The organism is Streptomyces sp. NPDC000941, assembly GCF_053599555.1.
Map to the genome: position 1 here is coordinate 1 of NZ_JBSFMM010000015.1, position 57,671 is coordinate 57,671.

General features: G+C 71.0%; 25 protein-coding genes and 4 pseudogenes (1 of these 29 running past the window's edge). 14 read left to right on the forward strand and 15 right to left on the reverse strand.

Going from position 1 to position 57,671, the window contains the following annotated elements; all coding sequences use genetic code 11:
* Positions 1–52: 52 nt before the first annotated feature.
* The 3 genes from ACWDSL_RS08000 to ACWDSL_RS08010 form a co-directional block, all read right to left on the reverse strand.
* Positions 53–799: an SDR family oxidoreductase gene (locus ACWDSL_RS08000; RefSeq protein ID WP_450482940.1), complete on the reverse strand. Its 747-nt coding sequence runs from the start codon at positions 797–799 to the stop codon at positions 53–55.
* A gap of 112 nt (positions 800–911) precedes the next feature.
* Positions 912–2,642: an L-aspartate oxidase gene (locus tag ACWDSL_RS08005; protein WP_450482860.1), complete on the reverse strand. Its 1,731-nt coding sequence runs from the start codon at positions 2,640–2,642 to the stop codon at positions 912–914.
* Positions 2,643–2,715: 73 nt separating this feature from the next.
* Entirely contained in the window at positions 2,716–3,951 is a 1,236-nt protein-coding gene (locus ACWDSL_RS08010) for an NAD(P)/FAD-dependent oxidoreductase (RefSeq protein ID WP_450482862.1), read from the reverse strand.
* Between the two features lie 220 nt (positions 3,952–4,171).
* Here ACWDSL_RS08010 and fdxA point away from each other — a divergent pair.
* Positions 4,172–4,477, forward strand: a pseudogene (gene fdxA / locus ACWDSL_RS08015) (ferredoxin); the annotation flags it as partial.
* A 172-nt stretch (positions 4,478–4,649) separates the two neighbouring features.
* On the opposite strand, the gene ACWDSL_RS08020 reads toward fdxA, so the two are convergent.
* A complete protein-coding gene (locus ACWDSL_RS08020) occupies positions 4,650–5,078 on the reverse strand; it encodes an Ohr family peroxiredoxin (RefSeq protein ID WP_450482942.1) in 429 nt (142 codons plus the stop codon).
* A gap of 281 nt (positions 5,079–5,359) precedes the next feature.
* Between ACWDSL_RS08020 and ACWDSL_RS08025 the strand changes: the two genes are divergently transcribed.
* Positions 5,360–5,833, forward strand: a complete 474-nt coding sequence (locus ACWDSL_RS08025) for a carboxymuconolactone decarboxylase family protein (protein WP_450482863.1) — start codon at positions 5,360–5,362, stop codon at positions 5,831–5,833.
* A 113-nt stretch (positions 5,834–5,946) separates the two neighbouring features.
* On the opposite strand, the gene ACWDSL_RS08030 is transcribed toward ACWDSL_RS08025, so the two are convergent.
* Positions 5,947–6,318: a winged helix-turn-helix transcriptional regulator gene (locus ACWDSL_RS08030; protein WP_450482865.1), complete on the reverse strand. Its 372-nt coding sequence runs from the start codon at positions 6,316–6,318 to the stop codon at positions 5,947–5,949.
* A 92-nt stretch (positions 6,319–6,410) separates the two neighbouring features.
* Between ACWDSL_RS08030 and ACWDSL_RS08035 the strand changes: the two genes are divergently transcribed.
* Positions 6,411–7,250 (forward strand): SDR family oxidoreductase, encoded by an 840-nt coding sequence (locus tag ACWDSL_RS08035; protein WP_450482867.1) that lies wholly within the window; start codon positions 6,411–6,413, stop codon positions 7,248–7,250.
* A gap of 60 nt (positions 7,251–7,310) precedes the next feature.
* On the opposite strand, the gene ACWDSL_RS08040 is transcribed toward ACWDSL_RS08035, so the two are convergent.
* The 3 genes from ACWDSL_RS08040 to ACWDSL_RS08050 are packed head-to-tail and all read right to left on the reverse strand — an operon-like array spanning position 7,311 to position 17,651.
* A complete protein-coding gene (locus ACWDSL_RS08040; RefSeq protein ID WP_450482869.1) occupies positions 7,311–8,894 on the reverse strand; it encodes a PfaD family polyunsaturated fatty acid/polyketide biosynthesis protein in 1,584 nt (527 codons plus the stop codon).
* Positions 8,891–11,389: a hypothetical protein gene (locus tag ACWDSL_RS08045; protein ID WP_450482871.1), complete on the reverse strand. Its 2,499-nt coding sequence runs from the start codon at positions 11,387–11,389 to the stop codon at positions 8,891–8,893. Before ACWDSL_RS08045 ends, ACWDSL_RS08040 begins: the two co-directional genes overlap by 4 nt.
* Positions 11,382–17,651, reverse strand: coding sequence for a beta-ketoacyl synthase N-terminal-like domain-containing protein (locus tag ACWDSL_RS08050; RefSeq protein ID WP_450482873.1), 6,270 nt, complete (start codon positions 17,649–17,651; stop codon positions 11,382–11,384). The genes ACWDSL_RS08045 and ACWDSL_RS08050 overlap by 8 nt, the downstream gene beginning before the upstream one ends.
* 354 nt (positions 17,652–18,005) lie before the next feature.
* Between ACWDSL_RS08050 and ACWDSL_RS08055 the strand changes: the two genes are divergently transcribed.
* Positions 18,006–19,835 carry an FAD-binding dehydrogenase gene (locus tag ACWDSL_RS08055; protein ID WP_450482875.1) on the forward strand — a complete coding sequence of 610 codons (1,830 nt, stop codon included), beginning with the start codon at positions 18,006–18,008 and terminating at the stop codon, positions 19,833–19,835.
* Positions 19,836–19,862: 27 nt separating this feature from the next.
* Here the strand turns inward: ACWDSL_RS08055 and ACWDSL_RS08060 are convergent, their stop codons facing one another.
* Positions 19,863–22,061: a protein kinase domain-containing protein gene (locus ACWDSL_RS08060; RefSeq protein WP_450482877.1), complete on the reverse strand. Its 2,199-nt coding sequence runs from the start codon at positions 22,059–22,061 to the stop codon at positions 19,863–19,865.
* 150 nt (positions 22,062–22,211) lie between these two features.
* Positions 22,212–22,943, reverse strand: coding sequence for a dienelactone hydrolase family protein (locus tag ACWDSL_RS08065; protein ID WP_450482879.1), 732 nt, complete (start codon positions 22,941–22,943; stop codon positions 22,212–22,214).
* Between the two features lie 557 nt (positions 22,944–23,500).
* On the opposite strand from ACWDSL_RS08065, the gene ACWDSL_RS08070 reads away from it, so the two are divergent.
* On the forward strand, positions 23,501–24,553 hold the full coding sequence (locus tag ACWDSL_RS08070; RefSeq protein WP_450482881.1) for a ketoacyl-ACP synthase III family protein: 1,053 nt from the start codon (positions 23,501–23,503) through the stop codon (positions 24,551–24,553).
* A 455-nt stretch (positions 24,554–25,008) separates the two neighbouring features.
* Positions 25,009–42,477: an amino acid adenylation domain-containing protein gene (locus tag ACWDSL_RS08075; protein WP_450482883.1), complete on the forward strand. Its 17,469-nt coding sequence runs from the start codon at positions 25,009–25,011 to the stop codon at positions 42,475–42,477.
* Positions 42,478–42,556: 79 nt separating this feature from the next.
* Here ACWDSL_RS08075 and ACWDSL_RS08080 read toward each other — a convergent pair whose 3' ends face one another.
* The 3 genes from ACWDSL_RS08080 to ACWDSL_RS08090 all read right to left on the reverse strand — a co-directional run bounded on the left by ACWDSL_RS08080 (position 42,557) and on the right by ACWDSL_RS08090 (position 45,599).
* Complete coding sequence (locus tag ACWDSL_RS08080; RefSeq protein ID WP_450482885.1) at positions 42,557–43,717, reverse strand: alkaline phosphatase PhoX; 1,161 nt, start codon at positions 43,715–43,717, stop codon at positions 42,557–42,559.
* A gap of 140 nt (positions 43,718–43,857) precedes the next feature.
* Positions 43,858–44,847, reverse strand: coding sequence for a hypothetical protein (locus ACWDSL_RS08085; protein ID WP_450482887.1), 990 nt, complete (start codon positions 44,845–44,847; stop codon positions 43,858–43,860).
* The gene (locus tag ACWDSL_RS08090) at positions 44,844–45,599 is read right to left on the reverse strand and encodes a hypothetical protein (protein ID WP_450482889.1); all 756 of its coding nucleotides are present in this window, start codon (positions 45,597–45,599) and stop codon (positions 44,844–44,846) included. The genes ACWDSL_RS08085 and ACWDSL_RS08090 overlap by 4 nt, the downstream gene beginning before the upstream one ends.
* A 311-nt stretch (positions 45,600–45,910) precedes the next feature.
* Between ACWDSL_RS08090 and ACWDSL_RS08095 the strand changes: the two genes are divergently transcribed.
* The 6 genes and pseudogenes from ACWDSL_RS08095 to ACWDSL_RS08120 all read left to right on the forward strand — a co-directional run bounded on the left by ACWDSL_RS08095 (position 45,911) and on the right by ACWDSL_RS08120 (position 51,585).
* Entirely contained in the window at positions 45,911–46,477 is a 567-nt protein-coding gene (locus ACWDSL_RS08095) for a hypothetical protein (protein ID WP_450482891.1), read from the forward strand.
* 107 nt (positions 46,478–46,584) lie between these two features.
* A pseudogene (locus tag ACWDSL_RS08100) lies at positions 46,585–46,719 on the forward strand (sensor histidine kinase KdpD); the annotation flags it as partial.
* 291 nt (positions 46,720–47,010) lie between these two features.
* Positions 47,011–47,100: a K(+)-transporting ATPase subunit F gene (gene kdpF / locus ACWDSL_RS08105; protein WP_009326374.1), complete on the forward strand. Its 90-nt coding sequence runs from the start codon at positions 47,011–47,013 to the stop codon at positions 47,098–47,100.
* 8 nt (positions 47,101–47,108) lie between these two features.
* On the forward strand, positions 47,109–48,773 hold the full coding sequence (gene kdpA / locus ACWDSL_RS08110; RefSeq protein WP_450482893.1) for a potassium-transporting ATPase subunit KdpA: 1,665 nt from the start codon (positions 47,109–47,111) through the stop codon (positions 48,771–48,773).
* Positions 48,770–50,911 (forward strand): potassium-transporting ATPase subunit KdpB, encoded by a 2,142-nt coding sequence (gene kdpB / locus ACWDSL_RS08115; RefSeq protein WP_450482895.1) that lies wholly within the window; start codon positions 48,770–48,772, stop codon positions 50,909–50,911. Before kdpA ends, kdpB begins: the two co-directional genes overlap by 4 nt.
* A gap of 5 nt (positions 50,912–50,916) precedes the next feature.
* Positions 50,917–51,585 (forward strand): potassium-transporting ATPase subunit C, encoded by a 669-nt coding sequence (locus ACWDSL_RS08120; protein ID WP_450482897.1) that lies wholly within the window; start codon positions 50,917–50,919, stop codon positions 51,583–51,585.
* A gap of 262 nt (positions 51,586–51,847) precedes the next feature.
* Here ACWDSL_RS08120 and ACWDSL_RS08125 read toward each other — a convergent pair.
* Positions 51,848–51,928, reverse strand: a pseudogene (locus ACWDSL_RS08125) (DUF1918 domain-containing protein); the annotation flags it as partial.
* Positions 51,929–51,976: 48 nt separating this feature from the next.
* On the opposite strand from ACWDSL_RS08125, the gene ACWDSL_RS08130 reads away from it, so the two are divergent.
* Positions 51,977–52,852, forward strand: a complete 876-nt coding sequence (locus tag ACWDSL_RS08130; protein WP_450482899.1) for a universal stress protein — start codon at positions 51,977–51,979, stop codon at positions 52,850–52,852.
* Positions 52,853–52,911: 59 nt separating this feature from the next.
* On the opposite strand, the pseudogene ACWDSL_RS08135 reads toward ACWDSL_RS08130, so the two are convergent.
* Positions 52,912–55,320: pseudogene (locus ACWDSL_RS08135) on the reverse strand (glycoside hydrolase family 65 protein); the annotation flags it as partial.
* A 116-nt stretch (positions 55,321–55,436) separates the two neighbouring features.
* Between ACWDSL_RS08135 and ACWDSL_RS08140 the strand changes: the two are divergent.
* On the forward strand, positions 55,437–57,671 hold the 5' portion of the coding sequence (locus ACWDSL_RS08140; RefSeq protein ID WP_450482901.1) for a cation-translocating P-type ATPase. It continues 447 nt past the right edge of the window; only the first 2,235 of its 2,682 coding nucleotides appear in the window; the start codon lies at positions 55,437–55,439; its stop codon lies beyond the right edge, outside the window.

Genomic DNA, 57,671 nt, shown 5'->3' on the forward strand with positions numbered 1-57,671 from the left:
GCCGTTCCACACAGTAGGAACGGCGCGGGGGCGAGACGGCCACTGGCAGGGCTCACTGCTGCTGTGCGAGCCAGTCGGCGAACTTGGTCTCGGCGATGTGCGCGTCAGGGCCCGGCAGGAGCGTGGTCTCCTGCAGCTCGGCACCCCAGTACGTGGCCTTCGGGTCAGTGACGATCTTGCGGGAGTCGTTCTTCGCGGCGAGTCCCATGCGGATGAAGTCCTCGAGCTCGAAGGCCTCAGGGCCCGCGACCTCCACCACACCGTTGACCGGGGTACCGACCGCGGTGCGGCCGACGCCCGCGGCCACGTCGTCGGAGACGATGGGCTGGATCTTCCCGGCGGGCAGACGCACGGTGTCGCCGTCGGTGACCCCGTCGGCGAGCCCCTTCGCGAACTCGAAGAACTGGGTGGCGTGGACGATGGAGTACGGGATCCCGGACGCCTTGATCAGTTCTTCCTGCGCCTGCTTGGCGCGGAAGTACCCGCTCTCCTGCAGCTGCTCGGTGCCGACCACGGACAGCGCCACATGGTGTGTCACACCGGCCTCGGCCTCCGCCTTCAGCAGGTTGGTGGTCGAGGTGCGGAAGAAGTCCATCACGGCCGCGTCCTCGAACGAGGGGGAGTTGGACACGTCGACCACGACCGACGCGCCCTCCAGGACCTCGGCCAGGCCCTCGCCCGTCAGCGTGTTGACGCCGGTGTTGGGCGCGGCCGCGACCGCCTCGTGCCCGTGCTCGGTGAGCTTGCCGACCAGCTTCGAGCCGATGAGCCCGGTACCACCGATCACTACAACCTTCATCATGGAAACCTTTCGGATGTTGTCATACCTTCACTAGGGAGACCGGACAGCCGCGCCATGTGTGACAGACGGCCGCGGAGATTCAACAGCTGTCGGCGAGGCGGAACGGATGTCACTCGACGAGCTTTCCTTCGGTCGAGACATCCTCCATCAGCGCGGAAATCTCGTCCGGGATGGGCGGAATGCTCTCGTGGGCGACACCCGTCGTCGGGGACCAGACAAGGTTGACCTGCAGAGCGGGGTCGAGGTCCGGGTAGTCGCTGCGGTTGTGGCAGCCGCGGGTCTCACGGCGCTCGAGCGCCGCTTCGAGCGTGGCCCGGGCCGCCAGGGCGGCCGACTTGAGATCGAAGGCGTGCGCGAGATCCTGATAACCGGCGATATCGGGGTGGACGCCGACGTCTTCCATCCTCTTCTCGATCGCGGTGAGCTCCGCCAGCCCGGCGAGCAGCCCCTCTTCGTCGCGTACGACTCCCGCATGCTCGGTCATGGTGTTACGGATGGCGCGCTGCAGGGCCCGGACGTTCTCCGGTCCGTCCGCCGCGAGCAGATCGTCGATCTCGGCACGGGCCCGGGCCACCGCCGACGCCGACCGCGGCTGCGCTGCCAGCGCCTCCGAATAGGCGGCGGCGGCCTGGCCCGTGATCCGGCCGAAGACCAGCAATTCGATGAGACTGTTGCCACCGAGGCGGTTGGCGCCGTGCAGCCCGCTCGACGCCTCACCGATCGCGTACAGGCCGCGGACGTCCGTGCTGTGGTCCTCGGGCCGTACCCAGACCCCGCCCATCGAATAGTGCGCGGTGGGTGCGATCTCGATGGGCTCGCGGGTGATGTCCAGCATCTGCAGGTCCAGAAGGGTCTGGTAGACCCGGGGGAGCCGCGTCATGATCGTCTGCCGTGGCAGATGAGAGACATCGAGCCACACCGCGCCGTTGGGGGTCCCGCGTCCCTCCTTGATCTCCGTGTACGAGGCGAGGGCCACCCGGTCGCGGGTGGACAGCTCCATGCGCTCGGGGTCGTAGCGGGTCATGAACCGCTCCCCGAGCGCGTTGCGCAGTACACCGCCCTCACCGCGCGCGGCCTCGCTGACCAGGGTGCCTGCCGCGTTCTCCGGCTCGATGATCCCGGAGGGATGGAACTGAACCAGCTCAGGGTCGCGCAGCCGGGCTCCGGCCTCCACGGCCAGCCGGAACGAGTCACCGGTGTTCTCGTCACGTCGTGAGGACGTACGCCGCCAGATGCGGGTGTGGCCACCCGCCGCGAGGATGACGGCGTCGGCATGGATGAGATAGCGCGTCCCATGGGTGAGGTCGAAGCCGTAGGCGCCGAAGACGGCACCGTCATGCACCAGGAGCCGAGTGATGTAGACGCCGTCGAGCACCGGGATATCGAGTTGCTCCGCGCGTCTGATGAGCGTGCGCTGGATCTCCAGACCGGTGTAGTCACCGGCGAAGGCGGTGCGCCGGAACTTGTGCGCGCCGAAGAAGCGCTGGGAGATCCGGCCGTCCCCTTCCCGGGCGAAGGCCATCCCGTACCGCTCCAGGTCGTCGATGCCCCGGGCCGCGCCCTGGGTGACGATCTGGGTGGTGCGGGGGTCGGCGAGCAGATAGCTCTCCTTGAGGGTGTCGGCGGCGTGCTGCTGCCAGCTGTCCTCGGGGTCCATCGTGGCCAGGGCCGCGTTGATTCCTCCGGCGGCGAGTGCCGTATGGGCATCATCCTTGGGGCGTTTGCCGACGGCGAGGACGTCGACACCGGACTCGGCCAGTTCGATCGCCGCTCGCAGTCCCGCCCCTCCTGTACCGATCACCAGCACGGTGGTGGCAAGACGTCGTTCGATCACAGCCACTGTTTACTCCGATCGCGGGGGTTGTCATCCACTACGACCAGGTGGTTCGGGTATCTGTGACACCCACACGTTGTCATCCGATACGGTCCAGGGGGACGTCCGGGTCGGCGAGGAGCGTGTCATCGACGTCGGCTCCGGAGGTGATGAGGGACCGGATCGGATCGATGACGTCCCATATGTTGACGCTCATCCCCGCCAGTACGCGGTTGCCCGACATCCAGAAGGCGATGAACCGCCGCTCGGCCGGCTCGCCACGGAAACGGAAGACGACGCGGTCATAGCCGCCGGGTTCCGTGTAACCCGTGTACTCCATGCCCAGGTCGTACTGGTCCGTGTAGAAGTACGGCAGCCTGTCGTACACAGCGTCCTTGCCGAGCATGCTCAGCGCCGCCGTGCGCGGCTGGTGCAGTGCGTTGGCCCAGTGCTCCACACGCAGATGGCGGCCGAGCAGCGGGTGGTAGGCGTTGGCGACATCGCCAGCGGCGTAGATGCCGGCCACCGAGGTCCGCAGGTGTTCATCGGTGACGATGCCGTTGCGCACGTCCAGGCCCGCCTCCTGGGCCAGTTGGACGTTGGGTGTGATGCCGATGCCCACGACCACCGCGTCCGCGGCGAGGTGGGTGCCATCGGCGAGCCGGACCCCGGCCACCCGGCCCTGCGTTCCGGTGAGGGATTCCACCTGCGCGTTGGGGCGCAGCACGACGCCATGGTCGGTGTGCAGGCCGGCGAACACTTCGGCGGCCTCGCGTCCGAGTACCTTCAGCAGCGGGAGCTCCGAGTGTTCGAGCACCGTCACCTCCGCCCCGGCCATCCGGGCCGCCGCGGCGGTCTCGAGCCCGATCCATCCGCCGCCGATGACGACGATCTTCGCCCCCTCGACAAAGGCGGACTTGAGCCGTTCGCTGTCCCCCACCCGGCGCAGATACAGAACGTTGTCGAGGTCCGCTCCGGGGATGGACAGACGACGCGGAGACGAACCGGTGGCCAGGAGCAGCTTGGCGTAGGACACCCGGTCCCCGTTGTCCAACTCCACCTGCTGGGCCCGTGTATCGATCGCCCGCGCGCTGGTGCCCAGGCGCAGTTCGACATCGTGCTCCGCGTACCAGTCCGCGGGGTGTACGAAGATCGAATCGCGCTCTTCCTTGCCCAGCAGATAGCCCTTGGACAGCGGTGGCCGGATGTACGGCTGTTCCCGCTCGTCGCCGATGATGATGAGCCGGCCGCTGTGGCCGTGCTCCCGGAGCGCCTCCGCCGCCTTGCCCGCGGCCAGACCGCCTCCGACGATCACGTAAGTATTCTCGGGGGACACGATGTTCCTCATCTCGGATGTCGCAGCTGCGAGCCATGGTGTGAGAGTCATCCACCAGACCGAGTCGCCCCTCATCTTGTGACAACCGGGGGGCCTGACCACTACGGGTGGGGCATCCGCGCCGCTGTCACACCAGCGAGGGGTTCCTGGTCATATTCCCAGAGAACACCTGTCGCGCCACGCTCACCAGTCGGTTCTCGCCCGGACGAAGGAGGATGGGGTGACGTGTGTCATCGCGCAGCCCTGCATTGATGTCAAGGACAGAGCGTGTGTCGCCGAATGCCCTGTGGACTGCATCTACGAAGGCGATCGCACGCTCTACATCAACCCTGCCGAGTGCGTGGACTGCCATGCCTGTGAGCCGGTCTGCCCCGTAGAAACGATCTTCTACGAAGACGACCTCCCGCAACAGTGGGCGCAGTACAAGGCCATCAACGCCGAGTACTTCGAGTCGCCCGCCGGGAGCCGGAGCGAGCCGTTCGCCACGGGTGATCACCCCGCCATCGCCGCATTGCCACCGCAGAGTTCGCGGAAGAACGACATCGCCGTCTTCGCCATCCGCAAAGAGGAGGCAGCCGACGCCGACCTGTGGTTCCCGCTGTGAATCGATTGTGAATCGATACGGCTGTGATCCGGGCCGGTGAGGCGCCGCCATGCGCTGCCGGACAACAGCACATGGCGGCTACCCGGACGAAAGCCTAGGAGGCCAGCGTGATGGTGGTCGGCGTTCCCCGCCAGGCCATCCTGGCGTAGGGGCACAGCGAGTCCGCCTTCTCCAGCAGGGGAGCGGCGATCTCCGGATCGGTGCCCGGCCATGAGACCACCAGATCGACGCGCAGCAGATAGCCGCCGTCTTCCGGGTCCCGCCCAAAGGCCACGGTCGCCTCTACGGAGATGGTGGAGGGGTCGAGCGCGGCCTGCCGTGCCACCAGGCTCAGCGCTCCGTGGAAGCAGGCCGCGAAACCGGCGGCGAACAACTGCTCCGGATTCGTCCCCTGGCCGTCTCCCCCCAGCTCGGCGGGCATCCGCAGACTGAGGTCCAGGACCCCGTCGTCCGATCGCGCCCTCCCCGAGGCCCGCCCATGACTTGCTGTCCCACCGCTGACGGTGACCGTCGTTGTGTAGATGGGAGAGAAGGATGTCCCGGCGAAGTCCTTTTCGGTGGACAGATTGGGCGGCTGGATCGGGTCAGTCACAGCAGGGCTCCGTCGACGTTGGGTTACGGATGACCAGTTGACCGGCTGGTCACGCCTTGTGTGACAGTTGCGATCGCTCAGCCCGCAGGGGGACGCGGGGCGCGCGGCTGGGCCCGCTGCATGGTGAGACGCACGTCACGCGCCAGCCCTGTCGCACTTTGCCGGGGTGCCCGGTCAGTAGTGTGTATCCGCAACATGGTTAGGAGATCACCATGGAATCGCGTCTCAACTACTTCGGCAATCCCCTCGCGGGCAAGGTGCTGAAGCACATCAACTCGGCCGGTAAGGCGGTGTCGGACTCGACGTTGCCGGCCGCCACGCAGGAGCTGGTGAAGATCCGCGCGAGCCAGATCAACGGCTGCGGCTTCTGCACTGACATGCACACTAAAGAGGCCGCCCTCGCCGGGGAAACCTCGCTGCGCCTCAACCTGATCGCGGCCTGGCGCGAGGCCACGGTCTTCACCGACGCCGAGCGCGCCGCACTGGAGCTGGCGGAGCAGGGCACCCGTATCGCCGACGCGGCCGGTGGTGTCACGGACGAGGCGTGGGCCAACGCTGCCAAGCACTTCGACGAGGAGCAGCTTGTCGCCCTGATTTCCCTCATCGCCGTCATCAACGCCTACAACCGCATCAACGTCATCAACCAGCAGCCCGCCGGGGGCTACCAGCCCGGCCAGTTCGGCTGACCGGCCATCGTCCCGATCTGACCCGTACGGTCCGTCTCCTCGCCGCCCCAACCCGTGGCGAGGGGACGGACCGTCGCCGTGATCCCGTCGGCGCCGGGCCTGCCGCTACCGCGCTATCCCGCGCCGCGCGGCGAGAGCCGCTGTGTGATCCGGTCGAACAGCTCCGTCAGCGGCTCGCCGACGTCCCGGCCGAACTCGGTCAGCCCGTAGGTGACCTGGGGCGGCGTCGTCGGCTCGACCTTGCGCCAGACCAGGCCGTCCTGGACCAGCGCGCGCAGGGTCTGGGCGAGCATCTTCTCGCTGATGCCCTGGATGCTCTCGCGCAGCTCGTAGAACCGGAGGTCGCTGCGCCGCAAGGAGATCAGCACCCAGACGCCCCACCTGCTGGTCACATGGTCGACCACATCGCGCGCGGGGCAGTCGGTGTGAAACACGTCATACCGCTCCCCGGTCTCGGGCTGTCTGTGCTGCATGCCTCCCGCCATGTCATGAGCTTACCTCAAGGTATGTCCTTACCGAAAGTTAGCCCTTGCTCCTAGCGTGAAGGCCACAGAGGACACCTGACAAGGAGCTGATCATGATCGTGGTGACCGGGGCTACCGGGAACATCGGCCGGCCGTTGACGCAGGCGCTGGTCGAGGCGGGCCGGCAGGTGACGGCGGTGTCACGGCACACGGCGGCGGTGCCGAACGGCGTCCGCCACGTGGTGGCCGACCTGGCCGAGCCGACCGGCCTCAGGCCCGCGCTGGCCGGGGCGAAGGCGCTGTTCCTGCTGCTGTCCGGCGACCTGCACGCCACTGGAGCCGGCCCTGCCGACATCATCGGCGAAGCTGCGGTCAGCGGGGTCCGCCGGGTCGTCCTGCTCTCCACGCTGGGCGTGGTGACCAGGCCCTTCGGCCCCACGCGGATCGCGGTGCGCGAGCTGGAGGACATGCTGCGGCAGTCCGGCCTGGAGTGGGCCATCCTGCGGCCGGGCGGCTTCGCCTCCAACGCCCTGTGGTGGGCCGAGTCCGTCCGCGCGCAACAGGTCGTCGCCGCACCCTTCGGCGACGTCGGGGTGCCGATCATCGACCCGGCGGATATCGCCGCGGTCGCGGCGGCCTGCCTGCTGGACGACCGGCACACCGGCGGCGTGTACGAGCTGACCGGCCCGGAGGTGATCACTCCGCGCCAGCAGGCGGAGGCCATCGCCGCCGCGCTGGGTTCGCCGGTGAGGTTTCACGAGCTCACCCGCGACGAGGCCAAGGCCGCCATGGTCCAGAGCATGCCGGCGGAGCTCGCCGACGACACTCTGGACATCCTCGGTTCCCCGAGCCCGGCCGAGCTGCGCGTCAGCCCGGACGTCCAGCGGGTCCTCGGCCGCGCCCCGCGCCCCTTCGCCGACTGGGCCGCCCGCAATGTCGCCGCGTTCCGCTGAGCGTGCTCCCCTCGCCGCCGCCGGAGAACTCCATCGCCACCTCGGCCCGCGAACATGGTGTCAGCTAGGGGCGATTCCGGCCGGGTCGGGCACCGCCGAGGGCGCCGACGGCAGCCGGTAGGTGGCGCAGGCCGCCGGGATCCGTACCCCGCTGAAGCGGAGGTGGGCGAGGCGGCGGTGGAACGCGGCGCCGTGCATCAGGTGGCGCGCCACGTCCGCGACATGGCGTCGGCCGGGGTCGGCCAGGACGGAGCCCGCCGCCCAGTCGTTGAACGCGCCCATCGCCGGACCGCACCAGACCTGGTAGTCGCCGGTGCGCTCGGCGCCGCTGACGGCCCAGCGGGACGACTGGCCGAGGTACCAGCGGAAGACCAGGGCCATCCGGTGCCTGGCGTCGAGTTCGGCGCGGAGGAGTTGTTCGGGGTGGTGCTCGGTGAGATAGTCCGCGGTCTCCCGCCAGACCTCGGACAGCGGGCGCTGGAACACCTTCGTCTCCAGGCGCCGGCGGTCCGCGGCGGGCAGTTCGTCCAGGCCGGCGTGGGCGCGGTAGAGCTCGTGCAACCGGCGCGCCCGGCCGGCGAAAAGGCTGCCGCTGCGCAGGACCTGGACCTCGGCGCCCACCTCGAACATGTCGGCGGCCGGGGCCATCGCGTAGTCGGCGGGCCCGGCCGCGGCGAGCAGCGCCTTGACCGCCGGTGAGGTGCCCGCCTCCAGACAGGCCTGGTTGACCGAGCCGGTGACGACGTACGCGGCGCCGAGGCTGAAGGCGGCCAGGGCCGCCTCCGGAGTGCCGATGCCGCCGGCCGCGCCGACCCGTACGGGAGGCGTCGCGGGGCCGAGCTCGCGGGTGATGCGGTCCCGCAGCCGCAGCATCGCGGGCAGCGCGGTGATCAGCGGGCGGCGGTCGGTGTGCCCCGCGGAGTCCGCCTCGACGGTCAGGTCGTCCACCATCGGGACCAGCCGCGCCAGCGTCACCTGTTCGGCGGTGATCTCGCCCCGGTCGAACAGGGCGCGGACCATCGGTTCGGGGGCCGGCCGGAGGAACAGCTCGGCCACCTCGGCGCGGGACACCTTGGCGATCAGCCGGTTCTCGGCGTATGCCCCGCCCCCGGGGCCGGGGCGAAGACCCGCCACCCGGTAGCGGACCAGATCGGGGGTGAGCTGGACGAACGCCGAGGCCTCGACGCAGCGCAGCCGGTGACTCAGAAAGAGGTCGACAACCGCCCGCTCCAGGCGCGGGGCGTGCGGTGTGTGGATGAGATTGACGGCGTAGGGCAAACCGGGGATCTCGCGAGCGAGCCGGGTCAGGGCCCGCTCGACCCGCTCGGGCGACAGGCCCGCGGCGCCGAACGAGGCGAGGAAACCGGCGCGGGCCAGCGCGGCCACCAACTCCTCGGAGGCGATACCGGCGGCCATGGAACCGGCAAGATACGCATGGGACACCCCGTGCCGGCGCCGGAAGCCGGAGTCGCCGAGCTGGGTGGACGGCATCGGCCCGGCGACGGCCAGCGGGGTCAACAGGCTGCCCGGGACGGGAGGTTCGGCGGTGGCGCCGATCCGGTCCCCGTTCCGGACGATGTAGCAGGGGGCGTCCAGGTCGGCGAGGACGGCGTACACCCCGTCCGGGTCGTATCGCACCGTCATCGCGGCACCTGCCCTTCCGCCGTCCCGCCGGGCGGCAGGATCTCGACGCCGATGTTGTCCACCTGGTAGATCCGCAGGTCGTCGCGCCATACGCTGCCGTCGGCGACCAGGAGAAGACCGTCGCCACAAGGCTCCACCCGGCGGATATGAACCTCGCCGCGCATCCGGCGGTGACCGGGAGTGATCTGCCCTCGGTACTTCCAGGCCAGCTCGACGTGGGCCGCGGGCCGCGCGGCCGGGCCCGGCAGGGCATCGGCGAGGCCGGTGTGCAGCGCGTACGCCGCGACGGACTGGAACAGCGCCTCCACACCCACCGAACCGGGCATCACCGGATCGAAGCGGAAGTGGTGCGCCATGAACCAGTCGTCCTTGGGCACCGTCCGCTCCCACAGGAGGTATCCGGCGCCGTGCTCTCCGCCGTCCGGCACCAGATCGGCCTCGTGCAGCAGCGCGAACCGCCCACTGTCGAGCCGGGTGTCGTGGGAGAGGTCGAGCCGGCGCAGCCCCGGAGGCCGCGCCGGAAGGCGGTCCAGCCAGGGTGGTACGTACCGTCCGCCGTCGAGCCCCTGCTGGTTGTCCAGGACCTCCTTGGTGAGGAAGCCGTGGACGGACTCGCCCGAGTAGACCGGCCCGTCGGGAAGGCCGAGTTCGTAGGTGTAGCGGTGGAGGATCGCCCCCGGCAGCTTCGAGTGGTCGGCCAGCGTGATGCGGTGCCGCAGGGCGAGACCGCGCGGGTCGGCGTGGCGGAGCAGGGTGGCGCGGCCCTCCAGGTTCCGGCAGACGAAGGCGCTGTCGAGATGCTGGTTGAGGATGCCCTGAACGGCGCTCAACTGGGCGGCGGCCTGGAGGCTGGACTCCATGTACAGGAGGTTGGGCACGGCGCCGGACCCGTTCTCCCGACAGAACCAGGGGGCGGGGTGGACGGCGTACTCGCTGGTGAGAGTGGCGCCCGGGCGGAATTCGAGCGGGTCGGCGTCGTAGTCGAGCGCCTGGTCGACCATCAGCAGATCGCCGCGCGGCAGCCGGGGCCGTACGGTCACTGGGGACGCCGGGGACACCGAGGTCGCCTCGGGTTCTCCGGTGAGCGCCGAGAGATCGCCCTCGGCCGAGTGGGCGAGCAGCATCCGCTGATGTGCGCCGCGCTGCCGCAACGACGCGTGGGCGGCGGGGGAGTCCCGCGCCGCCCAGATCGTCAGGGCGCCGAGGTCGCTGCCCGGCGCTTCCTGGAGGGCTACGCCGATGCCGTGCAGACGGGCCACCGGCCGGTCGCCGGCGAGGACAGCGGCGTCGGCGATCACGTGCGGGCGCGGTACGAGGCCCACCTCGGCCACGTCGACCTCGCAGCGGAGGGCGGCGCCGAGCGCGGTCGGGTCGATCACCTCGATGGTGGTCGGGCCGCCGGCCCAGGGCTGGAAGCGCGGGTCGGGCAGGCACAGATGCAGCCCGCAGGACAGCGCGTACACCTGGAGTACGCCGACGACGGCCTCGGCCAGCAGCGGGGTGGTGTCCGCTCCGTGCGCCGGGCCGCTGCTGTGGAAGCCGTGGAAGGTGAGGTCGGCGGCCACCCTTCCCTGCCCGTAACGGCCACCCTCGCGGGACAGCTCCGTAATGGCGCCGATCAGCCGCGGGGCCGGTCCTGGCAGCCGCGGGCCGGTGCCCTCGCCCTCGAAGTCGGGGCCGAGTACTTCCGCGAGGTATCCGCTGGCGAGGGCCCGTAGGTCCTGCCAGGTCAGCCGGGACCGCCGGGCGTGCGCCAGCGGGCGGAACTGCCGTGGGTAGCGAGGGACTTGACGCTCCGGCCAGGGGTTGTCGTCCGGCAGCGGCTCGGTCGTGTGGTCGGGAACCAGGAAGCCGGCGGTGCCCGTGGCCGCCACCAGGAGGTTCCCCTCGACGTGGACCTGCCAGTCGAACGTGAAGCGGGTGCCGCGCTCATCGCGGTGCACGGCCTCGGCGCCCGCCCGCACCCGAAGCCCCGCCCCGGCCTCCGGCAGCTCCCGGTGCCAGACGAGGTTGGTGCGACCGGGCCGGTGGACGGTGCCGGCCGGTGCCAGGCCGCGTTCGCCGAGCAGCGGCAAGGCCGCCGTGGCGGCGTCGAGGATCCATGCCGGATCGGCCTGGCCCGGCACGCTGTACGCCGCGTCCGCCGGGACCGTCCGGACCAGCTCCACGCGCGCCGGGCGGTCCACGGGACGGTGCGGCGCGGGCGCCGCCGGGGGCCGCGTGCCCGGCGCACAGCGCGCGAGGAGGTGCCGCTGGACGGCCTCGTGGGCCTCCAGCACCGCGGTGTGCGCGCGGCCGACCCGCTCGGCGATGTCGCGCGCGAGATGGCTCAGATCGCCGACGCCCCGCGGGGCGTCTTGTGGGGCGGGCGGGGTCGGCGCGGCGGACGGGACGGGAAGGAGGAACGGCTCGCCCTCGAAGCCCAGTTCCTCGGCCGCTTCGAAGCCCCATGCGCCGTTGGCGGCGACGGCAGCGGCGCTGTCGGTGTCAGCCATGCCGCCCCCCGCGCTCCGCGGGCAGGAAGATGCCGCTGTCCTTCATCTCCGGCGAGGTGAGGATCATGCCGATCCGGCTCCACCGCTGGAGCACCCTTCCCTCCGGGGTGCAGGCGGTGACCGTGCAGACCAGATGGAGGGGGCTCTCCTCGACGGATTCGGCGACGAGGACGAACGGCGTGTCCGCGGGCAGCGGCGCGAAGAGCTCGACCCGCTCCACCGACACCGGCAGACAGAGCAGCCCGAGGCGCTGACGGCCGAGCAGCGCCGCCGCCTGGAGCAGCAGATCGGCCAGCGCCGGGCTGTACCTGGCCCCGGCGAAGGCGCCCTGTCCGAAGGCCGGGTCGGCCATCCGGACGGCCAGGACGAGCCTGCCCGGCTGCTCCTCCAGGGTCGGGCCGAGACCGCGCAGGGTCGGCCCGTGGAAGAGGAAGCCGTCGTACGCCTCGTGGGTCTGCGGATCGAAGTCGGGGAGCTCGTACGGCGACAGCTCGATGTCCGGCGCCGGTTGGGCGGTCCGCTTCTCGAGGAGGAAGTCCCCGCCGAAGCGGAGCACCGGCGCGGCGCCCTCCCGCTCGCTGCGGAGCCGTACGGCCATGGCGGCCGATTCCCCGGCTGCGGACGTCTGGGGCCTCTCAGACCTCTCGGGCGGCGAGACCGACAGCAGGAAGCGGTCGTCCTCCGCCGAGCCGTCGAAGACCAGCCCCTTGCTGATCTGGAAGTCGCGGCATTCGACCACGGGCTGCCCGCCGTGCATCGCCTCCACCGCGCGTACGCCCCAGCCGACCGCGCCCGTCAGGGGCAGCACCGGCCAGCCGTGGATGCGGTGGTCGGTGAGCAGCGGCTCGGCGGCGAACTCCGCCAGCCGCCGCTCCACGACCACGCCGCCGGCCGGCAGCGTCTCGCTGCGCCGGTACATGGGCTCCAGCGGGCCGATGACCGTCACCAGGTCCGCGGCGTGCTCGGGGCTCATCTGCTCGGTGAAGTAGCCGGTGCCGGTGTCCCGGGCGAGCAGCGGCACCCCGTGCTGCACAAAGAGCTTCTGCACGCCGGGGGTGGCCATACCGCCGGCCCACGGCCCCCAGGCCAGGGCGGTGGCGTGGCGGTCGGGACGCCTGGCCTTCCAGGCGCAGACGAACCGGCTCAGCGCCTCGTTGGCCAGGGCGTAGTCGGCCTGTCGGAGGTTTCCGTAGATGCCCGAGACGGAGGTGAAGACGACGAGGTGGCGGAGGCGTTCGGCGTCGAGCGCGTCCAGTACGTTGCCGAGGCCGGTCAGCTTGGTGCCGACCACCCGCCCGACGCCCTCGGCATCCTTGTCGGCGAGGAACTGGTCGGCGAGGACGCCCGCCCCGTGAACGACGCCGGTGACCCGGTCGGCGTGCGGGCGCAGCGCCGTGCGCACCGCCTCGGCGTCGGTCAGGTCCACGGCGATGTACTCGGCCTCGGCTCCCGCGTCGCGCAGGGCGGCCAGGGTGGCGCGGATCTCGCGCCCGGCGGTGATCTCGCGGACCTGCCGGGCGATCAGCTCGACAGCGGTCGGCTCCTCCGGATCCTGTTCGGTGGCGCGCAGCTGGTCGGCGGCGGCGGCCTTCAGCTCGTCCCGGCCGTCGAGTCCGGCTGCCCAGTTGGGCTCGTCCGCCAGGGGTGTGCTGCCGAGCAGTAGATAGCCGCAGTGCACCTGCCGCGCGAGGGCGATGGCGCACCAGGCGGTGATGCCCCGCGCGCCGCCGGTGACCAGCAGAGTGTCGTCGGCGGTCAGCTCCGCGGGCGGCTCGATCGCCCCGTCCCGGTCGTCCGGCGCTGCCGTGTCGACCAGCGGGACCGGCTCGGCGACCAGGACCGGCGTACGGCGCCCGGCCGGGTGGCGGGCCACCTCGTGCAGGTCGACGGCGGCGTCGGCGAGCTCGCCCGCGAGGCAGCCGCCGACCTCCTCCTCGGTCAGCTCGGGAGCCAGGTCGACCGTTCGGCAGAAGAGCTCGGGCGCCTCCAGGGCCAGCGACTTGACCAGCCCGGTGACGCCGCCGACCAGCGCCCGGTCGGGCTCGCCGCCCGAGCCGGCGTAGCCGAGCGCGCCGTCGAGCCGGGTGACGGCGACGAATCCGGCACGGGTGCCGTCGGCCGCCGCACCGCCGAGGGGCTGCCGCAGATGCTTGGCGACCAGGACGGCGTGGGCCAGGCGGCGTACGGCGTCATCGCGTACGGCGTCGTCGCGCTCGGTGTCGTCACGGTCGGTGCCCGGGTCGCGGCTGAAGGGGAGCAGGCACAGGTCGAGGCGCGGTACGGCGGCGCCGAGCAGGCCGACCTGCTCCACCAGACTCTCCTCGCCCCAGTCGGTAAGCTGCCAGGAGTCCGGTTCGGCCTCGCCGGACGCGATAGGCGTCCCGGGCAGTGCGAGCCGGCCGACCCACCAGCCGCGCGACCGGAGCGCCGAGGCGATCCAACCGGCCAACTCCCCGCCGTCGTCGACCAGTACGGCGCGGGGCTGCTCGCCATACGCGCCGAGCAGGACGTCCGGTTCGGGCAGAGCGCGCCAGCCGATATGCGCCCGGCCCAGCGGTACGGAGGCTGCGACGCGGAGATTGGTGGTGGGGTTCTTCAGCACCTCGGGGATGAGCGTGGCGAAGTCCCTGACCGTTCGGGCCGCCGTGAAGCGGAAGATCTCCTCTCGGGAGAAGACCGGGTAGCGGCGCCAGAGTTCGGAGGCGATCTCCAACTGCTTCAGGGAGTCGATGCCGAGCTCCGTCTGCAGATCGATATCGGGATCGATCATGTCGATCGAGTAGCCGGTCTTCTCGGCCACCACCTCGCGCATCACCTGCTCGATCTCCACGGGATCGAGGTTGGCCAGCTGGGCGCGGAGCTCGGGGTCGATCGCCGCGTCGAAGTCGGTGTCGCGGAGCATTTCGAGCGCGGATTTACCGGTCGAGGTGTCGACTTCGCCGGGTACACCCGCTTCGCCGGGCTCGACGAGTACGACGCCTTCAAGGGGCTGGGCCGGGGGCGGCACCTCCGGGGGCGCGTCCACGGAGGGGAGCGGACCGGGGTACGACGGCGCTTCGAGCGCATGTCCATTGGAGGATGTGCCGCCCAGCGGACAACCGGTCGGCGTCGCGCCCGTGGGCAGGCGCAGCAGATCGCTCAGCACCTCGCTGGCGCGTGCGTGGGCCTCGCCGAGCGCCAGGCTGTGGTCCCGGATGGCGGTGATCCCGGAGAGGACCGCTTCGGGCGAGCCGCCGCCGACGCCCTCGTTCAACAGGCTCACCAGCTGGTCGGCGGTCCGCAGCTGCCCGTCGAGGTAGCGGGTGTGCATCGTCAGGTGGTCGGCCGCGGCGCGGCCGAGTGGATCGTCGTGAGCGGCTGCCACGGGCTGTGGCTCGGCGACGGGTACCGGCTCCCGGCCGGCGGCCGCGGCCACCCGGTACGGCGTGCCGAGGACCCGCGCGTACTCCTCCTGGCGGGCGATCGTGGCGAACTGCGGGCCGTCGAGTACCCGGGCCACCGCGGATGCGACGGGTCGCGGCGACACCGGCTCGTCGTACCGGTCGATACCGCTCAGCGGCAGTCCCAGAACGGTCAGTTGGACGGCGGCCTGCTTCAGGGCGAGCGCGCTGTCGCCGCCGGTGCCGATGTCCGTCCAGACGATGTCCACTCCCTGATCGCCGAGCGTCTGCTCGACGAAGTGGGAGAGGGTGCGCTTGGGCCCGAACTCCACGAAGACCCGGAAGCCGTCCGCGTACATCTCCCGCAGCCTGGCCTCGAAGTCGACGGTATTGACGATCTGCCGGGTCAGCACCTCGCGGTTCGCCTCGGCGTCGTCGCCATAGCGCGCGCCCGGCGTGTTCGCGTACACCGGAACCCGCGGGGTACGGAGCGGGATGTCGGCGATCTCGCGGGCGAAGGAGGCGACGGCGTGCTGGACATGCGGGGTGTGGAAGGCCGCCTCGACGGACAGCCGCTGCGCCGGGATACGGCGCTCGCCGCAGGCCGCGGTGAACCGCTCGACGGCGGCCGTGGGACCGCCGACCACCACCACCTCGGGCGCGTTCCGGTTGCATACCGTCAGTTCGGGAAACTCGCCGAGCAGAGAGTCGAGTTGGGCATCCGAGGTACGCACGCTCGCCATGGCGCCCGAGTCGTGCCCGGGGGTGTCGGCGGGCGGGGCCATCGTCCGGGCGCGGGCCGCCGTGGTGGCGAGGAAACCAGTGTCGTCGAGGCTGTCCGCGGCCCACAGGGCGGTCAGCTCGCCGAAACTGTGGCCGAGCACCCCGTCCGGCGCGAAGCCCAGCTCGGAGAGATAGCGGAACTGCCCCATCGACAACGCCCCGATGGCGGGCTGGGCGTAGGTGGTGCGGCGCAGCCGCTCGGAGGCGCGCCGCAGATCCTTCCCGTCCCGTCCGGGCGCGGGAAAGACAACGTCGGACAGCAGCTCATGATTCCCGTCCGCGTACGGGGCGTTGGCCGCGTCGAAGGCGGCGCGCACCGGCGGGAGAGCGAGCAGCGCCTCGCGGCCCATGTTGACGTACTGGCTGCCCTGACCGGCGAAGAGTGCCGCGGTCTTGCCGCCCGCGGGGAGCGCGGTGGCGCGGTACCAGATGCCGTCCGCGTGGGTCCAGTGAGCAAGGCCTGGGTGTGCGTCGAACTGCGCGATGGCCTTGGCGAGCAGGTCGGGATAGGCGTCGTCGGTGGCGGCGAAGCCCAAACGGGCGTGTTCGGCGGGTATCTCGTCGGGCGCGCCGGGGTGTTCGCCGCGTTCGAGCAGTGCGCGCAGCGCCTCGGGGGTCGGGGCGTGCCAGAGGTGGGTTCGCGGGGTGGTGTGGAGGGTGCGTGTCGCGCCGGTCGCGTCGTTGGAGGGCTGGTGTTCCTCCAGTACGGCGTGGACATTGACCCCGCCGAAGCCGAACGCGGACACTCCCGCCCGGCGCACCGAGCGCCGCGGGTCGCGAATCCACGGGCGGGTGGTGGTGTTGACGTACAGCGCCGCGTCCTCCTGCCGGGCCATGGCGCTGGGGGTGCGGACGTTGATGGTGGCGGGCAGCACCTTGTGGTGGAGGGCGAGCGCCGCCTTGATCAGCCCGGCCGCGCCGGCCGCCGCCTTGGTGTGCCCGATCTGGGACTTCACGCTGCCGACCGCCGCGTACCGCCGGTCCTCGGGCGTTGCCATCAGTGTGTTGAGCGCGCCGAGTTCCACATCGTCACCGGTGGTGGTGCCGGTGCCGTGGGCCTCGATCAGCCCGACCGAGGACGGCGGGCAGTCGGCGTCCTCGTAGGCCCGGCGCAACGCGGTGAGCTGGCCGTCTCCGCAGGGCGCGAAGATGCTCTGGGACCGGCCGTCGCTCGAGGTGCCGAGGCCGCGGATGACGGCGTAGACCCGGTCGCCGTCGCGCTCGGCGTCGGCCAGCCGCTTGAGGGCCAGCATCCCGATGCCCTCCCCGACGAGGGTGCCGTCGGCGTCCTCGTCGAAGGGGCGGATCTCGCCGCTCGGTGACAGCGCCGGGGTCTTGCTGAAGCACATGAAGGAGAAGACGGTGTTGTCCGCGTCGGCCCCGCCGGTGATCATGAGGTCGGCGCGATGCCCGACCAGCTCGCTGACGGCCATCCGCAGCGCGGCAAGGGAGCTGGCGCAGGCGGCGTCCACGGTGCCGTTGAAGGCACCGAGGTTGAGGCGGTTCGCGATCCGGCCGGAGACGACGTTGCCCAGGAAGCCGGGGAAGGAGTTCTCCGTCCACGACGGGAAGGCCGCCGTGTAGCGGCGCGCGATCTCCTCGGCGTCCCGCTCGCTCAGGCCGCAGCTGAGGACCGCTGCCTTGAGCGCGGGCGTCTGGAGCCGCGCCGCCAGCGGCATCATGCTGGAGCTGCCCCCGCACACCCCGAGCACCACCCCGGTCCGCGCCGGATTGTACCAGGTGGAGGCGTCACACCCGGCGTCCCGCAGCACATCTTGGGCCACCTGGAGGCTGAGCAGCTGGATCAGCCCGGTGGCGTCCAGTGTGTTGGGCGGAATGCCGAACTCGCGGGGGTCGAAACGGAACGGGGGCAGGAAGCCGCCGCGCCGGCAGTAGGTCTTGTCCTCGGCGAAGGGGTCGGGGTCGAAGTAGTCGTCGACGCTGAACCGGGATGCGGGGACATCCTCGATGCAGTCGGTGCCGGTCACGATGTTGTTCCAGAACTCCCGTACGTTCGTCGCCTGGGGGAAGAGCCCCGCCAGTCCCACGATCGCGATCGGGTTTCGGGCCAGCCGGTTGTCGACGGCGTCAGCCAGCATATGGGGCTCTCCTGAGGGAGATCGGGAAAGGTCCGGGGATGGCCGTGAGGAAGATCAACTGCCGCCGGGAGTCTATGAGATGACAACTCCCGTTCCGCAGCCCTTGTTGATCACGTTTCGGTTGCTCCCGAGCAGGTGGAAGCGCGATTTCTTCGCGGGATGCCTGGTGGGACGGCCCGGGTGGGGCGGCCATGCCACACCGGAAGTTCACCCGTACGAGGGAGGCGGCGGAACTGAAACGCAGCACTCTGGCGGCCGGACACCCGCTGGGCTACCGTCGGTAACACCTTGCCGCCTCGGTAGTCCCGCTCGTATCTGCCGCACCATCAGCCCCCCCTTTTCCGGAAGGCAGCCATGGACAACCACAGAGAAAGCTCCGAAGCGCATCACGGACACGGCTCCGAGTCCCCGGCCGGACTCAGCCGCCGCCACGCCCTGACGGTGGCGGGTGGCGTGCTCGCCGGTGCCGCGCTCGCCCAGATGGCGGTCCCGGCCTTCGCCGCCCCCGCGGCGTCGGCGGACGCGGACGCGATCGTGGTGGGCCACGGGCTGGCCGGGCTGGTCGCCACGGCCGAACTGGCCGCGGCGGGGCGCAAGGTGCTGCTCCTTGACCAGGAGCCGGAGAGCAATCTGGGCGGGCAGGCGTTCTGGTCCTTCGGTGGTCTGTTCTTCGTGGACTCCGAGGAACAGCGGCTCATGGGCATCAAGGACTCCCGCGAACTGGCCTGGCAGGACTGGCTGGGCACGGCCGGCTTCGACCGCGGGATCGAGGACCCGGCCGGCCAGGACCACTGGGCGTACAAGTGGGCCGAGGCGTATGTGGACTTCGCCGCCGGAGAGAAGCGGTCCTGGCTGTACGGCCTGGGTGTGCGCTGGTTCCCGATCGTCGGCTGGGCCGAGCGCGGTGGCGGCCTCGCGGACGGCCACGGCAACTCGGTGCCCCGTTTCCATGTCACCTGGGGCACCGGACCGGCCGTCGTCGAGCCGTTCGAGAAGAAGGTGCGGGACGCGGTGGCGGCATCCAAGGTGACCTTCAAGTTCCGGCACCGTGTCGACGGCATCGTGACGACCGGCGGCGCCGTCACCGGCGTACGCGGCGCCATCCTGGAGCCGAGCGACGCCGCACGCGGCAAGCCCAGCTCCCGTACCGTGGTCGGCGACTTCGAACTCCGCGCCCCTGTCGTGATCGTCACCTCAGGGGGCATCGGCGCCAACCACGACCTCGTACGGCAGAACTGGCCGGACCGCCTCGGCACCCCGCCGAAGTTCATGGTCACCGGCGTGCCCGCGCATGTGGACGGCCGCATGCTCGCGATCACCGAGAAGGCGGGCGGCCGGATCGTCAATCCGGACCGGATGTGGCACTACACCGAGGGTCTGCGGAACTACGACCCGATCTGGCCCGGCCATGGCATCCGTATCCTGCCCGGCCCCTCGTCCATGTGGTTCGACGCCACCGGCAAACGCTTCAACACGCCCGACATCCCCGGCTACGACACCCTGCACACCCTCAAGTCGATCACCGACTCCGGCTATGACTACTCCTGGTTCGTCACCACCCAGAAGATCATCGCCAAGGAGTTCGCGCTCTCCGGCTCCGAGCAGAACCCGGACCTCACCGAGAAGAACATCTGGAAACTGCTGTCGCGGATCTGGCAGACCCCGGAGCCGATCGAGAAGTTCAAGGAGAAGGGTGCCGACTTCGTCGTCGCCACCACGCTGCCCGAACTCGTCGCGGGCATGAACAGACTCACCGGCGACAACCTCATCGACCTCGCCGACCTCAAACGGCAGATCGACGCCCGGGACCGGGAGATCGACAATCCGTACACCAAGGACGTCCAGGTCATGGGCATCCGCAACGCGCTCAACTACCCCGGCGACTCGCTCAGCCGCACCGCCCCGGCGCACAAGATCCTGGATTCCGGCGCCGGGCCCCTGATCGCCGTGCGCCTCAACATCCTCACCCGCAAAACCCTCGGCGGCCTCCAGACCGACCTCTCCGGCCGCGTCCTGGACAGCGCCGGAGAGCCCATACCCGGTCTGTACGCGGCCGGAGAAGTCGCGGGATTCGGCGGCGGCGGCGTCCATGGCTACCGCTCCCTGGAGGGCACCTTCCTGGGCGGCTGTCTGTTCTCCGGCCGCCAGACGGGCCGCGCGGCTGCGGCGGCCACCGCGTCCTGAGGCCACCGCCCCCTGACCACGGCCGCCTCAGTCGTACGCCTTCACGCACAGCTGCGTCGCGCCGTCGTCCACCTCCGTGGACCAGTACGTGTTGGAGTCGTACTGCCCGTGGCGGCAGACCTCGGCGCCGGCGCCCGTCGCCCGGTAGATGTCCGTGACGACCAGGATCTCGTTGTACGGGACGGGAACCTTGCGGTCCGTGCAGTTCGGGGACGACAGCATGGCGATGCTGCTGATGGTGTTGCCCTCGTGCTTGGCGAGCAGACAGTCACCCTGGTGGTACTGGCCGGTGAGGCAGAGCGCGGTCCGCTCGCCGCTGCTCGTGGAGTAGTACGACCAGGTGGCCTTGCCCACACCGGTCGGGCAGTCGCCGGTGGTGCCGGTGACCTTCACGCGTGTCCCGTAGCCGCAGGACGTCGTGTTCGGCTCCTCCTCGCTCCAGTCGTACTTGGTGGTGCCGCCGTAGCCGGTGTCGACGACGTCCAGGCAGTCCCCGTACGAGACGGCCTTGAACGCCTCTTCGGTGGGGTCGGGCTCGGGCTCGGGGGAGGTGGTCTCCGGTTCGGGTTCGGTCTCGGTGTCATCGAGGCCGCCGCTCGAAGAGCTGGAGGAACTGGAGGAGCTGTAGCTGTCGGTGCCGCTGTCGCTGTCGTCGTCGGAGGAACCGTCGTCGCCGCTGGTGGTGCCGCTGCTGCTGGAGAGGGTGACATCTGAGGAGGGGCTGCTCTTCGGGGTGTCGTCGTCCTTCTTGTCCCAGGGATGCCAGATCAGGGCGCCGATGACGAGCGCGACCAGGAGCAGAGCGCCCCAGCCCTCCGAGGAACCCGAACTCTTGGCGGGCCGCTTGGCCGCTGCGGGCTTGGGCGGAGCCTTGGGCGTCCATGTCGTGCTGGTGCTCTTGTTCTGGGCGGCGGTCTCGGTCTTCTCGCGCGCTATTCGCTCGCGCTCCTTGCGCTGGTTCTCCTTGCGCTGGCGTTCTTTCCGCTCGCGTTCCTTGCGTTCCTTCTCCTTCCGCTCCCGTTCCTTCCGCTCCCGTTCCTTCCGCTCCTGCTCCTTGCGCTCCCGCTCCCTGCGCCGGCGCTCCTCCTCTTCCTGGCGCGCGAGCTCCCGCGCCTCGGCCTCCGCCTGCTCCTCGGCCTGCGCCTGCACCAAGGCGTCCCGCTGCTTGCGCAGGGCCTCCAGCTGCTCGCGCATCTCGCTGATGGCCTCGTCCGGGCGCTCCGGAGGGCCCTCGGGCCGCACCTGAGTCGGCGCTTCGGCCGCGGCGAAGTCCACTGCCCCGTCGCGCAGTTGACGCCCCTGCTCCGCGTACTCCTCGATCACCGCCGTCCACGCCTGCGGCAGCCTTGGCTCCGCCGACACCTGGTCGACATCGGCGAGGACGTCCCGCAGTACGTCGGACGGGCTGGGACGGCTCTCGGGGTCGACCCGCAGCAAGGGCAGGATCAGCGGTTCCAGCTCCGGCGGCAGCCCGTCCGTATCGAGCTCGCCGCGCTGGACGAGGGCGAGGATGCCGAAGGAGTGGTCGGTCTGTTCGTACGGTGGGCGGCCGACCGCGAGGAAGAAGAGCGTGGCGCCCAGGGAGTACATATCGGACGCGGCGGTGGACTTCCTGCCGCACGCCTGCTCCGGTGATGTGAACGCGAAGGTGCCGATGGTCGTCGTCGAGCTGGTGTGGTCGTGGGCGTGCGAGATGCCGAAGTCGATGAGGCGGGGGCCGTCATGGGGCAGCAGAATGTTCAGGGGTTTGATGTCCCGGTGGACGACCCCCCGACCGTGCAGCTCGATCAGCGCCCGCGCGGCCCCGGCCGCGACCCGGCGCACCGCGTCCGCGGGCAGCGTACCGGCGTTGACGACGAGTTCGCCCAGACTGGGCGCCGGTATGAACTCGATGGCGAGCCACGGGCGCTCCGCCTTGGCGTTGGCGTCGAGCACCGTGGCGGTGTACGCGCTTTCCACCCGCCCCGCCAGCTCCACCTCGCGGGCGAACCGCTCCCGGTCCGGCTTGCTCACGAATCCCTCGGCGAGGAGCGTCTTGACCGCGACGAGCCCGTGGTCCACCACGGTTCCGGTGGGTCCGGCGGGGCCGGCGGCGGTCCCGGGGGCCGCCTGCCGGGCGAGATAGATACGGCCCATTCCGCCGGTGGCGATCCGCCGCAGCAGCCGGTAGGGGCCGAGCCGCGGCGGATCGTTGGATTCGAGTGAGTAGAGCTTCATTCCGGCCATACGGCGTCACTCCCCATGTGCGTCCCCCGTCCGTGCTGTTGCCCGGATGCGCCCCGCGCGCTCTGCGCGCTCGTGCGAATCAGCGATCAAGCCGTGTCAGGGTAGCGGGAGTTACGGAAAACCGTGTTGCCGAAGTGAACGGTGTTGGTGTCAGACCAGATACCGGGAGAAGAACCTCAGCGTGCTGTCCTGTTCGAAGGCCGGGACCTCGCCGTGTTTGCCGGGGTTGGCGTGCAGCGTCTTCTCGGCCGAGGCCAAGGCGTCGAACAGCGCCAGGCTCTGTGCCCGCGGCACTCGCTCATCGTCCCACTGCACCAGGAACTCGACCGGGACGGTGATCCGCGCGGCGTCCTCGGCCGAGGCCAGGGCTCCACCCAGGCCCAACACCGCCGCGCGGACCCGGGGTTCGGCGGCAACGAACGGAACGCCCAGCCCGCACCCCAGCGAGACGCCCCAGTAGCCCACCGGCCCGGTGCCGACATGCTCCAGTTGCTGGACCTCGTCCAGGACGGCCCGCCACTCCGGGACGGTCTGGCGGGCCACGAGCGCCTGGAAGCGGGCGATCAGCGGAGCCAACTCTTCCCCTGCCTCCACGCGCGTCTGGTTGTCGGCCGCGATCCGGCTGAACTCCTCGTGCTGCGGCCGGTCGCCGTGGCTGGGCACATCGACCGCCACCGCCGCGAAACCGCACTCGGCCACCAAACGGTGTGCGAGGGCCAGGATGTCGGGGGCCTTCTTGTGCTGACCGCCACCGTGTCCCAGCAGGATCAGGGGGCGGGTGCCGACGACACCCTCCGGAGTCCACAGCGCGCCGGGAATCTCGCCAAGGGTGAAGAGCTGTTCACAGACGCCGTCGGACGACGTCTCAGAGGTGAAGCGCATAGCGTTTCGGGCCTTTCGGGATGCCTTCTGCGGGCACTCCCTAGGCCATGCGGGAGAGGGAGGCCCAACCTGTCACAGCGTTGATCGGTCTCACCTCCTCGGTCAGCAGTGGTGCACGGCGGCCCTGAAGGTATCACGCGGCCTGATTCGACCTCGCCGGCCCGCGTACGCCGGGGCGAAGGCCGGGCCCACGGGGCCGGCGCGGCAGCGCTTGTGGTCGATGGCGGTTGGAGTGTGTTCAAAAACTCCTCGTGAATGGTTTCGATTGACGCAGGCAACTTGATGTCACGATCGTGGGCGAAGGGATCGCAAACCCCTGGTGTGTGGTATGCGCCGCGGCCCGGATAAAAGACTTGGTCAAGCGGCGGGCGCCCAGGTCCGGGAAATGGTTTGGTCCTTTCCGGGTGTTCCAGGGGCTGCTGGGGTTTCGGGTGGGAATTTGGCAAAGGGACCGGTTCCCCCTCATCTAACGGGAGGCCGGATCCGCACGCCTTCCCTCCGCTTCTGGACCGAATGCTCCTGTGACGACGGCCGACCGCAAGAAGGGGAAGCGCGACATGAGATGGAATGACGTGTATATCGATGCGTCAGGGGTCCGGCTGGGCCGGTTCGAGGACGTATGGCAGGCCGTGGCCGAGGGGCGTTACGACGCCGATGAGTGCAAGACCGACGACCTGGTGAGCGTCAGCGTCGTGGACGACCTCAGCCACGCCGACCTGGCCGTGGAGGCGGGACGGCGCGCCCTGAGCCGTAGCAGCGCAGCTCACGACGGATTCATGCTCGTCGCGCACGTCACCAGCTTCGGCTTCCAGGGCCTGGACCACTGGGCGCCCGCCGCGTACATCCAGTCGCGTACCGTCGGCGGCCGGGCCCCGGCCATCAACCTTCAGCAGGCGTCCAACGGGGGCCTTGGCGCGCTCGACCTCGCGGCGGCCTATGTGGCGGCGGGCGGGCCGGCCGGCGCCGCGCTCATCACCACCAGCGACAAGTACCAGCTGCCGATGTACGACCGGTACCGCTCGGACAAGAGGGCGCCGCGGGGCGACGGGGCCACGGCGCTGGTGCTGAAGCGCGGCTCGGGCGTGGCCAAGCTGCTGTCCACCGCGGTGATCTGCGACACCACGCACGAAGGCGCGTACCGGGGGGCGAGCCCATGGGCGACCGCCGCGGGCGAGCACGGATGGCCGGTCAGCCTGCGGCAGCGCTTCAAGGAGTACCTGAGCAGCAGCGGAGTGGAGGTCGCGGACACGGCCAAGGCGGGCGCCGCCGGACAGCAGCTGGTCATGGAGCTGGCGATGGGCGAGGCGGGTGTCGGCCTCAAGGACGTCGCCCGGTTCGTGTACCCGCACGCCGGGCGGGCGGTGATCGACTGGGACGAGGTCAAGAAGATCGCCGGCATCGACGTCGAACAGACCAACTGGGAGTTCGGCCGCAGGCTCGGCCATCTGGGGGCGGGCGACCAGTTCGCCGGCGTCAACCACCTCTTGGAGACCAAGGCCGTCAAACCGGGCGACATCGTCGTGCTGTCCAGCGTCGGCCACGGATACACCTTCGGCTGCGCCGTCCTGGAGATCGTGACGGAGCCGGAGTGGCCGGAGGAGAGCAGCTGACGGGACGTCGCCGTGCCATGCGTATCCGGTCGCGCATCAGCGCCGGCCCGGGTGCGCAGGGCACGGTGAGGCGGTCATGATGACGACTGGTTGCTCCCATTTCTGTGTTTCTGGCGGAAAGTTAAGCAGCCGCCGCTGTTGTTTTCATTGATCCCATGACAGGCCTGATTTTCCCCGACGCCTGGGATGGGGGTTTGCGGGGGTGGCCGCTGATATCACGTTCCGTTCGTCCGTCTGAATGGAACATCACTCTGCGTTCATTGATCTGACTCGGTGCGGTGGGTAGCGTTGCCGACGACCCAGGGGTTCTTCCAAGTTATGCGTAGGCAGTCCTTGACCCGGATTGCTGCTGGTTTGCGGCTGTTTTGGGATCGATATCTACTTCACGGGGATGGATACCGATGGCGGATGGGCCGATGTTCTCTGAATCTTTTACCGTAACCACGGAAAATCCTTTGCTGCGCGGTCATGTGGTCCACGGGCGCAATCTCCTGCCCGGCGTGGGCTATGTGGATCTGGTGCTGCAGGTCCTCGCCCGCCACGGCCATCCCATGCCGGACGTCGAGCTGCGGAACCTCACCATCCTCGCCCCGCTTGTCGCCGCCCCGGGGGAGGGGGCCCTGATGGTCGTCGAGGGGCGTCCCGCGGCCAAGGGCGGCTGGCGGATCGAGGTCCGCAGCCGCAGCCGGCGGGACGCCGCGGATGCGGATGCGGATGTCGTGCACGCGGTGGTGGCCGCACACCGGCGCACTCCGTCGGCCTTCCCTGGCCGGCTGACGCTGCCGCTCACCGGCGGGCATCGGGCCACCCAACTCGCCGATCTTTACGGCTGGTTACGCCAGAACGACCTCGTCCACTCGGGCCTGATGAAGATCGACGGCGTGGTGCACCACTGCCCCGAGGACTGGGTCGTCGAGCTGGAGCTCCCCCCGGAGTCCCGGGACACGGCGGACGCCTTCCTCTTCCACCCGGCGCTCTTCGAATCGGGGCTGCTCGGCGGCAGCATCGGCAGCCACATGCTGTATCAGGGCACCGAGGGCGAGGGGCTTTATCTGCCGCTGGTGTTCGAGTCGTTCCGCGCATCGGCCCCGCTGGGCAGCCGCTGCTTCGTCAGGGTTCCGGCCGCATCGGTGCACCGGGACGATGAACTCATCCGGCTGGGAGTGGAGTTCTACGACGCCAACGGGACGAAGATCGCGGAGGTCGGGCGGCTCACGGCCAAGCGGGTACGGGCCGTCGAGGCGCTCGACGTATGGGGCGAGCCCGGCCGTGAGCCCGCCCGTGAGCCCGTCTCCGGGTCTGTCCCCGGGGGGGTCCGCGAGCCCGCGTCCGTGGCTGCCACCTCGGTTTCGGCCCCGGCCGGGCGGGCCGCGCTGACCACGTTGTGTGAACTCGTCTCGGCGCGGCTGGAGGTTCCCCCGGAGCGGATCGATATCCACGGGGGCTTCTACGAGTTGGGCCTGGCCTCGGCGGATCTGCTGTCCCTGGTGCCCCGCCTGGAGGACCGGCTGTCCCTGACGCTCTCGCCCACCATCACCTTCGAGTACCGGTCGATCGCCGACCTGGCGGCCCGGCTCGAGGAACTGGTCGTCGAGCAGGGCGGCGCGGCCGCGTCCGTGGCGGGGGACGACGCCGAGGAATCGACCCGTGGCGCGGTGGTCGAGGAGGTCTGCGCACTGCTGGCCGTGGACGCCGACGAGGTGGATCCCGACGACGAGTTCGCGGAGTTCGGCCTCGATATGACCGGCCTCGCCCAGCTGGCCGCCCGGCTGAACGACCGCCTGGGGCTGGCGCTCACCTCCGCCACCTTCCTCAAGCACCGGACCGTACGGGCCCTCGTACACCACCTCGTCGCCCAGGGCTCCAGTCCCGCCCCGGAGGTGAACGGTGGGCCCGCCACCCACGACGGCCGGGCAGAGCCGCGTCCGCATCCGATGCTGCACCGCGCCGTGCCGGACGGCGACGACGTCGCGTATCGCACACACTTCGACGGCAGCGAGCCGTTCCTGCGGGACCACCGGGTACGTGGCGCCCGTATCCTCCCCGCGGTCGCGCAGCTGGAGATGGCGCGCGCGGCGGTCGAGCACGCCGCGGGCCACGCCGACGCCGACCGCGTACGGCTGGACGACATCGTGTGGCAGCGGCCCGCCACCTGCGGCCCCGACGGGCTGGACCTCCAGGTGAGCGTACGTACGCTGCCGGGGTCCCGCTGGGAGTACACGATCCACAGCGTGGCCGGCGATGGCGAGCTCACCCCGTGCGGCAAGGGCCGGGCGAGCCTCCCGGACACCACGGACCGCGCGCTGCCGCCCCTGGACGCGCTGCGCGCCGCCTGCGCCGAGCGGTCGCTGCCCGCCGCCGAGCTGTACGACCTGTACGCCCGGGTGGGCATGGACTACGGCCCCGCCCAGCGCTCCCTGGTGCGCCTGGGCCTGGGCAGCGACGCGGCGGGCCGCCCCCAGGTGCTGGCCGAACTCAGCCTGCCCGACGCGGCGGGGCCCGGCGACGGTCTGTGGTTGCATCCGAGCATCACCGACGGCGCCCTGCAGGCCGTCGTCGGTTTACGGATGGCCGTGGCGGACCCCGACGGGCAGGCGGACGCCCGCGCCGCGCTGCCGTTCGCGCTACGGCATATGCAGGCGCTCGCCGCCACCCCGGCACGGGCGTACGCCTGGATCCGGCAGCGGCCGGGGGGCGGCGCCGCGTCGGCGGAGCTGGACATCACCGTGTTCGACGAACACGGCCGGGTGTGCGCGGAGCTGATCGGGCTGACCACCCGCGCTCTGGCGGACGCCCCCCAGGCCACCGCCCCCCACACCGTCCCCCAGGCCGCCCCCAACATGGCCCCTCAGGCCACTCCTCAGGCCGCTCCTCGGGCTGCCGAGGACACGCGCCCGGCGCATATGGACCACCCCGCGACCGATATCGCCATCGTCGGCCTCAGCGGCCGCTACCCCATGTCGCCCGACCTGGACGTGTTCTGGCGCAACCTCCGCTCCGGCCGCGACTGCGTCCGCGAGGTGCCGGCCGAGCGCTGGGACCACCGCCGGTACGCCGACATCGGCGGCTCCTCGTCGGGCCGGTGGGGTGGCTTCCTGGACGAGATCGACCGCTTCGACCCGCTGTTCTTCCAGATATCCATGCACGAGGCCGAACTCCTCGACCCCCAGGAGCGGCTGTTCCTCCAGTGCGCCCACCACGCGCTCGAGGACGCCGGATACACCGGGGAACTGCTGGCCCGGGCCGCCGCCGAGCCGGACGGCGCCGCCGCGGCCGTCGCGCCGCCCGGCAGGGTCGGCGTCTTCGTCGGCCTGATGTACCAGGAGTACCAGCTCTACGGCGCGCAGGCGCAGGAGCGCGGCCAGGCCATCGCGCTGTCGGGCAGCGCGTCCTCGGTCGCCAACCGGGTGTCGTACGTCTACGACTTCAACGGGCCCAGCGTCGCCGTGGACACCATGTGCTCGTCCTCGCTGACCGCCATCCACCTGGCCTGCGAGGCGATCAAGAGCGGGCAGTGCGAGACGGCCCTCGCCGGGGGCGTGAACATCCACTCGCACCCCAACAAGTTCCTGCTGCTCAGCCAGCGCCGGTTCCTCTCCAGCGACGGCCGCTGCCGCAGCTTCGGCGAGGGCGGCGACGGCTATGTGCCCGGCGAGGGCGTCGGCGCGGTCGTCCTCAAACCCCTGGAGCGGGCCGTCGCCGACGGCGACCACATCTACGGCGTGATCAAGGGGACGGCACTCAACCATGGCGGCCGGACCTCGGGCTACTCGGTGCCCTCCCCGGCCGCGCAGGGCGAGGTCATCGCCGAGGCGCTGACCGCCGCGGGCGTCGATCCGCGCATGCTCAGCTACGTGGAGGCGCACGGCACCGGGACCGCCCTCGGCGACCCGCTCGAAGTGGCGGGCCTGGCCAAGGCGTTCACGGCTCAAGGCGCACTGCCGGAGCACTGCGCGATCGGCTCGGTGAAGTCGAACATCGGCCACTGCGAGGGCGCGGCCGGCATCGCGGGGGTCACCAAAGTGCTGCTGCAGATGCGCCACGGGGAACTGGTGCCGAGCCTGCACTCCGCCACGCTCAACCCGCATATCGACTTCGCGGACACGCCCCTGCGGGTGCAGCGGCAGCTGGAACCCTGGCGCCGGCCCGAGGTGGAGATCGACGGGGAGCGGCGGACGGCGCCGCGTATCGCGGGCGTGTCCGGCTTCGGCGCGGGCGGTTCCAACGTCCACGTCGTCATCGCCGAGTATGCGCCGACCGCCCCGCGCCCGGCGGTGCCTGCCACCGACGGGCGGCCCGTGCTGCTGGTTCTCTCCGCGCAGAGCGAGGAGCAACTTGTCGAGCAGGCCCGGCGGCTGCACGCCCGGCTGGCCGAACTCGACGACGACGCGCTCCCGGACGTCGCCTGGACCCTCCAGGCGGGCCGGATGGCGCTGGACGAGCGGCTGGCCTTCGCCGCGACCTCGACGGCGGAGGCCAGGGCCCGCCTGGAGTCGTTCCTCGCCGACCCGGCGCGGCCCGGCGCCTGGACGCGCGGCTCGGTCCGCGTCAGCGCCCCGGCGGCGGATGACGCGCTCGGCGCGGCCGTGGCGAACTGGACCGGGCGCGGTGCGTACGAGGGGCTGCTGCGCCAGTGGGCCGCCGGGGCCTCCGTCCGGTGGGAGACGCTGTACGCCACGGCCCCGCCCGCCCGGCGCATCAGCCTGCCCGGCTACCCCTTCGCGCGCGACCGCTGCTGGTACGACCTGGGCCCCGCCGACGCTACGGCCCGCCCCCTCGCCACCGCGGACGCGCCCGGGCTGGAAACGTCGGCGCCCCGGCCGCGGGATGCTGCGGTCGAGGGCGCGGAGATGCTGCTGTTACGCCCCGTATGGTCCGCCCAGGAGGCCGAGACCACCGCGGCGGCCACGGGAGAGGCGTTCGCCGAGCACCATGTGGCGGTGGTCGGCAGCCTGGCGGCGGGGGCGGCCGAGGCGCTGCGGGCCGCGCTGCCCGCCGCCACCGCCGTTACGTTCGTGGACCCCGGCGACGGGCCGCTGGACCGGCAGTACGCCCGGGCCGCGGAGCGGTTGTTCACGGTGGTCCGCGATCTGCTGGCGGGTGGCGTGCGGCGGCCGGTGCTGCTCCAGGTCGCGCTGGTCGGCGCGGCCGGCACGGTCGGCGCGGATGCCGAGCTGGGGCGGCTGGCCTGCTTCGGCGGGCTGGCGGGGCTGCTGAAGACGGCCCAGCTGGAGAATCCGCTGCTGCGCACCCAGTTCGTCGAGTGCCTGGACGGGGCGGCCCCGGCCACCGTGGCCGCCCGTCTGCTGGCCGAGGCGCTGTCGTCCGGCGATGCGGAGCCGTCGTCGGGTGGCGTGGAGCCGGAGGTGCGCCACCGCGACGGCCGCCGACAGGTGGCCCGGTGGGAGGAGATCGCGTCCGCCCGCCCCGCGGCCACGCCGTGGCGGGAAGGTGGCGTCTACCTGATCACCGGGGGCGCCGGTGGCCTCGGCAGGGTCGTGGCGCATGAGATCGCCGCCTCGGTCGGCCACGCCACCGTCGTCCTCACCGGCCGCTCGCCGCTGGGCGAGGAGCGGCGGGGTGCGCTCGACGCCCTCCGGGCGGCGGGGCTGACGGTCGACTACCAGCGCGCCGACGTGGCCGACCGGGACGCGGTCGCCCGGTTGCTGGCCCATGTGGCCGACAACCACGGCCCGTTGACGGGCATCGTGCACAGCGCCGGGGTCATCGACGACGCGTATCTGCTCCGCAAGGACCCCGGGACGCCGGCGCGCGTACTGGCCCCGAAGGTCGCCGGGCTGGTCAACCTCGACGAGCTGAGCCGGGACCAGCCGCTCGAGGTGTTCCTGTGCTTCTCGTCGATCGCCGGGGCCTTCGGCAACGCCGGGCAGGCCGACTATGCCGCGGGCAACGCGTTCATGGCCGCGTACGCCACGTACCGCAACCGCCTGGTCGATGCCGGGGTGTGCCACGGCAGGACCGTCTCGATCGACTGGCCGCTGTGGGAAGAAGGCGGTATGGGAGGCGACGCCGTCCGGGAGAACCTGGACAGCGTTGGCCTGGCGCCACTGGACACCGCTCGCGGGCTGGCGGCGCTGCGCTGCGCCATGGCCCCGGAGGACAACGGCCTGGCGGACGGCAGGCTGCTGGTCGTCGTCGGCGAACGCGACCGGCTGCCGAGGACGCTGACCGGCGGCGGAGAGCCGCGGGCCGAGTCCGCCGGCAGCGCGGACCGTGACCCCGTCGCTCATGGTGGCGGGTCCGGGGCGGATCGCGTGTTGGAGGACCGGGCGGTCGGCCATCTGCGGCAGCTGTTGGCGTCGTCGCTGGGGCTCGCCGCCGAACGGCTGGCCCCGGACGCTCCGCTGGAGCGGTACGGGATGGACTCGGTGATCGCGATAAATGTGATCGCGCGGTTGGAGGAGTCGTTCGGACCGCTGTCGCGGACGTTGTTGTTCGAGGCGGAGTCGGTGCGGGAGCTGGCCCGGTACTTCATCGAGGACCACCTGGAGGCGCTACGGGCGCTGCTCGGTGTGCCCGCACCCGTACCTGTGCCCGAGCCCGAGCCCGTGCTCGTACCCGCACCTGTGCCGGAGCGGGTGGTGGCGCGCGAGCGTGAGGTGGCCGCGGTCGCGCCACGCAGCGGTGGCAGCGGCGGCAGCGGTGGCCGTGGTGAGGCTGGTCAGGACGTTGCGATCATCAGCCTCAGTGGGCGCTATCCGCAGGCGGAGGACGTCGAGGCGCTGTGGGCCCGGCTGCGGGAGGGCACGGACTGTGTGACGCAGGTTCCGGCCGACCGGTGGGATGGCGCGGCGGAGCCCGGTGCGGATGGCGGGTGGCCGGGCGTGTGGGGTGGATTCCTGGACGGGGTGGATCGGTTCGATCCGTTGCACTTCGGGATCTCGCCACGGGAGGCGGCGGCGATGGATCCGCAGCAGCGGTTGTTCCTGGAGACGGTGTGGCACCTGCTGGAGCGGGGTGGGGTGACACAGGAGGTCATCGAGCGGCGCTACCGGCGGCGGGTGGGTGTGTATGTGGGTGCGGCGTATCAGATGTACCGGGCTGAGGAGTCCGATCGGGCGCTGGCGGCGGTGACATCGGCGTCCTCGTACAACATGATCGCCAACCGGGTCTCGCACTTCTTCGGCCTGGAGGGGCCGAGCATGGCGGTGGACGCCATGTGTGCGTCCTCGGCCATGGCGATCCATATGGCGTGTGTGGACTTGCAGCGGGGTGACACGGAGCTGGCGGTGGCCGGTGGCATCAATCTGACGGTCCATCCGGACAAGTATCTGGCGCTGGCGGAGTTGCAGCTGTTGGGCAGTGGTCCGGACAGCCGTAGCTTCCGTGCCGGCGATGGCTATCTGCCGGCCGAGGCGGTGGGTGCGGTGCTGCTCAAGCCGCTGGACGCGGCGGTGCGCGACGGCGATGAGATCCATGCGGTGATCAGGGGGACCGCGTCGGTGCACGGGGGCCGGTCGAATGGGTTCATGATGCCCAGTCCCCGGGCGCAGGTGGCGGTCATGCGACGGGCGCTGGAGCGGGCGGGGCTCGGGGCGGAGTCCGTCGGGTATGTCGAGGCGGCGGCCAACGGTACGGCGATGGCGGATGAGGTGGAGGTACGTGCCCTGCGGGAGGTGTTCGCGGGGGTGGACGAGCCGGTGGCGGTGGGGACGGTGAAGTCCAACCTCGGCCACCCGGAGGCGGCCTCCGGCATCGCCCAGTTGACCAAGGTCGTGCTGCAACTGCGCCATCAGCAGCTCGCCCCTCTGGTGGCGGCCGGCGTTCCGAATCCGAATCTGGATCTGGACGGAACGGCGTTGCGGCTGTGCGAGACGCTGTCGGACTGGGAGCCCCGGGGCGAGGCCGACGCCGCGGCGCCGCGGCGTGCGCTGGTCAACTCGGTGGCGGCGGGTGGCAGTCATGTCAGCCTGGTCATCGAGGCACCACCGAGGGTCCACGCCTTCGCGGAAGGTGCACACGACCCCGGACGTCAGCTGGTGGCGGTGTCCGGCCGGACCGCCGAGCGGCTACGGATCGCGGCGCGCAGGCTGCACACGTATCTGGTGGACCACGCGGACACGGTGCGCCTGGCCGATGTCGCGTACACCACGCAGCTGGGCCGCGAGGCCCTGCCCGAACGCCTCGCCGTGGTGGCGGGGTCCACGGAAGGTCTCATCCAGGCGCTGGCCCGTTGTCTGGACGACGACGCCGTGGACGGCCCGCTCCCGGACGCGCCGGTGTACGCGGGCAACGCCGACGGTGGCGCGGGCCCGCTGGCCGGGGTGCTGACCAGTGCCCGGGGCGAGACATTGCTCGCCGGGCTGGTGGCGGACGGCGAGCTGGAGCAGCTGGCCGAGCTGTGGGTCCACGGGGTCGATGTGCCGTGGGCCGGGCTCCACGACGGGCCGCGCCGGCTGGTGCCGCTGCCGACCACCGCATTCGAGTCGGGGCGGTACTGGGTCGGCCGCAAGCCGGTGGCCGCGAGCCCCGCGCCGCCCGGGGCACAGATGGGCGCAGACACCCCGACCGGGCCACACCCGGGCGGGGACGGGGCAGCCGACGCCGCGCGCACCGAACCCCCGGCGGACCGCGGCCTCTCCGAGGCCGAGCGGACCATGGTCGCCGCCTGGTCGGAGGCGCTGGAGATCGACGCCGACCAGCTCGGTCCCGACAGCAACTTCCTGACGCTCGGCGGCAACTCGCTGCTGGCGACCCGGCTGATCAACGGGCTTCAGCAGCAGACCGCCGTGGACCTGCCCGTCCAGGCCGTCTTCAACGCCCCCCGCCTCGCCGACATGGCCGCCGAGCTGGGGCGCCGCACACCGTCCGTGACCACCGCGGCCCTGTCGACGGAGCTCGCCATCATCCCGTCGGCGCCCGAGTCCGTCGGTGAACCCGTCCCCTTGTCGTTCACCCAGCAGCGCCTGTGGTTCCTGGCACAGCTGGACGGGGCCAGCACCGCCGCCTACACCATCCCGATGGCGGTACGGCTGCGCGGACACCTGGACCGCCCGGCGCTGGTGCGCGCGCTGGAGGAGGTGGTGCGGCGCCACGAAGCGCTGCGCACTCGGTTCGTGGACCACGACGGCGTGCCGTATCAGCACATCGGCGACGGCCGCGACTTCGCGGTCCGCGAGGAGGACCTGGCCGACCCCGTCGAGCTGCCGGGGATCTGCGGGCGGGAGGCGGTCGCCCCGTTCGACCTGGAGCGCGGCCCGCTGGTGCGGGCACGGCTGCTGCGCGAGTCCGAGCGCGAACACGTACTGCTGGTCACGATGCACCATGGCGTGTCCGACGGCTGGTCGGCAGGCGTGCTGTACCGCGATCTGGCCGCCCTGTACGAGGCGTTCCGCGCCGGCCGCCCCGCTTCCCTGGAGCCGCTGCCCGTCCAGTACCGCGACTACGCCCACTGGCAGCGCCAGTGGCTGGCGGGCGAGGTGCAGAGCCGCCAGGTGGACTACTGGGCGCGGCAGCTCGCCGGGGTCGATCCACGGCTGACGCTGCCCACGGACCGGGAGCGCCCGCCGATCAAGACGTACCGCGGGGCGCGCGAGAGCTTCCGGTGTCCGGCCGAGCTGGTCGACCAGTTGCGGGAGGTCGGCGCCCGGCACGACGCCACGCTCTATATGACGCTGCTCGCGACCTACCACATCGTGCTGCACCGCTACACCCAGCAGACGGACATCGCCGTCGGCACGGTGGTGGCGAACCGCAACCGCCGCGAGGTGGAGGGGCTGATCGGCTTTTTCGCCAACACCCTGGTGATGCGCGCCGACCTGGCTGACGACCCGGCCTTCGCCGAGCTGCTGACACAGGTGCGGAAGTCCGCGCTGGAGGCGTACGACCACCAGGACGTGCCCTTCGAGGCCGTGGTCGACGCGCTGCGGCTGGAGCGCAGCCTCAGCCACTCGCCCGTCTTCCAGACGATGTTCGTGCTGCAGGAGGCGCAGACCGAGCAGGAGACCCGGCTGGGCGAGGCCGAGGTGCTGCCGGTCGAGTTCGACGTGGACGTCACCAAGTTCGATGTCACGCTCGATCTGCGCGAGACCCCGGACGGGCTGGTCGGCACCGTCGAGTACAACACCGACCTGTACGACGCGGACACCATCCGCCGCTTCGTACGCCACTACACCACCCTCCTCGCCTCCGTCGCCGCCGACCCGCGGGAGAAGGTCTCCCGGCTGGGCCTGCTGGATCAGGCCGAGCGCCGCCGGGTCCTGGTCGAGTGGAACGAGCGGCCGGGTGGTGTGGTGTCGCGGGAGGGGAGTGTTCACGGGTGGTTCGAGGAGGTGGTGGCCGGGTCGCCGGATGCGGTGGCGGTGGAGTACGAGGGTCGGTCGCTGTCGTATGGGGAGCTGAACGCGCGGGCGAATCGGCTGGCGCGTCATCTGCGTGGGCTGGGTGTGGGCCGGGATGTGCTGGTGGCACTGTGCCTGCCGCGCAGCGAGCAACTGCTGGTGTGCGTGCTGGCGGTGCTCAAGGCCGGCGGCGCCTACGTACCGCTGGACCCGGCAGCACCGGTGGAGCGGCTTGCCCATGTGCTGCGGGACAGCGCGCCGCGGGCGCTGGTCGTCGACGGGCGGGTCCCGGAGGGGTTGGACACCGCTGGGACCCCGGTGGTCGACGTACGGGCGGACGTTGCGCAGTGGGACGCTCTGCCGGACGGCGACCTCGCGCCCGCCGAGGTGGGGTCGGCGCCGTCCGACGCGGCGTATGTGATCTACACATCGGGGTCGACCGGTGTGCCCAAGGGCGTGGTGGTGGAGCACCGGAATGTGACGCGGCTGTTCACCGCAACCGAGGGGTGGTTCGGTTTCGGGAGTGAGGATGTGTGGACGCTGTTCCACTCCTTCGCTTTTGACTTCTCGGTGTGGGAGATGTGGGGGGCGCTGCTGCACGGCGGGCGGCTGGTGGTCGTACCGCAGACGGTGACGCGCAACCCGGGGGAGTTCTACGAGCTGCTGTGCTCGGCCGGGGTCACGGTCCTCAGCCAGACCCCGAGCGCCTTCCGGCAGTTGATCGCCGCGCAGGGCGAGGCGGGCGCGCCGCACCGGCTGCGGACGGTGGTGTTCGGTGGTGAGGCGCTGGATGTGGCGGCGCTCGAACCGTGGCTGCGGCGCCCGGTCAACCGGGACACCCAGCTGGTCAACATGTACGGGATCACCGAGACCACCGTCCATGTGACCTACCGGCCACTCACGCCGGCCGACATCCACGGATCGGCGAGCCCGATCGGGGTGCGCATCCCGGATCTGCGGGTGTATGTGCTGGACGGGCAGGGTGAGCCGGTGCCGGTCGGTGCGGTGGGCGAGCTGTACGTGGGTGGCGCGGGCGTGGCCCGTGGCTACCTCAACCGCCCGGAACTGACCGATCAGCGTTTTCTCCCCGACCCGTTCGCAGAGCTGCCCGACGCCCGGATGTACCGGACCGGGGATCTGGTGCGGCAGCGTCCCGATGGCTCGTTGGAGTATGTGGGCCGCAACGACGACCAGGTCAAGATCCGGGGATTCAGGATCGAGCTCGGTGAGATCGAGGCCGCCGTGGGCCGCCACGAGGCGGTGCGCTCATGTGCGGTGGTGACCCGGGAGGACCAGCCGGGCGGCAAGCAGCTGGTGGCGTACGTGGTTCCGGCCGACGGACACCCGGAGCAGGATGTGCGGGCCGAGGAGCTGGGGCGGCATGTGGAGCGGCTGCTGCCGGAGTACATGGTGCCCAGCGCGTACGTCGTCCTTCAGACGCTGCCGTTGACGACGAACGGCAAGCTGGACCGCAAGGCGCTGCCCGCCCCGGGGATCGACGCGTATGCGCGGCGCGAGTACGTGGCCCCGAGCACGGCCACCGAGCGGGCGCTGGCCGCGGTGTGGGCGGAGCTGCTGGGGTTCGACGAGGAGCGCGTCGGCGCGAGCGACAACTTCTTCGAGCTGGGCGGGCATTCGCTGCTGATCACGGTGCTGGTGGCCCGGCTCAAGGAGCTCGGCCACGCGGTGACGGTACGAGACGTGTTCGCCGGCCCGACGCTGGCCCGGCTGGCCGCGGAGATCGACCGAGGCGTGGCGGCGGAGACCTATGAGCCGCCGCCGAACCTGATCCAGGAGGGGTGCGAGCGCATCATCCCCGACCAGCTGCCGCTGGTGGAGCTGGCCCAGGAGCAGATCGACGCCATCGTGGCCACCGTGCCCGCAGGCGCGGCGAATGTTCAGGACATCTACCCGCTGGCCCCCGCGCAGGAGGGCATCCTCTTCCACCATCTGCTGGACCCGGACAACGACCCGTACCTGGTCTCCATCCTCCTGGCCGCCGACGACAAGGCGGCGTGCGACAGATTCACCCGGGCCCTGCAAGCGCTCATCGACCGGCATGACGTCCTGCGCACCGCCGTGCGTACGACCGGGCTGCCCGAGCCCGTGCAGATCGTGCAGCGCACCGCCCGCCTGGCCGTGGAGCGGACCCTGCTGGACCCGGACCAGGACGTCGAGCGGCAGGCGCAGGCCCTGCTGGACCGGCCGCGGGCCCTGGCCGTGGACCAGGCGCCGCTGCTGCGCCTCCTCATCGCCGAGGACCCGCACTCGGACCGCCGCTACCTGCTGCTCAGTGCGCACCACCTCATCGAGGACGCCACCACGCTGCGGCTGTTCCTCCAAGAGCTCGCGATCCATATGGCGGGCCGGACCGAACCGCCGCCCCCGGTCCCGTACCGCGACTTCGTCGCCCACACCCTGCACCGGATGGCGTCGACCGATGCGGATAACCACTTCCGGGCCGCCCTCGGCGATGTGCACGAGCCGACCACGCCGTTCGGGCTGACGAACGTACGGGGCGACGGCCACCGGTACCCGCAGCTGCGCCGCGCCCTGCCCGCGGAGCTCACCCGCGAGATCCGCGCCCAGGCCCAGCGGCTGCGTCTCAGCCCCGCCTGCCTCTTCCACGCCGCGTGGGCGTGTGTGGTGGCCGCGGCCACCGGCCGGGACGATGTCGTCCTGGGCACCGTGATGTCCGGTCGACTGCAGGGCGTGCCCGGGGTGGAGCGGATGCTGGGCAACTTCATCAACACCCTGCCCCTGCGGGTCCGCCTCGCCGGCAAGACCGTGCGGGAGCTGATCGCGGACGTCGACAGCGGGCTCCAGGAGTTGATCGCCCGCGAGCAGACCCCGCTGAGCCTGGCCCAGGCCGGCAGCGGCCTGGGCGGCGACGCGCTGTTCAGCTCGGTCGTCAACGTCCGCCACTTCGAACCGGGCCGCGGCGGCCCGTCCGCCATCGGCCTGGAGGAGCAGGGCATCCACTGGCTGGGGGAGACCGACGCCATCAACTACCCCCTCTCGCTCTCCCTGGACGACTTCGGCAGCGAACTCTCCCTGCATGTGCGGGTGGACGACGCCGTGTCGTGCGAAGCGGTCGTGGACTACGTGGAGACCGCGCTGACCGGCATCGTCGCCGCGCTCGCCACCGACGACGGCACCCGGACCGAAGCGCTCGCCGTCGACGTCCTGCCCGCCGCCGAGCGCCGCCGGGTCCTGGTCGAGTGGAACGAGCGGCCGGGTGGTGTGGTGTCGCGGGAGGGGAGTGTTCACGGGTGGTTCGAGGAGGTGGTGGCCGGGTCGCCGGATGTGGTGGCGGTGGAGTACGAGGGTCGGTCGCTGTCGTATGGGGAGCTGAACGCGCGGGCGAATCGGCTGGCGCGCCATCTGCGTGGGCTGGGTGTGGGCCGGGATGTGCTGGTGGCGCTGTGCCTGCCGCGCAGTGAGCAACTGCTGGTGTGTGTGCTGGCGGTGCTCAAGGCAGGCGGCGCGTATGTGCCCGTCGACCCGGCCGTCCCCGTCGAGCGGCTGCGCTACATCCTCGGCGACAGCACGCCCCGGGTGCTGCTGGTCGACGGATCCGTCCCCGACGGTCTTCACACCCTCGACATCCCGGTGGTCGACATCCACGCCGACGCCGCGGCATGGGAGAGCCTGCCTGACGGCAACCCGGACCACACCGGCGAGGCGCCCACCGACCTCGCCTATGTGATCTACACCTCCGGATCCACCGGCGCGCCCAAGGGCGTGCTGGTGGAGCACCGGAACGTGACGCGGCTGTTCACCGCCACCGACGGCTGGTTCGGCTTCGGGAGCGAGGATGTGTGGACGCTGTTCCACTCCTTCGCCTTCGACTTCTCCGTCTGGGAAATCTGGGGAGCCCTGCTGCACGGCGGGCGGCTGGTCGTCGTACCGCAGGCCGTCACCCGCAATCCGCACGCGTTCTACGAGCTGCTGTGCTCGGCCGGGGTCACGGTCCTCAACCAGACCCCCAGCGCCTTCCGGCAGTTGATCGCCGCGCAGGGCGAGGAGGGTGCCCCGCACCGGCTGCGGACGGTGGTGTTCGGCGGTGAGGCGCTGGACGTGGCGGCGCTCGAACCGTGGCTGCGGCGTCCGGTCAACGGGGACACCCAGCTGGTCAATATGTACGGCATCACCGAAACCACGGTGCATGTCACGTACCGCCCGCTGTCGGTGGCCGACACCGACGGCTCCGCCAGCCCCATCGGGGTGCGCATCCCCGATCTGCGTATCTATGTCCTGGACGGCCGGGGCCGCCAGGTCCCCCTCGGCACCGTCGGCGAACTGCACGTCGGTGGCGCGGGCGTGGCCCGTGGCTACCTCAACCGGCCCGATCTGACCGAGCAGCGCTTCCTCCCCGATCCCTACGGGGGCCGGGCCGGCGCCCGGATGTACCGGACCGGGGACCTGGTGCGGCAGTTGCCCGACGGATCGCTGGAGTACGTCGGGCGCAACGACGACCAGGTCAAGATCCGTGGGTTCCGGATCGAGCTGGGCGAGATCGAGGCCGCACTGGCCCAGCACGAGGCCGTCGCCCACGGCGTGGTCGTCCCACAAGGGTCCGCCGACGGCCGCACCCTGGTCGCCTATCTGCGCCCCGCCCGGCAGTGGCTGGACGCCGCGGCCCAGGAGCAGAACACCCTCCTGCTGGACCAGTGGCAGACGGTCTTCGAGGACGAGTACGCCGGATCCCACGACGAGCACGGCGAGCACCCCGCCGATGACCTCAACCTGGCCGGGTGGGAGAGCAGCTACACCGGCCTGCCCATCCCCGAACCCGACATGCGCGAGTGGATCGACGGCACCGTCCACCGCATCCGCCAACTCCGGCCCGGGCGGCTGCTGGAGATCGGCTGCGGCACCGGGCTCCTGCTCTTCCGCTACGCCGAGGCCTGCCGGGCCGTCCACGCCGTGGACCTGTCGGCCTCCGCGCTGGCCGACGTACGCCGGGGTGTCGAGCGCCGCGGCTGGTCGCATATCACCCTGGCCCAGGGCGACGCCCTCTCGGTGGCCGACCTGCCCGAAGCCGGCTTCGACACCGTCGTCATCAACTCCGTCGCCCAGTACTTCCCCAACCGCCTCTACCTGGAACAGGCCCTCACCCGTATCCTGCCCCTGGTGGCCGACGGCGGCCGCATCCTCATCGGGGACGTCCGCAACCTGGACCTGCTCACCCCCCATCTGATCGCCGTCGAACGCGGCCGCGCCACCGGCCGCACCACCGCCGCCGATCTGACAGTCCAGGTCCAGCGCCGTCGCCGACAGGAGAGCGAACTCCTCTTCAGCCCCACCTACTTCACCCGGCTCCCCGCCCGCTTCCCCGGCCTGGGCAGCGTCGATGTGATGGTCAAACGCGGCGTGGGCGACAACGAAATGCTCGCCTACCGCTACGACGTCATCCTCACCAAAGGCGCCACCACCGCCACCGCCACGGAACCGGACCTGCCGTGGCTCGAAGCCACCACCCCCGCCGAACTGCGCACCCTGCTGGAGGACCCCGCCACCCCCGACCGGTTCGGCGTCACCGGCCTGACCAACCCGCGGATCGCCGACGACATCCGCGTCAGCGACGCCCTCACCCGCTGGGCACCCACCCATGACATCGCCCCCCTACCCGAGGGCACCCGGCTCTCCCCGCTGGCCGCCACCGCTGTCCGCGAGCTGGAAGCCGTGCTGCGCCACGCCGAACACCTCGGCTACCAGACCGCACCCACCTGGTCCCAGGACCGGCCCGACGGCCTGGACCTCATCGTCGGCAAACACGACCTCCCCCGCGTGCAGGCCCGTGCCCCCTACCGCGCCACCCACCTGGCGAACACGGTACGCATCGGCGACCTGGGCCCGGCGATGGCGCGTCTGCTCAAGGAGCATCTGACCACCCGGCTGCCGGAGTACATGGTCCCCGGGGTGTTCATGCTGCTCGAAGAGTTGCCCGTCACCCTCAACGGAAAGGTCGACAAGCGCGCGCTGCCCGCCCCGGACGAAGACGCCGTGGCCAAACAGGAGTACGTCGCCCCGCACACCGACACCCAAGCCACGCTGTGCCGGATCCTGGAAGACGTACTCGGGCTCAGCCGTGTCGGCCTCGAGGACACGTTCTTCGCCCTGGGCGGCCACTCCCTGCTGGCCGTGCGGCTCAATCTGCGGGTGCGGCAGGAGCTGGGGCGCGAACTTCCCCTCCAGCTCATCCTCACCGGCGCCACCGTCGCCGAACTGGCCGCGGCGCTGGAGGGCGGGCAGACCGCAGCGGACGGCGTGCCCCTGATCCCCGCGGTGCCCGTACGGGACGGCGAGGAGGCGCCGCTCGCCCTGCAACAGGGCGATCTGTGGTTCCTCAACCACCCCCGGCACCTGCCCGCGTCGTACGACAACGCCCAGCTGGCGTACCGGATCGACGGCCCGCTGCACCGCGACGCCTTCGTACGCGCCGCCCGCGCGCTCGTGGCACGCCACCCCGTCCTGCGCACCGGCTACGTCCGCCGCGATGGCACCATCACCCAGCGGATGAACGACGCCGCGGGGTTCGAGGCGACCGTCACCGAGCCGATCGCGGACGACAACGCCCTCATCCAGTGGCTGCGCGAGGAGCGGACACGCCCGTTCGCACCGGAGGACCCGTACGCGATCCGTGTCCATCTGGTGCCGGTGGCCGACGAGCGGCACGTCTTCGTCCTCACCCGGCCCTGGGGCGTCTTCGACGGATGGTCGCTGACCATCGTGCTGAGCGAACTGGTCGCGCTGTACCGGCGGCTGTCCGGCGGCGCCGAGCCCGAACTGCCGGACCTGCCGCTCGCGTACGCGGACTTCGCCCGTTGGCAGCGGCAGACGGTCGGGACCGCGGAACTCGACCGGCAGCGCGCCTACTGGCGGCGTCAGCTGGACGGGCTGCCCGCCTGTTTGTCGCTGCGCACCGATCGGCCGCGGGGAGCCGTGAAGTCCTACCGGGGCGCCTCGGTGGACTTCGGTGTGCCCCTCGACGTGCTCACGCGGCTCCGGCAGCTGAGCCAGGAGCACGGCGGCAGCCTCTATATGACGCTGCTGTCGGCGTTCGCCGTGCTGCTTGGCGGCCATTCGGACGACCGCGAGGTGGCGATCGGCTCGCCCGTCAGCCACCGGCCCAGGGCCGAACTGGAGGGGCTGGTCGGATACTTCGTCAACACCCTGGCCATCCGGCTGGACATCGCCCCGGAGCGCCCCTTCACCGAGTTGCTGGCACAGGCCCGGCAGATCACCGCGGAGGCCCATCAGCACAAGGACCTGCCCTTCGCCGAACTGGTCCGCGACCTGGTGCCGGAACCCGACCCGGCACACTCCCCGCTGTTCCAGACCATGGTCAACCTCGTCCCGAACCCGGCGCCCACCGCGGGCGGCGACGACGCGGGCGATCTGCGGATCTCCCCGGTGGACACCGGCTCGCGGACGGCGAAGTACGACCTCAATCTGACAGCGCTGGAAACGGAGTCCGGCCTGAGCGGCTATCTGGAGTACAGCACCGACCTGTTCGCGGACGAGACCGCCGTAAACATGGCGCGCTCCTACGAGCGGCTGCTGCGGAAGATCGCCGCCGACCCCGGTGCGGACCTGGCCCGGCTGCGCGACCGGTGACCAAGCGGCTGTGACGACGGGGGGGGAGGATACGGGACCTGACGCGGGTCCCGCACCCTCCCTCGTACGCTGTGGTCCGTCAGCGGCGGAAGGGGCCGGTCACCTCGTAGGTGATACCGCCCGAGGAACTGCCGCTGGTGCCGCGCTGGCTGGAGAAGTACAGCCGGGTGCCGTCCGGGGAGAAGGCCGGGCCGGTGATCTCCGAACCGGACTGGCCGTTGATCCGCAGGAACGGGGCCACGACGTCGTCCGGTGTGATGATGCAGATCTCCATGTTGCCGCCGTCCTCGGCGACGAACAGGTCACCGGAGGAGGAGCCGGTGACGTTGTCCACGCCGGTCAGCGGGGCGGAGCCGGGGTTGACCAGGGAGTCGTCGTAGGCCAGCTCGTAGGTGCTGTTGCTCAGGTTGAGCTGCCAGACGCGGTTGTCGCCCTTGGTGGTGAACCAGACGGTGTCGCCCGCGTAGTGGCAGCCCTCCCCACCGTTGAAGATCTTGGCGCTGGAGACCTGGTCTCGGGTGGCGGTGGGAGAGCCGTCGGGGTCGGGTACGTTCGTCCAGCGATACGACCCGGAGGTGGCGGTGCCGGCGACCAGCACCTGAAGCGTGCCGGAGGACAGATCGCCCCAGGTGGTGGGCGTGAACCGGTAGAAGCAGCCGTCCGTCTCGTCCTCGGTCAGATAGATCGCCTTGCGCACCGGGTCGGCGGCTGCCGCCTCGTGCTTGAACTGGCCCATGGCGTCGCGGCGCGTGGCGGCCTTCGCCCCCCAGGGGTCGGTCTCGTAGACGTATCCGCGGCTGACCTCTTCACAGGAGAGCCAGGTCTGCCAAGGGGTCGCGCCGCCCGCGCAGTTGTTCCGCGTATTGGACAGGACGCGGTGGGCGCCGGTGATGGCGCCGGAGGAGTCGAATTTGACGGCGCCGACTCCACCACCAGTGCTGACCTCCGAGTTGGAGACGTAGATCCAGCCCGTGCCGTCGGCGAAGCAGGCGCCGCCGTCGGGGGCGTTGTGCCAGGTGTAGGAGGTGCCGGAGACGACCTTTCCGGAACGGGCGATGACTCTGCTCGTGAAACCAGCGGGCAGCTGGATGGCGTTGGCGTCGGCCGCGCCCAGCGCTCCGTAGGGGCCGGGGCCGTTCTGGGCGGGGGCCGCGTAGGCGGCGCCGCGCATCAGGGTGCCGCCGAAGGCCGCGGCCGACGTGCCGATGACTGCTCCGCGCAGGAAGGTACGACGTTCCACTCTCACTCCTGAGGGTGTGTGTGCCCGCCGCCGGACGGCGACGGGGCCGCGCTCAGGGACCTTAGACAGGCGAGGTGGATTGTCCATAGACGACCGATGACGAGGGTGTGAGACGCCACACAACGGCTGAAAGTCATCGCCTACTGCCATGGTCGTAGGTGGGTCACCGAGGAGTCACTGGGCACCCGCGAGGCCCTTCGCCCGGCGAGCTTCTGGTGGATCCGTTCCTGTTCCTCCTGTTGCCAGGCGTACGCGACCATGTCGACCCCGCGCTGGGCGACATCTCCGACGGCGGGGATGAAATTGGTCGCGCCGCCGACGAGGTGGTAACCCCATTTGACCTTCCACGAGGGGTCTTCCTCGTCGGTCTGCAGCGCCAGATAGCGGGCCTCCTCCAGGAACCCGACCGTATGCCCGGCCCGCAGCAGCGTCTCCCACGGATCGCCGGGGCCGCCGGTGTGGATGTCGTGGACCATCTCGCGGTTGATGCCTTCGTTGAGGACTCCGTACGCGTCCTGGTCGCGGGAGGCCTGCTTGACCACCTCCAGCAGCTGCCCGCGGTCGAGCGGGCTGGACTCGGGGTCGAGGGCGCTGGCGGCGCGGTGCACCTCGTCGCCGTGCTTGGCGAGGGCCTTGGCCACATCGTCGCGCAGCTCGGGCGGAAAGCCGTCCCCGGTCTGCGCGAGATACCCGAGCGAGCGCTCCAGCACCCGCTGGTGCTCGGCGGTGTGCTCCACGAAGGGCGCGTGTTTGTCGTCCGGGTCCAGGCCCGTGGCCGCGGCGAAGAGCGCCGCGCCCGTGGCGTCCCGGCTCGCGACGGGGCCCTCGGGCAGGCCGTCCGGGAAGGCCAGGCGGTCCTTGAGGAGGTACTGGGCGTTGTCCTGCGGTGCGGTGGCGCCGAGGAACTCGGTGGCGGCGTCCGGGTGGTGGCTGAGCGCCTTCAGGAAGCCGGTCATCGGATCGCGGCCGAAGTCGTTGTCGGCGCCGAAGTTGAGGCGGTCGTTCCGGACGAGCGGCCCGTTCCAGAAGTTCCGCGGCACCTTCATGGCCTGGTCCGTCCTGACCAGGGCGGTGCCGTAGTCGTTGAGGAACCGCTTGTCGTACACGCCGTCGCGTATCAGATTGCTCATGACCTGGAAGCCGTACGCCTGCTGACGATCGGGCAGGCCGAGCACCTGCGGGCCGAGGGCGATGACCTCGCTCTTCCATGCGGGAGCGAATCGAGCCGGGCCAGCTGGGCGTCGGTCGGCGAGGCGCCTTGGGCGGCCAGGGCGAGGGCGGCGTCGGCGTCCTCGGTGGCCTGCTCACGGTCCTGGCGCCGGTAGTCGTCGAGGGAGGTGTGGCGGTCGCTGCCGAAGTCGTACGGGTGCCCGGCGAGGATGTCGTTGAGCGCCCGCGCCACCGTCTCGTCGGCCTCGGTCGCCTGGTCGACGGCGTGCTTGATCCGCTCCCGTACGGCGTCCAGGGTCTCGGTGGACGGGCCGGGGTCGGTGTTGCCCTCGCCGCGCCGGTCGGGGTGCAGGGAGCGGGCGACGACACCGTCGGGCCAGATCGTCACCCCGGTGGGCGGGTGGTCCGCGATCTGCCGCAGTGCGTCCTTGGCGGCGGTGAAGGCGGCCAGCGCGTCGCGCAGGATGTCGCGGATGCTGGTGGCTTGGGTGAGGGCGTCCTGGAACTCCTTGGCGGTCTTGTCGACGAACGGCCTGGTCACATCCGCGTTCACGCCCTCCCAACGGGCGGTGTCCGAGCAGGCCTTGAGCCCGTGCCGGGCCTCGTCCGCCAGCTCCTCCAGCTTGGTGATCATGGCCGACCAGTCGTCGACCGCATCGGTGAGCCTGCTCAGACGCACGTGCAGGATGTGCTCGAACGTCAGCTGGGTCATCCCCGTGTCCCTCGTGCAGCCCGGTCGCGAACCGGTCTTTGTCGAACTCGGCTCCCGCTGCCTCGCTGTTGACCTTCGCGTGCCCGCCCGCGGCGCGCAGCCCTCCGTGCAGCTCGTACGCGGCGTGGCCGACCCGCCCCAGGTCGTCGTGGCCGGCCACCAATCTCGTGATCGTGGCAGGACACGCTACGCAGAGCGGTCGGGCCCGGGCGTCAGAGCCGTGCCAAGGAATGGCGCCGCGGCGTAAGGACGGCGTCAGGGCCGGTGCACGGCCCGGGGCAGCGCGGCGCGGCGTGCCTAACGTGAGCCGCATGGCACGGCGAACAGACCGGTCCGCCACCACACCCGGCCGGTGGCGCGGCGGGCGACCAGGACCCGACGGCACCACCGGCGACCGCCACTGGCGGCTGGACGCCCGGTGCGCAGGATGGTGTGCACTGGGGTTCGCCGTGCTGACGCTCCTGCTCGACTGGGGTTCTGGCGGTCTCACCGTGGCGCGCGCCGACCTGTGGGCCGTGCTGGGGGTGCTGGTGTTCACCGTGCTGCGCCCGCCGCGGGTGAGCGCGGGCGACGGATGGCTCGCGGTGCGTGGGCTCGTATGCTCGCGCCGGGTGCGCACCGATGCCCTGGTCGCGGTACGGCTGGACGGCAGCATCGCCACCCGCCTCGTCCTGCGGGACACCGACGGCCACTCGGTGGCCTTCGACCCCAAGGTCCTCCTGGCCAATCCGCTGCTGTGGCACCAGTTGGACGCCGGAGCCCGCCGCTCCCGCGAGCGCGGCACCCTGCGGTACGGGGAGAGCGCACTGCGGCAGCTGGGCGAGCGTATCGACGGTGGCACGGCCCGGGACGTGCTCAGGGCCTCCGGGCTGGAGTAGTCGTCAAGGCGGTGTCAAGCTCTCCGCGAGCCGCGCAGGGGAAACGTCAAGATCCACCTCCGGCGCCCGGGCCGGCGCTTTGCTGAGGGCTGATGAATGACGTACGGCTGAATGACGTACGGCCCGGACGGCTCAAGGTCTATCTCGGCGCGGACCCCGGCGTGGGCAAGACCTACCGCATGCTCGACGAGGGCCGCCGCCGGGCGTCGCGCGGCGCCGATGTGGTGGTCGCCTTCGTGGAGACTGGCGCCGCACTGTACAGGCCACGGCTGGCGGCTCCGGCCGTCCGACGACCTCCAGGCCCGTAAGGGATGCGTCAAAGCCGTACGGGCGGCCGTAAGGGAGCCGTCAACGGCGACGGAAACCGGCCACAAAGGCGATTTGCTCTCCTCATTCGATGCATCGGGTTATCGAATCATCATATTTTCGTCCGAACCTCACTAGGAGCTCGCGATGGCCGACGTGGCCTTCGTCGTCACCACGATCGCGTTGTTCACGCTCGTGGCTCTCGTCGCCAAGGGGGTGACGAAGCTGTGACCGCCGAGAACGTCGTCGGCCTCGTCGTGGCCGTCGCCCTGCTGGGCTATCTCGTCCTCGCCCTGATCTTCCCGGAGAGGTTCTGAGCCCCATCATGAGTCCCGTCCTCGCCGGCGTGCTCCAGCTCCTCGCCCTCATGGGGGCGCTGGCGCTCGTCCACCGTCCCCTCGGCGACTACATGGCCAAGGTCTACTCCACCGACAAGCATCTGCGTGTCGAGAAGTGGATCTACAAGGGCATCGGCGCCAATCCGAACACCGAAATGCGCTGGCCCGCCTATCTGCGCGGCATCCTCGCCTTCTCGGCCGTCTCGGTCCTCTTCCTCTATCTGCTGCAGCGGCTCCAGGGCTCGCTGCCCGGCTCGCTCGGCTTCGCCTCCATCGACCCGGACCAGGCGTTCAACACGGCCGCGTCGTTCGTGACCAACACCAACTGGCAGTCGTACTACGGCGAACAGGCCATGGGCCATGTCGTACAGACCGCCGGTCTTGCCGTGCAGAACTTCGTCTCGGCCGCGGTGGGCATGGCGGTGGCCGTGGCGCTGGTGCGGGGCTTCGCCCGCTCGCGCACCGGTGAGCTGGGCAACTTCTGGACCGACCTGGTGCGCGGCACGATCCGCATCCTGGTGCCGGTCGCCGCGATCGCGGCGGTCGTCCTGGTGGCGTGCGGCGCGATCCAGAACTTCTCCGGCATCCATGAAGTCGGCCAGTTCATGGGCGGTTCGCAAGCGTGGAACGGCGGTGCGGTCGCCTCGACGGAGGCCATCAAGGAGCTGGGCACCAACGGCGGCGGCATCTTCAACGCCAACAGCGCCCATCCGTTCGAGAACCCCACCCCGTTCACCAACCTCTTCGAGACCTTCCTGATCCTGGTGATCCCGTTCTCGCTGACCCGGACGTTCGGCCTCATGGTCGGCTCGGTGAAGCAGGGGTACGCGATCCTCGCCACCATGGCCACCATCTGGGTCGGCTTCGTCGCGCTGATGATGTGGACCGAGTTCTCCCACCACGGCCCGGCGCTGGAGCTCGCGGGCGGGGCGATGGAGGGCAAGGAGGTCCGCTTCGGGGTCGGTGCCTCGTCGATCTTCGCGGTGTCGACCACGCTCACCTCGACCGGTGCGGTGGACTCCTTCCACTCCTCGTTCACGGGCCTGGGCGGCGGCATCACCATGCTCGGTATGCAGCTGGGCGAGATCGCGCCCGGTGGCGTCGGCTCCGGCCTCTACGGGATGCTGATCATGGCGATCATCGCGGTGTTCATCGCGGGCCTGATGGTCGGCCGGACGCCCGAGTACCTGGGCAAGAAGATCGGCACCCGCGAGATCAAGCTCGCCGCCTGCTACATCCTCATCACCCCGGCCCTGGTGCTGATCTTCACGGCCGCGGCGATGGCCCTGCCGACGCCGCAGAACTCCATGACCAACAGTGGGGCACACGGGTTCTCCGAGATCCTTTACGCCTATACCTCCGGTGCCAACAACAACGGTTCGGCCTTCGCCGGCCTGAACGCGGACACCCAGTGGTTCAACACCACGATCGGCATCGCGATGCTGCTCGGCCGGTTCGTGCCGATGGTGTTCGTACTGGCGCTGGCGGGCTCGCTGGCGGAGCAGAAGCCCGTACCGGCCACCGCGGGCACCCTGCGCACCGAGAAGCCGCTGTTCACCGGCCTGCTGGTGGGGGCGATTCTGATCATCACCGGTCTGACGTACTTCCCGGCGCTCGCGCTGGGGCCGCTCGCCGAGGGGATGGCGGCATGACCACGGACATGAAGAAACACGAGGAATCGATGTCCACAGCCACTCCGACCCGGGCGCCGCACAGCGACGTACCCACCGGTCACCGGCCCGCCGAGGGCCGTGTCGGCGCCGGTCTGTTCGACCCCGGGCAGCTCGTCAAGTCGCTGCCGGACGCCATCCGCAAGCTCGACCCGCGGGTGATGGTCAAATCGCCCGTGATGTTCGTGGTGCTGGTCGGCTCGGTCCTGACGACGGTCTTCGCATTCAAGGATCCGACCGACTGGTTCGGCTGGGCGATCAGCGCCTGGCTGTGGCTGACCGTGATCTTCGCGAACCTCGCGGAGGCCGTCGCGGAGGGCCGCGGCAAGGCACAGGCCGACACCCTGCGCAAGGCGAAGACCGATACGGTCGCACGCCGGCTCAGCGGCTCCGCGGAGGAGCGCGTGCCCGGCACCGAGCTGAGGATCGGCGACCTGGTCGTCTGCGAGGCGGGCGACATCATCCCCGGTGACGGCGATGTCGTCGAGGGCGTCGCCTCGGTGGACGAGTCGGCCATCACCGGCGAGTCCGCGCCCGTCATCCGCGAGTCGGGCGGCGACCGCAGCGCCGTCACCGGCGGGACGAAGGTGCTCTCCGACCGCATCGTCGTCAAGATCACGACGAAGCCCGGCGAAACCTTCATCGACCGGATGATCAACCTCGTCGAGGGCGCCGCCCGGCAGAAGACGCCCAACGAGATCGCGCTGAACATCCTGCTCGCGTCCCTGACGATCGTGTTCCTCCTCGCCTGCGCCACGCTGCCGCCGTTCGCCGATTACGCGCATAAGCATCTGACCATGGTCGTGCTGGTGGCCCTGCTGGTCTGCCTGATCCCGACCACGATCGGCGCGCTGCTCTCCGCGATCGGCATCGCCGGTATGGACCGCCTGGTCCAGCGCAATGTGCTCGCCATGTCCGGGCGGGCTGTCGAGGCCGCCGGTGACGTCTCCACCCTGCTGCTCGACAAGACCGGCACCATCACGCTCGGCAACCGTCAGGCAGCGGAGTTCGTACCGGTGCGCGGCACCACAGAGGCCGAGGTCGCGGACGCCGCGCAGCTGTCGTCGCTGGCCGACGAGACCCCCGAGGGCCGTTCCATCGTCGTCCTCGCCAAGGAGAAGTACGGGCTGCGCGAACGGCACCAGGGCGAGCTGGCCGACGCCGAGTGGATCGCCTTCACCGCCCAGACCCGTATGTCGGGCGTCGACGTCGACGGCAGAAAGGTCCGCAAGGGCGCGGCCGGCTCGGTCATCGCCTGGGTCCGAGAGCAGGGCGGTACGGTCGCCCAGGACACAGACCAGGCAGGCCAGATCGCGGGCCGGATCTCCGAGGCGGGCGGTACGCCGCTGCTGGTCGCGGTCCACGATGAAGGGGGCGCCCGGATCCTCGGCGTCATCCACCTCAAGGACGTCGTCAAGGAGGGCATGCGCGAGCGGTTCGACGAACTGCGCCGCATGGGCATCAAGACCGTCATGATCACCGGCGACAACCCGCTGACGGCCAAGGCCATCGCCGAGGAGGCAGGCGTCGACGACTTCCTCGCCGAGGCCACCCCCGAGGACAAGATGGCCCTCATCAAGCGCGAGCAGGCGGGCGGCAAGCTGGTCGCGATGACCGGCGACGGCACGAACGACGCGCCCGCGCTGGCCCAGGCGGACGTCGGCGTCGCGATGAACACGGGTACGTCGGCCGCCAAGGAGGCCGGCAACATGGTCGACCTCGACTCCAACCCGACCAAGCTCATCGAGATCGTCGAGATCGGCAAGCAACTCCTCATCACCCGGGGCGCCTTGACGACGTTCTCCATCGCCAACGACGTCGCCAAGTACTTCGCGATCATCCCGGCCCTGTTCGCGGCGGTCTACCCGGGTCTGGACAAGCTCAACATCATGGGCCTGTCCTCGCCGGACTCCGCGATCCTGTCCGCGGTCATCTTCAACGCGCTGATCATCATCGCGCTGGTGCCGCTCGCCCTGCGCGGTGTGCAGTACCGCCCGGTCAGCGCCGACAAGATGCTCCGCCGCAACCTGGCGATCTACGGTCTCGGCGGGCTCGTCGCGCCGTTCATCGGCATCAAGATCATCGACCTGCTCATCTCGCTCATCCCCGGGATCGGCTGAAGGACATGAACAACTCCCTGACGAACAGCGCCCGGTTGCTGGGCGCGGGCCTGCGCGCCCTACTCATGCTGACCCTGGTGACGGGCGTCATCTATCCGCTGGTCATCACCGGCATCGCCCAGGGCCTGTTCCACGACAAGGCGAACGGCTCCGAGATCAAGGCGGACGGCAAGGTCGTCGGCTCGTCCCTGATCGGGCAGGCCTACAACCTGCCGCTGAAGAAGGGGCAGGAGACACCGGACGCGGACCTGAAGTTTTTCCAGGGCCGCCCACAGAACGGCCTCGGCAGCAACAGCGTCAACACCCAGTACAAGCTCATCCTCTCCGGCGCCACCAACCGCTCCGCGGACAACGAAGAGCTCGTCCAGTGGGTGAAGGCCGCCAAGGCCGCCGTCGCCAAGGACAACTCGGTGGCCGGCTACAAGGTCGAGCGGTCCGATGTGCCCGCCGACGCGGTGACCTCCTCCGGTTCGGGCCTGGACCCGGACATCTCCCGGGACTACGCCGACCTCCAGGTCCACCGTGTCGCCGAGAAGAACGGCCTGTCCGTCGCCCGGGTGCAGAAGCTGGTCGACGACCATGTCGAGGGCCGCACCCTCGGCTTCATCGGCGAGCCCCGGGTGAACGTCCTCGAGCTGAACATCGCCCTCAAGGCTCTTGTGGCGAAGAGCTGAGGGGTTCATTTCGCAACACGAAAACGCGCGGGGAGTCGGCGGGCCGGACACCTTCCGGTATCGCCGACTCCCCGCGCGGCGTGAAGGCGGTCAGCAGGACGCCGCGTCGGAGTGTGGCAGGGCCCTCGCCAGATCCGCGGTGACGTGGAACAGTCGCTCGCCGCGGAAGTACCGGAACCGCCAGGGCTGTGCGTTGTGCATCGACGGGGCGGCCGATGCGTCCCGCACAAGCCGCCGTCACCTGCGTATCGGGTTCTGTCTGAATATGGGCGTCTGGTCCGGGGAACACGAGGGAGACCTGTCGGGAGTCCGACCAGCGCACGTCGTACGGAGGCGTCCCGTCGTGGGGTCCTCTGACCGCGAGCGGCTACGCATGAGACGGAGCAACGCCATGGAGGAACAGGTCGTCACCGTGGGCCTCGACGGAACGCCGGAGAGCCTCGCCGCCGCCCACTGGGCAGCCCACGAGGCGGAGCGGCGGGAGCTCGCGCTGCGGCTGCTGCACGCATGGATCCTGCTGTCCCCGCCCACGCCCGAGAGTCCCTCGGCGGATGACCAGAACTACTGGGCCAAGCGGATCGTGCACGACGCGCGCATGGAGCTCAGCCGGCGCCACCCGGATCTGCCCATCGAGGAGGAGTTGGTCGGGCGGGATCCCGAGACAGCCCTGCTGGAGGCGGCGGCGCGGTCCCGGATGCTGGTGCTCGGGTCGCGGGGCATGGAGCCTTTGGCGAGTTTCTTCCTCGGTGACATCAGCCTCTATGTGGTCGGTCGGGCCGAGCGGCCGGTGGTCCTGGTGCGCGCGGGCGGGGTGGAGGAGGTACGGACGTCCGGGGTCCGTGAGCGGGATGTGGTGGTCGGGCTGAGTCTGCACGGCCCTCAGGACAACCTGCTGGAATTCGCCTACGTCACCGCCTTTACCCGTGGTGTCCCGTTGCGTGCAGTCCACGGCAGGAGTCTGCCTGTCCAGGCACATGTCCCGTGGGGTGTGGACCCCGGTATCGCCAGGGACGTCGCCGAGGGGGCGCAGCGGGAGCTGGACGAGGTGCTGCGGCCGTGGCGGAAGAAGTTTCCTCGTGTGGAGGTGGTCGACGAGGTCCGGCTCGAGAGCCCGGCGCAAGCCGTCGTACGGGCGGCCGGGGGCAGTGGGCTGCTGATGATCGGCCGCCGCAGGCACCGGGCGGCCCTGGCGCCCCGGCTCGGCCCGGTGGTGCAGTCGGCCGTGCACCACGCCCGGTGTCCGGTCGCCGTGATCCCCCACGAATAGGGCGCGTACATGGCTGACCCGCGTGCAGGGATGTGCAGGGATAACCCGTCCGCTCCTTGTGGCAGCGGCAGCAGGCACGTCTCGCCCGGGGGCACGGAGACCGTACGGCCGGCCAGGGCCACATCGATCGGTCCGCGGTCGGAGGCCGGTACAGTGATGTGCAACTGCCCGGCGCTCAGCCGCAGCCGCACTCCCCAGTGGCCCCGGTAGCGGATGGACAGCCCGAACCGGGACAGCTCGGGCAGCGGCGCGGGGTCCAGCCGCAGCACCCCGTCCCGGGGCTCGAGTCCGGTCAGGCCGCGCTGTACGAGGTCGAGGGTGCCGGCCATGGCGCCCAGGTGGATGCCCTCCCCGGTGGTGCCGCCCTGCAGATCGGCGATGTCGCCGGTCAGCGCCTCCTGGCAGAAGCGCCACGCCTCCGCCCGCCGCACCCGGGGCAGCACCCAGGCGTGGACGAGGCTGCTGAGCGTGGAGCCGTGGCTGGTGCGGCGCAGGTAGTAGTCGACCGTGCGCCGCCAGGTGGTGTCGTCCAGCTCGTGGCCGAGCCGGCGGAAGATGCGGTGCAGTTCGGCGGGCGCGAAGAGGTAGCCGAGCATCAGCACATCGGCCTGTTTGGACGCCTGGTAGCGGTTGACCGTGTCTCCTTCGGCCTCCAGGATCCGGTCGAGGCGCCGGATGTCGCCGTACCGCTCGCGATAGCGGTCCCAGTCGAACTCGGCGAGCTCGCCGTAGCCGTCGAACTGGCTGACCACCCCGCGATGCCAGGGCACCAGCAGCCTCCGGGAGACGTCCTGCCAGAGGTCGAGCTCCGTATCGGCGAGCGCGGTGCGTTCGAACAGGTCCCGGCGGCGCGGCTCGGGCAGGGAGCGCAGCAGATCGAGGGCTCGGGCGAGCACCCATGCGGCGGTGACGTTGGTGTACGTGTTGTCGTCGATGCCGGGGCGGGAGGCGCCGGGGTAGCCGTCGTGATACTCGTCGGGGCCGACCACACCGAGGATCCGATACCGTCCCCGGGCGTCGTCCCAGCCGGCCGCGGAGGCCCAGAACCGGGCGATCTGCAGCAGCATCTCCGCGCCCTTGGTGTGCATGAACTCCGCGTCGCCGGTGGCCTCGCCGTACTGCCACACGTTGTACGCGATGGCCGAGCCGACATGGTGCTGGAGCCGGGAGTGATCGGGCAGCCAGCGCCCCGAGCGCGGATTGAGATGCAGCCGCTGGGTCTCCTCACGGCCGTCGCTGCCGCTCTGCCACGGGTACATCGCGCCCGCCCGCCCGGCGTCCCGGGCCGCGAAACACGCCCGCTCCAGCCGTCGGTGGCGGTAGTCGAGCAGCGCCCGGGAGACCTCGGGAAGGTGCAGGTTCAGATAGGGCAGGACGAACAGCTCGTCCCAGAACACATGCCCCCGGTACGCCTCGCCGTGCAGTCCGCGCGCGGGCACGCCGACGTCCAGGTCCGCGGTGTGCGGGGAGAGCGTCTGCAGCAGATGGAACAGATGCAGCCGCAGGATCCGCCCCGCCTGACCGGGTACGTCCATCTCGCCCGCCCGCCACAGCTGCTCCCACGCCGCACGGTGGGCGTCGGCGAGCGCTTCGAAGTCCGGCGCACGGCCCACCCGGTCCACGGCGGCGTGCAGGGGGTCGCTGATGGCAGGGTCGCGGGAGGTGTGCAGGGCGACGCATTTGTCGACGGTCACCGTCCGGCCCGGCTCCATGAGCGGCCGCAGCAGGAGGCCGGCGCGTTCCTGCCGGTGGAGAGTGGTCGCGTCGGTGTCGCCGTCGGTGGTGGTGCGGGCGGCCATGCCGACGCGGATGTCGGAGGTGGTGGTGCGGCAGCGCAGCCAGACCACATCACCGCTGGGCGCGGTGCCCGTGTGCACATGGGTCAGATGCCGGTTGGCCAGTTGCCGGTACCGGGCGACGCCGGTGTTGGCCACCGCGCCGTCCAGCGCCGACTCCACCTCCAGCCGCCCCGACCAGCCCTCCGCCGTGAACTCGGTCCGCAGCGCCGCCAGATGAGGGTCGCCCATGTGGACGAGGCGCAGCTGCCGTACGGCCAGCTGCCGACCGGCGTCGTCGACGTACCGCGTGGTGCGCTCCAGGATGCCCGTGCGCAGGTCGAGGGTCAGCCGGTGGTCGAGCGGGGGGTGGGTGTCCGGTGAGAGCCACGGTGTCGGGGAGCTGCCGGTGGTGTCCTCGCCACCGGCCCGGAAACGCAACGGCAGCCAGTTGGGCAGGTTGACCAGGTCCTCGTTCTCCACCCGCCGGCCCGCCACCCGCGACTCCAGCCGGTTGTAACACCCGGCCACATAGGTGCCGGGGCTGTGCACGGCATCCGCGCCGCACTCCGGGAGGGCGCCCCGGGTGGCGAAGTAGCCGTTGCCGAGGGCGCACAGGGACTCCCTCAGCCGCTCCTCGGCCGGGTCGTAGCCCTCGTACGCCCAGGTCCACCCGGGCGGTGTCCGGCTCATCCACCGCCCTTCCCGCGTGCTGCCATGTCTCCACCCTGCCCCCGCCTCCGCGCGGTGTCAGCTCGGGACGCGGCGGCGGGGCGGCGGGGCGGTGTGTCCGGTGCGACACTGACCACATGGGACGGCCCCGGGTCACGGAGGGGTTGTCACGGGAGGAGGCGGCGCGGCGGCTGGGGGAGTACGGGGCCAACGTCGTGGCCCAGGAGCGGCGCACCCCCGTGTGGCGCCGCGTGCTGCAGCAACTGCGCGATCCGCTGATCGTGGTGCTGCTCGTGGCCGCTGTGCTGACCCTCGCCACCGGAGACCTTCCCGACGCCGCGGTGATCCTGCTCGTGATCACGGTGAACACCGCGGTCGGCGTTGTTCAAGAAGTACGGGCGGAACGGGCCGTGGCTGCCCTCTCCGCGTTGAGCGCCCCCGCCGCCCGCGTGGTACGCGACGGTGCGGAGTGTTCCGTACCGGCCGCCGACGTGGTGCCCGGGGACCTGGTCCTGCTCGGCGAAGGCGACATCGTGCCGGCGGACGGCACGGTGCTCGACGCGGCTCTGCTCCTGGTCGACGAGTCGGCGCTGACCGGCGAATCCGTCCCGGTGGAGAAGACCGCGGGCAAGACGGTGGATGGGGACGGAGCGCCCGGCACCGTGTCGGCGGACACCGTGGCGGCGGGCACGGTCGTCGTCCGCGGCCGCGGACGTGTCCAGATCACCGGCACCGGGGCGCACAGCGCGCTCGGCCGGATCGCCGCCCTGATGGGAACCGCGCCCGGCCTGACCCCGCTGCAGCGCCGACTGGCCCGGTTCGGCCGGATGCTGGCGGCCGTCACCGTCGCGCTGTGCGCGGTGGTGCTCGCCCTGGGACTGGCCCGCGGACAGCCGGTGGAGCTGATGGTCGTGGCCGCGATCAGCCTCGCCGTCGCGGCCGTACCCGAGTCCCTGCCCGCCGTGATCACCCTCGCCCTCGCGCTGGGGGCCCGGCGGATGGCGGACCGGCACGCCATCGTCCGCCGACTGCCCGCGGTGGAGACCCTGGGGTCGGTCACGGTGCTCGCCACCGACAAGACCGGCACCCTGACCGAAGGCCGGATGGCCGCCGAAAAACTGTGGACGCCACAGGGCGAGGCCACGGTCACCGGCACCGGCTACGCCCCGGAGGGCCGTGTCACCCGCGACGGCCGGACGGTGACCGCGAGCGATGCCCCCGACCTGGCCGCTCTGCTGCACGCCACGATGCTGTGCAACGACGCCGCGCTCCAACCCCCGCCGGACGACGACACACCGTGGCGCGCGATGGGCGACCCCACCGAGGCCGCCCTGCTGACGGCCGGAGCGCGACTGGGCCTGGACCGGAGCGTGCTGGAGGACGAACTGCCACGCGTTGCCGAGATCCCGTTCGAGAGCGCGCGCAAGCGCATGACGACCGTGCACCGCACACCGGGCGGTGGGCTGCGCATCGTCTGCAAGGGAGCGCCCGAGGCCGTCCTCCGCCCCACGGTCCTCACCGACACCCCGGACCTGCTCTCCCAGGCCGCCGCCCGGGCCGAGGAACTGGCCCGCGGCGGATACCGGGTCCTCGCCGTCGCCTCACGTGACCACCAGGAACCACAGCCCCAGGGACCACAGCCCCAAGGCCCCGACACCTGGGAGACCGGCCTGTCGCTGCTCGGGCTCGTCGGCATCCTCGACCCGCCCCGCGACACCTCCCGGACGACCGTCGCCGCCTGCGAACGCGCCGGCATCACCCCCGTCCTCATCACCGGCGACCACCCCCTCACCGCACGCGCGGTGGCGGCGCGTTCTGGCATCGTGGCCCGGGCGGACGAAGTCACCACGGGCGAGCGCATCCGCCAGGGCACCGCCGGCGAGCTCACCGCCCTGCGCGTCTACGCCCGCACCACGCCCGAGCAGAAGCTGGACATCGTCCAGGCGTGGCGCACCGCGGGCCAGGTGGTGGCGATGACCGGCGACGGCGTCAACGACGGTCCGGCCCTGCGCCGGGCTGACATCGGCGTGGCCATGGGACAGCGTGGCACCGAAGTGGCCCGCCAGGCGGCCGACCTCGTGCTCGCCGACGACAACCTGGCCACCGTCGTCGCCGCCGTCGAGGAGGGCCGCCGCGTCTACGCCAACGTGCGCCGGTTTCTGCTCTATGCCCTCTCCGGAGGCACCGCGGAAATCCTGGTCATGCTCCTCGGCCCCTTCTTCGGTATGCCCCTGCCCCTGCTCCCCGCGCAGATTCTGTGGATCAACCTGCTCACCCACGGTCTCCCCGGCGTGGCTCTCGGAGCGGAACCCGTGGCCCCGGGCGTGATGAGCCACCCGCCGAGGCCCCCCGAGGAGAGCGTGCTGGGCGCG

What these genes read in the sequence shown, in the direction of transcription:
- ACWDSL_RS08030 (WP_450482865.1), bottom strand. Translation starts at nt 6,318, where the DNA reads ATGGCGGGAGGCATGCAGCACAGACAGCCCGAGACCGGGGAGCGGTAT.
- ACWDSL_RS08000 (WP_450482940.1), bottom strand. Translation starts at nt 799, where the DNA reads ATGAAGGTTGTAGTGATCGGTGGTACCGGGCTCATCGGCTCGAAGCTG.
- ACWDSL_RS08095 (WP_450482891.1), top strand. Translation starts at nt 45,911, where the DNA reads ATGGCACGGCGAACAGACCGGTCCGCCACCACACCCGGCCGGTGGCGC.
- ACWDSL_RS08035 (WP_450482867.1), top strand. Translation starts at nt 6,411, where the DNA reads ATGATCGTGGTGACCGGGGCTACCGGGAACATCGGCCGGCCGTTGACG.
- ACWDSL_RS08065 (WP_450482879.1), bottom strand. Translation starts at nt 22,943, where the DNA reads ATGCGCTTCACCTCTGAGACGTCGTCCGACGGCGTCTGTGAACAGCTC.
- kdpB (WP_450482895.1), top strand. Translation starts at nt 48,770, where the DNA reads ATGACCACGGACATGAAGAAACACGAGGAATCGATGTCCACAGCCACT.
- ACWDSL_RS08085 (WP_450482887.1), bottom strand. Translation starts at nt 44,847, where the DNA reads ATGAGCAATCTGATACGCGACGGCGTGTACGACAAGCGGTTCCTCAAC.
- ACWDSL_RS08040 (WP_450482869.1), bottom strand. Translation starts at nt 8,894, where the DNA reads ATGACGGTGCGATACGACCCGGACGGGGTGTACGCCGTCCTCGCCGAC.
- ACWDSL_RS08025 (WP_450482863.1), top strand. Translation starts at nt 5,360, where the DNA reads ATGGAATCGCGTCTCAACTACTTCGGCAATCCCCTCGCGGGCAAGGTG.
- ACWDSL_RS08055 (WP_450482875.1), top strand. Translation starts at nt 18,006, where the DNA reads ATGGACAACCACAGAGAAAGCTCCGAAGCGCATCACGGACACGGCTCC.
- ACWDSL_RS08090 (WP_450482889.1), bottom strand. Translation starts at nt 45,599, where the DNA reads ATGACCCAGCTGACGTTCGAGCACATCCTGCACGTGCGTCTGAGCAGG.
- ACWDSL_RS08060 (WP_450482877.1), bottom strand. Translation starts at nt 22,061, where the DNA reads ATGGCCGGAATGAAGCTCTACTCACTCGAATCCAACGATCCGCCGCGG.
- ACWDSL_RS08070 (WP_450482881.1), top strand. Translation starts at nt 23,501, where the DNA reads ATGAGATGGAATGACGTGTATATCGATGCGTCAGGGGTCCGGCTGGGC.
- ACWDSL_RS08120 (WP_450482897.1), top strand. Translation starts at nt 50,917, where the DNA reads ATGAACAACTCCCTGACGAACAGCGCCCGGTTGCTGGGCGCGGGCCTG.
- ACWDSL_RS08130 (WP_450482899.1), top strand. Translation starts at nt 51,977, where the DNA reads ATGGAGGAACAGGTCGTCACCGTGGGCCTCGACGGAACGCCGGAGAGC.
- kdpA (WP_450482893.1), top strand. Translation starts at nt 47,109, where the DNA reads ATGAGTCCCGTCCTCGCCGGCGTGCTCCAGCTCCTCGCCCTCATGGGG.
- ACWDSL_RS08045 (WP_450482871.1), bottom strand. Translation starts at nt 11,389, where the DNA reads ATGGCTGACACCGACAGCGCCGCTGCCGTCGCCGCCAACGGCGCATGG.
- ACWDSL_RS08050 (WP_450482873.1), bottom strand. Translation starts at nt 17,651, where the DNA reads ATGCTGGCTGACGCCGTCGACAACCGGCTGGCCCGAAACCCGATCGCG.